Source organism: Microbacterium bandirmense (assembly GCF_037204185.1).
Lineage (GTDB): Bacteria > Actinomycetota > Actinomycetes > Actinomycetales > Microbacteriaceae > Microbacterium > Microbacterium bandirmense.
Map to the genome: position 1 here is coordinate 1 of NZ_JBBDGM010000010.1, position 56,960 is coordinate 56,960.

Annotated in this window: 54 protein-coding genes and 2 pseudogenes (1 of these 56 running past the window's edge); 35 read left to right on the forward strand and 21 right to left on the reverse strand. The window is 66.9% G+C overall.

Annotated features, from left to right (window positions below; genetic code table 11):
• Nucleotides 1–217: 217 nt before the first annotated feature.
• Nucleotides 218–748: an AlbA family DNA-binding domain-containing protein gene (locus WDU99_RS12015; RefSeq protein ID WP_337332703.1), complete on the forward strand. Its 531-nt coding sequence runs from the start codon at nucleotides 218–220 to the stop codon at nucleotides 746–748.
• A 105-nt stretch (nucleotides 749–853) separates the two neighbouring features.
• Here WDU99_RS12015 and WDU99_RS12020 read toward each other — a convergent pair.
• The 6 genes and pseudogenes from WDU99_RS12020 to WDU99_RS12045 form a co-directional block, all read right to left on the reverse strand.
• Nucleotides 854–1,351, reverse strand: a pseudogene (locus WDU99_RS12020) (transposase); the annotation flags it as partial.
• A 22-nt stretch (nucleotides 1,352–1,373) separates the two neighbouring features.
• Nucleotides 1,374–2,600, reverse strand: a complete 1,227-nt coding sequence (locus WDU99_RS12025) for an IS110 family RNA-guided transposase (protein WP_337332704.1) — start codon at nucleotides 2,598–2,600, stop codon at nucleotides 1,374–1,376.
• 275 nt (nucleotides 2,601–2,875) lie between these two features.
• Complete coding sequence (locus WDU99_RS12030; protein WP_337332705.1) at nucleotides 2,876–3,238, reverse strand: IS3 family transposase; 363 nt, start codon at nucleotides 3,236–3,238, stop codon at nucleotides 2,876–2,878.
• A 71-nt stretch (nucleotides 3,239–3,309) separates the two neighbouring features.
• Nucleotides 3,310–3,633 (reverse strand): transposase, encoded by a 324-nt coding sequence (locus WDU99_RS12035; RefSeq protein WP_337332706.1) that lies wholly within the window; start codon nucleotides 3,631–3,633, stop codon nucleotides 3,310–3,312.
• A complete protein-coding gene (locus WDU99_RS12040; protein WP_337332707.1) occupies nucleotides 3,534–4,424 on the reverse strand; it encodes a nuclease-related domain-containing protein in 891 nt (296 codons plus the stop codon). Before WDU99_RS12040 ends, WDU99_RS12035 begins: the two co-directional genes overlap by 100 nt.
• A 27-nt stretch (nucleotides 4,425–4,451) precedes the next feature.
• Nucleotides 4,452–5,339, reverse strand: a complete 888-nt coding sequence (locus WDU99_RS12045; RefSeq protein ID WP_337332708.1) for a restriction endonuclease — start codon at nucleotides 5,337–5,339, stop codon at nucleotides 4,452–4,454.
• A 152-nt stretch (nucleotides 5,340–5,491) separates the two neighbouring features.
• On the opposite strand from WDU99_RS12045, the gene WDU99_RS12050 reads away from it, so the two are divergent.
• The 4 genes and pseudogenes from WDU99_RS12050 to WDU99_RS12065 all read left to right on the forward strand — a co-directional run.
• Complete coding sequence (locus WDU99_RS12050) at nucleotides 5,492–6,667, forward strand: DUF6361 family protein (RefSeq protein WP_337332806.1); 1,176 nt, start codon at nucleotides 5,492–5,494, stop codon at nucleotides 6,665–6,667.
• A 19-nt stretch (nucleotides 6,668–6,686) separates the two neighbouring features.
• Complete coding sequence (locus WDU99_RS12055) at nucleotides 6,687–8,444, forward strand: phospholipase D family protein (protein ID WP_337332709.1); 1,758 nt, start codon at nucleotides 6,687–6,689, stop codon at nucleotides 8,442–8,444.
• Nucleotides 8,441–11,536, forward strand: coding sequence for a helicase-related protein (locus WDU99_RS12060; RefSeq protein WP_337332710.1), 3,096 nt, complete (start codon nucleotides 8,441–8,443; stop codon nucleotides 11,534–11,536). Before WDU99_RS12055 ends, WDU99_RS12060 begins: the two co-directional genes overlap by 4 nt.
• Nucleotides 11,533–11,697: pseudogene (locus WDU99_RS12065) on the forward strand (NUDIX domain-containing protein); the annotation flags it as partial. The gene WDU99_RS12060 and the pseudogene WDU99_RS12065, both read left to right, overlap by 4 nt.
• An 11-nt stretch (nucleotides 11,698–11,708) precedes the next feature.
• Here WDU99_RS12065 and WDU99_RS12070 read toward each other — a convergent pair.
• Complete coding sequence (locus tag WDU99_RS12070) at nucleotides 11,709–12,671, reverse strand: NaeI family type II restriction endonuclease (protein ID WP_337332711.1); 963 nt, start codon at nucleotides 12,669–12,671, stop codon at nucleotides 11,709–11,711.
• A gap of 2 nt (nucleotides 12,672–12,673) precedes the next feature.
• Nucleotides 12,674–13,933 carry a DNA cytosine methyltransferase gene (locus WDU99_RS12075; protein WP_337332712.1) on the reverse strand — a complete coding sequence of 420 codons (1,260 nt, stop codon included), beginning with the start codon at nucleotides 13,931–13,933 and terminating at the stop codon, nucleotides 12,674–12,676.
• An 89-nt stretch (nucleotides 13,934–14,022) separates the two neighbouring features.
• Between WDU99_RS12075 and WDU99_RS12080 the strand changes: the two genes are divergently transcribed.
• The 4 genes from WDU99_RS12080 to WDU99_RS12095 all read left to right on the forward strand — a co-directional run bounded on the left by WDU99_RS12080 (nucleotide 14,023) and on the right by WDU99_RS12095 (nucleotide 16,003).
• A complete protein-coding gene (locus WDU99_RS12080; protein ID WP_337332713.1) occupies nucleotides 14,023–14,469 on the forward strand; it encodes a very short patch repair endonuclease in 447 nt (148 codons plus the stop codon).
• A gap of 23 nt (nucleotides 14,470–14,492) precedes the next feature.
• Nucleotides 14,493–14,819: a nucleotide pyrophosphohydrolase gene (locus WDU99_RS12085; protein ID WP_337332714.1), complete on the forward strand. Its 327-nt coding sequence runs from the start codon at nucleotides 14,493–14,495 to the stop codon at nucleotides 14,817–14,819.
• Entirely contained in the window at nucleotides 14,816–15,037 is a 222-nt protein-coding gene (locus WDU99_RS12090; RefSeq protein WP_337332715.1) for a hypothetical protein, read from the forward strand. Before WDU99_RS12085 ends, WDU99_RS12090 begins: the two co-directional genes overlap by 4 nt.
• A gap of 198 nt (nucleotides 15,038–15,235) precedes the next feature.
• Nucleotides 15,236–16,003 (forward strand): hypothetical protein, encoded by a 768-nt coding sequence (locus WDU99_RS12095; RefSeq protein WP_337332716.1) that lies wholly within the window; start codon nucleotides 15,236–15,238, stop codon nucleotides 16,001–16,003.
• Between the two features lie 284 nt (nucleotides 16,004–16,287).
• Here WDU99_RS12095 and WDU99_RS12100 read toward each other — a convergent pair whose 3' ends face one another.
• Together WDU99_RS12100 and WDU99_RS12105 are read right to left on the reverse strand one after the other, a co-directional pair.
• Nucleotides 16,288–16,860 (reverse strand): HNH endonuclease, encoded by a 573-nt coding sequence (locus WDU99_RS12100; RefSeq protein ID WP_337332717.1) that lies wholly within the window; start codon nucleotides 16,858–16,860, stop codon nucleotides 16,288–16,290.
• A gap of 82 nt (nucleotides 16,861–16,942) precedes the next feature.
• On the reverse strand, nucleotides 16,943–17,371 hold the full coding sequence (locus tag WDU99_RS12105; protein ID WP_337332718.1) for a hypothetical protein: 429 nt from the start codon (nucleotides 17,369–17,371) through the stop codon (nucleotides 16,943–16,945).
• A gap of 294 nt (nucleotides 17,372–17,665) precedes the next feature.
• Between WDU99_RS12105 and WDU99_RS12110 the strand changes: the two genes are divergently transcribed.
• The 6 genes from WDU99_RS12110 (at nucleotide 17,666) to WDU99_RS12135 (ending at nucleotide 22,552) form a co-directional block, all read left to right on the forward strand.
• A complete protein-coding gene (locus WDU99_RS12110) occupies nucleotides 17,666–19,384 on the forward strand; it encodes a DUF6398 domain-containing protein (protein WP_337332719.1) in 1,719 nt (572 codons plus the stop codon).
• A gap of 121 nt (nucleotides 19,385–19,505) precedes the next feature.
• Nucleotides 19,506–20,219, forward strand: coding sequence for a DUF2786 domain-containing protein (locus WDU99_RS12115; RefSeq protein WP_337332720.1), 714 nt, complete (start codon nucleotides 19,506–19,508; stop codon nucleotides 20,217–20,219).
• A gap of 45 nt (nucleotides 20,220–20,264) precedes the next feature.
• Entirely contained in the window at nucleotides 20,265–20,519 is a 255-nt protein-coding gene (locus WDU99_RS12120; protein ID WP_337332721.1) for a type II toxin-antitoxin system Phd/YefM family antitoxin, read from the forward strand.
• The gene (locus tag WDU99_RS12125; protein WP_337332722.1) at nucleotides 20,516–20,893 is read left to right on the forward strand and encodes a type II toxin-antitoxin system VapC family toxin; all 378 of its coding nucleotides are present in this window, start codon (nucleotides 20,516–20,518) and stop codon (nucleotides 20,891–20,893) included. Before WDU99_RS12120 ends, WDU99_RS12125 begins: the two co-directional genes overlap by 4 nt.
• Nucleotides 20,894–21,002: 109 nt before the next feature.
• The gene (locus tag WDU99_RS12130; RefSeq protein ID WP_337332723.1) at nucleotides 21,003–21,242 is read left to right on the forward strand and encodes a helix-turn-helix transcriptional regulator; all 240 of its coding nucleotides are present in this window, start codon (nucleotides 21,003–21,005) and stop codon (nucleotides 21,240–21,242) included.
• The gene (locus tag WDU99_RS12135) at nucleotides 21,242–22,552 is read left to right on the forward strand and encodes a type II toxin-antitoxin system HipA family toxin (RefSeq protein ID WP_337332724.1); all 1,311 of its coding nucleotides are present in this window, start codon (nucleotides 21,242–21,244) and stop codon (nucleotides 22,550–22,552) included. Before WDU99_RS12130 ends, WDU99_RS12135 begins: the two co-directional genes overlap by 1 nt.
• 38 nt (nucleotides 22,553–22,590) lie before the next feature.
• Here WDU99_RS12135 and WDU99_RS12140 read toward each other — a convergent pair whose 3' ends face one another.
• Together WDU99_RS12140 and WDU99_RS12145 are read right to left on the reverse strand one after the other, a co-directional pair.
• Nucleotides 22,591–23,487 (reverse strand): SDR family oxidoreductase, encoded by an 897-nt coding sequence (locus tag WDU99_RS12140; protein ID WP_337332725.1) that lies wholly within the window; start codon nucleotides 23,485–23,487, stop codon nucleotides 22,591–22,593.
• Between the two features lie 59 nt (nucleotides 23,488–23,546).
• On the reverse strand, nucleotides 23,547–24,113 hold the full coding sequence (locus WDU99_RS12145; protein WP_337332726.1) for a TetR/AcrR family transcriptional regulator: 567 nt from the start codon (nucleotides 24,111–24,113) through the stop codon (nucleotides 23,547–23,549).
• 117 nt (nucleotides 24,114–24,230) lie between these two features.
• On the opposite strand from WDU99_RS12145, the gene WDU99_RS12150 reads away from it, so the two are divergent.
• From WDU99_RS12150 to WDU99_RS12225, 16 genes are all read left to right on the forward strand, one after another.
• Nucleotides 24,231–25,232, forward strand: a complete 1,002-nt coding sequence (locus tag WDU99_RS12150; protein WP_337332727.1) for an SDR family NAD(P)-dependent oxidoreductase — start codon at nucleotides 24,231–24,233, stop codon at nucleotides 25,230–25,232.
• Nucleotides 25,233–25,427: 195 nt separating this feature from the next.
• Complete coding sequence (locus WDU99_RS12155; protein ID WP_337332728.1) at nucleotides 25,428–27,110, forward strand: S1 domain-containing protein; 1,683 nt, start codon at nucleotides 25,428–25,430, stop codon at nucleotides 27,108–27,110.
• 34 nt (nucleotides 27,111–27,144) lie between these two features.
• A complete protein-coding gene (locus WDU99_RS12160; RefSeq protein ID WP_337332729.1) occupies nucleotides 27,145–28,737 on the forward strand; it encodes an SDR family oxidoreductase in 1,593 nt (530 codons plus the stop codon).
• Nucleotides 28,738–28,931: 194 nt separating this feature from the next.
• Nucleotides 28,932–29,630 (forward strand): WXG100-like domain-containing protein, encoded by a 699-nt coding sequence (locus WDU99_RS12165; RefSeq protein ID WP_337332807.1) that lies wholly within the window; start codon nucleotides 28,932–28,934, stop codon nucleotides 29,628–29,630.
• A 2-nt stretch (nucleotides 29,631–29,632) separates the two neighbouring features.
• The gene (locus WDU99_RS12170) at nucleotides 29,633–30,319 is read left to right on the forward strand and encodes a hypothetical protein (RefSeq protein ID WP_337332730.1); all 687 of its coding nucleotides are present in this window, start codon (nucleotides 29,633–29,635) and stop codon (nucleotides 30,317–30,319) included.
• Nucleotides 30,316–31,500: a hypothetical protein gene (locus WDU99_RS12175; protein ID WP_337332731.1), complete on the forward strand. Its 1,185-nt coding sequence runs from the start codon at nucleotides 30,316–30,318 to the stop codon at nucleotides 31,498–31,500. Before WDU99_RS12170 ends, WDU99_RS12175 begins: the two co-directional genes overlap by 4 nt.
• Nucleotides 31,497–32,369, forward strand: coding sequence for a hypothetical protein (locus WDU99_RS12180; protein ID WP_337332732.1), 873 nt, complete (start codon nucleotides 31,497–31,499; stop codon nucleotides 32,367–32,369). Before WDU99_RS12175 ends, WDU99_RS12180 begins: the two co-directional genes overlap by 4 nt.
• A gap of 74 nt (nucleotides 32,370–32,443) precedes the next feature.
• Nucleotides 32,444–33,148: a hypothetical protein gene (locus WDU99_RS12185; RefSeq protein ID WP_337332733.1), complete on the forward strand. Its 705-nt coding sequence runs from the start codon at nucleotides 32,444–32,446 to the stop codon at nucleotides 33,146–33,148.
• A gap of 2 nt (nucleotides 33,149–33,150) precedes the next feature.
• Complete coding sequence (locus tag WDU99_RS12190; RefSeq protein WP_337332734.1) at nucleotides 33,151–33,879, forward strand: hypothetical protein; 729 nt, start codon at nucleotides 33,151–33,153, stop codon at nucleotides 33,877–33,879.
• Complete coding sequence (locus WDU99_RS12195) at nucleotides 33,876–34,511, forward strand: hypothetical protein (RefSeq protein WP_337332735.1); 636 nt, start codon at nucleotides 33,876–33,878, stop codon at nucleotides 34,509–34,511. The genes WDU99_RS12190 and WDU99_RS12195 overlap by 4 nt, the downstream gene beginning before the upstream one ends.
• 309 nt (nucleotides 34,512–34,820) lie before the next feature.
• Nucleotides 34,821–35,288: a hypothetical protein gene (locus WDU99_RS12200; protein ID WP_337332736.1), complete on the forward strand. Its 468-nt coding sequence runs from the start codon at nucleotides 34,821–34,823 to the stop codon at nucleotides 35,286–35,288.
• Nucleotides 35,289–35,359: 71 nt separating this feature from the next.
• Nucleotides 35,360–37,681, forward strand: a complete 2,322-nt coding sequence (purL, locus tag WDU99_RS12205; RefSeq protein WP_337332737.1) for a phosphoribosylformylglycinamidine synthase subunit PurL — start codon at nucleotides 35,360–35,362, stop codon at nucleotides 37,679–37,681.
• Nucleotides 37,682–37,869: 188 nt separating this feature from the next.
• Nucleotides 37,870–38,487: an RNA polymerase sigma factor gene (locus tag WDU99_RS12210; protein ID WP_337332738.1), complete on the forward strand. Its 618-nt coding sequence runs from the start codon at nucleotides 37,870–37,872 to the stop codon at nucleotides 38,485–38,487.
• Complete coding sequence (locus WDU99_RS12215; RefSeq protein WP_337332739.1) at nucleotides 38,480–38,941, forward strand: hypothetical protein; 462 nt, start codon at nucleotides 38,480–38,482, stop codon at nucleotides 38,939–38,941. Before WDU99_RS12210 ends, WDU99_RS12215 begins: the two co-directional genes overlap by 8 nt.
• A 31-nt stretch (nucleotides 38,942–38,972) precedes the next feature.
• Nucleotides 38,973–40,568, forward strand: coding sequence for a S8 family peptidase (locus WDU99_RS12220; RefSeq protein WP_337332740.1), 1,596 nt, complete (start codon nucleotides 38,973–38,975; stop codon nucleotides 40,566–40,568).
• A 64-nt stretch (nucleotides 40,569–40,632) separates the two neighbouring features.
• On the forward strand, nucleotides 40,633–43,074 hold the full coding sequence (locus WDU99_RS12225) for a CHAT domain-containing protein (protein ID WP_337332741.1): 2,442 nt from the start codon (nucleotides 40,633–40,635) through the stop codon (nucleotides 43,072–43,074).
• Between the two features lie 188 nt (nucleotides 43,075–43,262).
• Here the strand turns inward: WDU99_RS12225 and WDU99_RS12230 are convergent, their stop codons facing one another.
• Nucleotides 43,263–43,490, reverse strand: a complete 228-nt coding sequence (locus WDU99_RS12230) for a hypothetical protein (RefSeq protein ID WP_337332742.1) — start codon at nucleotides 43,488–43,490, stop codon at nucleotides 43,263–43,265.
• A 10-nt stretch (nucleotides 43,491–43,500) separates the two neighbouring features.
• Between WDU99_RS12230 and WDU99_RS12235 the strand changes: the two genes are divergently transcribed.
• Nucleotides 43,501–45,285 carry a beta-xylosidase family glycoside hydrolase gene (locus tag WDU99_RS12235; protein ID WP_337332743.1) on the forward strand — a complete coding sequence of 595 codons (1,785 nt, stop codon included), beginning with the start codon at nucleotides 43,501–43,503 and terminating at the stop codon, nucleotides 45,283–45,285.
• A 113-nt stretch (nucleotides 45,286–45,398) separates the two neighbouring features.
• On the opposite strand, the gene WDU99_RS12240 is transcribed toward WDU99_RS12235, so the two are convergent.
• From WDU99_RS12240 to WDU99_RS12275, 8 genes are all read right to left on the reverse strand, one after another.
• Entirely contained in the window at nucleotides 45,399–46,418 is a 1,020-nt protein-coding gene (locus WDU99_RS12240; RefSeq protein ID WP_337332744.1) for a LacI family DNA-binding transcriptional regulator, read from the reverse strand.
• 110 nt (nucleotides 46,419–46,528) lie between these two features.
• Nucleotides 46,529–47,494: an acetylxylan esterase gene (locus tag WDU99_RS12245; RefSeq protein WP_337332745.1), complete on the reverse strand. Its 966-nt coding sequence runs from the start codon at nucleotides 47,492–47,494 to the stop codon at nucleotides 46,529–46,531.
• Between the two features lie 81 nt (nucleotides 47,495–47,575).
• Nucleotides 47,576–49,900: a beta-xylosidase family glycoside hydrolase gene (locus WDU99_RS12250; protein WP_337332746.1), complete on the reverse strand. Its 2,325-nt coding sequence runs from the start codon at nucleotides 49,898–49,900 to the stop codon at nucleotides 47,576–47,578.
• Between the two features lie 88 nt (nucleotides 49,901–49,988).
• Entirely contained in the window at nucleotides 49,989–50,912 is a 924-nt protein-coding gene (locus tag WDU99_RS12255; protein ID WP_337332747.1) for a carbohydrate ABC transporter permease, read from the reverse strand.
• Nucleotides 50,902–51,846: a carbohydrate ABC transporter permease gene (locus WDU99_RS12260; RefSeq protein ID WP_337332748.1), complete on the reverse strand. Its 945-nt coding sequence runs from the start codon at nucleotides 51,844–51,846 to the stop codon at nucleotides 50,902–50,904. Before WDU99_RS12260 ends, WDU99_RS12255 begins: the two co-directional genes overlap by 11 nt.
• Nucleotides 51,847–51,850: 4 nt before the next feature.
• Nucleotides 51,851–53,158 carry an ABC transporter substrate-binding protein gene (locus WDU99_RS12265; RefSeq protein WP_337332749.1) on the reverse strand — a complete coding sequence of 436 codons (1,308 nt, stop codon included), beginning with the start codon at nucleotides 53,156–53,158 and terminating at the stop codon, nucleotides 51,851–51,853.
• Nucleotides 53,159–53,203: 45 nt separating this feature from the next.
• Nucleotides 53,204–54,829 (reverse strand): FAD-dependent oxidoreductase, encoded by a 1,626-nt coding sequence (locus WDU99_RS12270; protein WP_337332750.1) that lies wholly within the window; start codon nucleotides 54,827–54,829, stop codon nucleotides 53,204–53,206.
• Nucleotides 54,826–55,902 carry a LacI family DNA-binding transcriptional regulator gene (locus WDU99_RS12275; protein ID WP_337332751.1) on the reverse strand — a complete coding sequence of 359 codons (1,077 nt, stop codon included), beginning with the start codon at nucleotides 55,900–55,902 and terminating at the stop codon, nucleotides 54,826–54,828. Before WDU99_RS12275 ends, WDU99_RS12270 begins: the two co-directional genes overlap by 4 nt.
• A gap of 208 nt (nucleotides 55,903–56,110) precedes the next feature.
• Between WDU99_RS12275 and WDU99_RS12280 the strand changes: the two genes are divergently transcribed.
• The 3 genes in view from WDU99_RS12280 to WDU99_RS12290 are tightly spaced (at most 33 nt apart) and all read left to right on the forward strand, a layout consistent with a single transcriptional unit that may run on beyond the window.
• Nucleotides 56,111–56,257: a hypothetical protein gene (locus tag WDU99_RS12280; RefSeq protein ID WP_337332752.1), complete on the forward strand. Its 147-nt coding sequence runs from the start codon at nucleotides 56,111–56,113 to the stop codon at nucleotides 56,255–56,257.
• Nucleotides 56,258–56,266: 9 nt separating this feature from the next.
• A complete protein-coding gene (locus tag WDU99_RS12285; RefSeq protein ID WP_337332753.1) occupies nucleotides 56,267–56,761 on the forward strand; it encodes a gluconokinase in 495 nt (164 codons plus the stop codon).
• Between the two features lie 33 nt (nucleotides 56,762–56,794).
• On the forward strand, nucleotides 56,795–56,960 hold the beginning of the coding sequence (locus tag WDU99_RS12290; protein ID WP_337332754.1) for an SGNH/GDSL hydrolase family protein. 530 nt of this gene lie beyond the right edge of the window; 166 of the gene's 696 nt are visible here — the first part of the coding sequence; it begins with the start codon at nucleotides 56,795–56,797; its stop codon lies off the right edge, out of view.

The following is a 56,960-nucleotide window of genomic DNA, read 5'->3' on the forward strand; positions in this document are numbered from 1 at the left end:
GTCGCGACGGTCGACGCGCTCGACATGGACATCGGGAAGACCCAGCAGAACGTCGCAGCGGGAACACGGATCAGCGGCAGAGCGCGCGGAAGCGCACCCCGAAGTAGGGTGAAGCACGTCGAGGTCCTCGTCAAGATCAGGGAGTTAGCGCTTCTGATCCTCGAGGACCTCGACCCCTACCCGCCGACCATCACCCGGCGAGCCTCACCCCCACCGAATGTCCGAAGAGCCCTCAAAACCCACAGATGCAGTCGGCGGCGCGGACGCGGCTTCGACTGTGGTCGAGCTCGTGCGCCAAGGCGAGTCTCATCACCTCGAGTTTAAGGAAACCAGTCGAATCAACCTACGGTCGGGAGTGAAGGACACTGCGATCGAGTCAGCCGTCGTTAAGACTGTCGCGGCGTTCCTCAATTCCGATGGCGGCGAGCTATTGATCGGCGTCGCTGATGACGGATCCGCGAAGGGCCTCGATCCCGACCTTGCTTTGTTTAAGGAAAGTGTCGATCGATTTGAGCGTTGGATCCGTGGGGACCTGCTCGCGAAGCGAATCGATCAGCACTTGGTCACGGATCATGTGGCAACAGAGTTCGTGAGGTTCCGAGGGAAGCTCATTCTCAAGGTGTCTGTCAGCCGGGGCGCGACGCCCGCTTGGGTGGACGACAAGACACTCTATCGCCGTCAGGGTAATCAAACGATCGAGCTTGTCAGCGGTAGGGATGTGCAGCAGTTCTTGGCGCAACGTTCATAGGCGCGGCCGGTACGGGTGGTCTCGAAGCCCGGCGACCCTAGGGTGACGGTTGCCACCTTCGACGAATGACTCGCCCCGGCATGTCCGGAGAGTGTTTTGCTGGTGTCAGCCGGCTCTCGTGACCGGTTCGTTGCGAGCGTAGTCGAGTTGCTCGACCTCGAGGGGCGTGAGGTCGTCTATGGAGCCGTGGGTGCGCTCGGTGTTGAACCAGAGCACCCAGGACGCGGGCGCTGCCTCGACCTGATCGACGTCCCGCCAGGGACCCTCGTGGTGGATGAGTTCGGACTTGTAGAGCCCGATCTGCGACTCCGCGAGGGAGTTGTCGTAGGCGTCGCCGACGGATCCGACGGACGGGTCGATGCCTTCGTCGACGAGCCGGTCGGTGAAGGCGATTGACGTGTAGACGCTGCCCGCGTCGGTGTGATGCGTGAGCCCGGCGAACCCTGTGACGCCTTCACGTCGGCGGGTGAAGAGAGCCATGTCGAGGCAGTCGAGCACGAGCGGGGTGGTCATGCTCGTCGCGGCGCGCCATCCGATGATGCGGCGGGAGTGCGCGTCGAAGACGAACGCGACGTAGACCCATCCGGACCAGGTCCACACGTAGACATCCCACGTCGGTCAGATGTCAAGCGGCGGCGGGTTCGAGAGGCGCGTAAGCATTGGGCCAGGCTGCTTGCTCGTCCCAGAGTTCACCGTTTCGGATGCACCACCACAGGTTGCCGAGGAGCTTGTTCGCGAGGTTCCTCAGGGCGGCGTTGTGATGGTCGCCGGCGGCGCGGCGCTTGTCGTAGTGCGCGCGGGCAGCTGGTGATCGAGTCAACGCGGCGAACGCCCACCAATGGCATGCGTCGCCGAGCCGCTTGTTCCGGACCTTTCGCGCCTTCACGTAGTGAGAGCGGCCCGACGCGCGGGTGACGGGTGCTGTTTCCGCGAAAGCTCGCAGACCCGCAGCCGTGCTGAACCTGTTCGGGTCGTCGCCGATCTCGGCGAGGATGCGCGCGGCGAGGACGGCGCCGATGCCGGGCGCGGATTGCAGCACTGGTGCGAGCGGGTGGCGCGCAAGCTCCGCAGCCAACGCCTGTTCGAGGTCTTCGACGGCGTCGCGCATCGATTCCACGACGCGGACAAGTCCGGTGACGACGTCCCCGAGCGCTGTTTCGACGGGTTCGCTCTGGCGCAGCGCGGGTGTCTTCAGGTCTGCGAGGATCTGCTCGACGAGCGCGGGGTCGTTGCGTCTGCCGACGCGGTGAAAGATGCTCTCGATGCGGCGCTTCGTGAGCCTCGCTCCTGCAGCTGGCGTCGGCGCGGCGGAGAGCACCGCGGTCGCTGCGTAGTGCGGCAGCTTCGGGAATGCCTTGACTGCTTGCGGATAGAACTCCAGCAACACCGATCGCAGCCGGCTGACGGTCTGATGCAACGCCCAGATCGCCTCCTGGTGCTGACGGGCCAGCGCTTTCAGGCGCAGCGCTCCATCGCTGTTGTTCGGGAGCGGGCGATGCAAATGCTGATCGGTCCTCAGCACATGCGCCAGCGTCGTCGCGTCCGCCGGGTCGGACTTGCCGCCGGACTGGCTGTGACGCTCGCGATACCGGGCGAGGGCCCGCGGGTTGATCGGGTAGACGGTGAACCCGGCCGCGGCGAGCCCGACGACGAGCAGGTTCTTATCCGTTTCGATCGCGACTGGCGTCGACGCAGGCCCGCCGGCATGCTCTGCGATCAGCTCGAGCAATTCGCGGAACCCGCCCATATCGGCAGTGATCCGCTTCTTCGCGATCAGCGTTCCGTCCTCGTCGACGAGCGCGACGTCATGATGGTTCTCCGCCCAGTCGATCCCACAGGTCATCTGGTTCATTGCTTCCTCGATCCCGGTTGATGATGAACGAGCAACGAGACGCATGTCGGCGACCTAATGGAAGCGCTCAAGGGGCGCGGCATCTCACAAGCCGTTCACCGTCTCACAGGCCGGCAGGGTCACCGTCTACGTTCAGACCTCGACGGTCGGCTGAATCAACAGGAGTGATCACCTATCGGCTGCTCACTGCCCACCCTGCCCGACCCGGGTCGGTGAAATCTCAGGGACCCCTGCCGGACCCGCTCGATAGCCGAAAAACTGCTCCGGCTCTCCCATTATGTGAAGTCGGCGACCCAGAGCTGGTTTGTGCGGAACCGGGCGAAGTGCCGGTCGACGAGGTCCGCGGGGTGGGTCTCGCGTGGATCCGTGTCGACGGGACGTTTCCGCTTCCCACGGAGCACGCCGGCGATCCCGAGCTCACGCATGAGACGCTCGACCGTGCAGCGCGCGATGCCGTGCCCGTCACGGCGCAGCCGCAACCAGAGCTTGCGGGCCCCGAGCAGCTTACGGTGCGCCTGCCACGCGGCCAGGATGATCGGCTTCCACCGCTCATCCGACACGGTCTGAGATGACGGTCCGCGCCCGCGGGCGTCGTAGTAGGTCGATGGGGCGACCTTCACGCCGTGCTGGGTGAGCACGGCGCAGATCGACTCGACACCCCATCGGATCCCACCCTCGGTGCGGTCCTTGTGTTCGTCGATGAAGGCGACTATCGCTTGTGTGGCCGGTCGAGTTCGTCCGCGAAGAAAGCCGAAGCCGCCTTCAAGATCTCGTTCGCCCGCCGCAGCTCGGCGTTCTCCCGCTTCAGGCGCTTGATCTCCACTGTCGCGTCAGTCGTCACACCGGGCCGGTCTCCCGCGTCGACCTGCTCCCGACGGATCCAGGTGCGGATCGTTTCCGGCGACCCGATCCCAAGCATCTGCGCGACCGCGGTCATCGCCGCATACTCGCTCGGATAGTCGGACCGCACCTCGGCGACCATACGGAGAGCGCGCTCACGAAGCTCGCGCGGATACTTACTGGGACGTCCCATGAGACAGATCCTTCCAAGGAATCCTGTCTCCGGACACACCGGGGCGAGTCAGTCCCGGCGGGTCCGTCGAAGTAGACGTGGTCGTTGCGCTCGATCATGTCGAGCACCTGCTTCTGCTGCTTGAGCAGGCGATGCTCATCGTCGAGGCGCTCGAGCTTGCGGTCGGCGAGCGTGCGCCCGCCGGCGAAATCGCCGAGCAGCGCCGCCGCGATCGCGTCGGTGTGCTCGGGAGTCATCGTGACCGGGTCGTGCGCGACGCCGTCGACGGCCGAGTACCACGCGTCGTGTTCGTCGAGCAGGTGGCTGATCGCCTTGATCGGATGCTGCAGATCGCCCTTCCAGGCGAGTTCCCACTCGAAGAACTGCATGTCGCCCGGGGTGACGTTCTTGAACTGGTAGCGATCGAGGGACGTGAACCAGACGAGGCGCGCGATCGGCTCGCTGCCATCGAGGACGCCTCGCGTTTTCAGGTAGCCGCGCAGGCTTCGGATGCTGCCGTCGAGCTGCTCGAACGGGCTCTTGCCCGGGTTCGGCACGCGGTCGAGCCGCCATTCGCCGTCCTTGTACTCGACGTACTCGGGGCTCTTCGCCTCGATCACGACGATCCCGCGCCCGGGGATCAGCACGATGAAGTCTGCCTCGCCCTGGAAGTGCGTGACGTGCCGCCGGATCTCAAGGCTGTGGATGACGATCCAGTCGTCCGCGTCGTGAGCGCCGGCGAGGGCATCGAAGATGCGACGCTCAGAGAAGTTCGCGCCCGGGCGGGGGCGCGGCGGGATCATGCGGGTCATGATTCGGATGCTAGCGGGGAACCCCCATCACTCGAAGAAGTCTTCATCGATCTCGACGAGGTGGACAGTCTCGCGCGCCTGCACGCCCACGCCAAAGCGGATCATCAGCGAGGTGAGCCGTTCGCCGTCGATGAGGATGATGCGCGTCGGCACGGAATCGGCGTAATTGCGGGCACCGGGACTGAAGCGGCCGGTGGTGATGAACACTCCTCCATCTGCCACGCCGCTGAGCGCACCGACGAAACTCTGCACGTCGGGGCGTGTCACAGGATTGTCCATGGCGTAGCGCTTCGCCTGCACATACACGCGGCTGAGGCCGAGCGTGTCCTGGTCAATCACTCCATCGATGCCACCGTCATTGGTCAGAGAAGTCACCTTCGCTTGTCCTTCTGCGCCGCCGTATCCCATAGCGACCAACAGATCGACCACGGTCTGCTCGAAGAACGCGGGCGACTTCGCCAGAAGGCGCGAAAGCAGTTCTGCGGCCACTTCTGCATGGATCTGCTTGATGCCCCGATCGATCAGTTCTGCTGGGTCAAGAGAATCAGCGTCTTCCGACACCTCCACCGGCGACTCCGATTGCGCCTTCACTCGACGGTAGCCCGTCACCGCTTCCACGTCGGCGCGGGTCACTTCCGGGTGTCCATCAAGAAGCTGTCGGCCGATGTCCGTAATTCGGTACCGCCCACGCTCAGGACGATCCAGTGCGCCGGCTTTCGTCAAGTGAGAGATCGCCCACCCGACGCGATTCGCATGCATCGGCTGGCCGGTGGTGAGGGTGATCGCACGATCACTGTCGCTGACGCCCGCGTCGTCCGCGGCTTCGAGAGTGATCTGGCTCCGGTCTCTGACGGCCCCATCACTCATGATCCGGAGAATCGGTGCCATGAACTCGTGCCATTTCGGGATCGACAAGGTGCACTCCTTACGCTTCGCGGTGCGTTCAATCTATCCATTCACGGCGGGCTGCGAGCACGAAGACCTGCGCTCCGCGCCGCGCCTGCTTCGCGCGGCAACGCGAGTGGACATGATCGAAGTATGAGAACGATGCGTGAGTCATGACGTCGATGATCAGTTGGCTCGATGCTTCTGTCGACGAGCAGCGTCGAATGCGCGAACTTGCCGCACTTTTCACCCAGCGTGAGAGCCGCGACGAGCTCGGACTCGGCCAGATCCGTGACAGCATCTCCGACGCTCTCTTCCCCGGCACCTCTACCCTGCACACCCGTGCGCGATATCTGCTGTTCGTTCCGTGGTGCTTCCAATACGCAGCCCGAGCGAAGCCTGCTCGACGCGTCAAGCGCCTCGACGAGGTGGAGCGTGCGATCATCCGCCCCCTTCGCGAGTCCGCCGACCCCGACGGTCTCCTTGGACTCCGTGCCGGAGCAGCGCTGAAGAACCTGCCCTCATCGGTCTATTGGTCAATGCTGCGAAGGTACGAGATCTTGTCCCGCCCTGTCGGGTCTGCAGAGGCGCTCGACCATTCGGTTCCGACAAGGCACATCGACGACGACGGCGCCGTGACCATGACCTCGATCTGGTCGGTGCCACCACCCCCGGCGGGATTCCCGTACGAGATACCCGACGGTTTCGCGCTGACGCCCTCCGAAGCGGGATGGCTGCGCGATCACATCCTGGAACACGCCTCCGGAACCCTACTGACACACTTCACGCTGACGCGCCCCGAGACCGACAGCTCGACCCCCTGGTCGGATGCTGCCGCGCAGACGGCCCCCAAGCGCGCAGCGCTCGTGCTCCGCCACGCAGAAGACTTCTCGACCGTCATGCACGGCGCGCAGCTGCTCTACAACTATTTGCTGGCGGTGGATGCTGATCGACTGGGCGCACGAGAAGAATCCCTGGCCGACACGTACCGTGAGCAGTTCGAGCTCTGGGCGATGACCGTCACGGAACGCACACGCGCGTGGCGTTTCGACGATCTCCACACGGTTCTGCGGCGCGAGCACGACGGCCCGGTCGTCATCGCTCCCGGAGCACAGGCGTTTGTTCGAGCGTGGTCGTCACTCGTGCAGTCGTACCCTGCTCGGGCACTCGTCGACCTGCCCGAAGCGCAGCAGCTCATCCGACACCGCGAACGCATCAAGGGCGCGAAGATGCGGCTCGGCAACGCCAAGCGGCTCGCGGCATGGAGCGGAGCTGCGGGTAGCGAAGCACTGACGTATCGCTGGAACAATGTGCGCCGCATCATGGCTGACCTGCACGACGGGCTACAGCGTGCTTGAGCCCGACTCGCGTTCGCTGTTGTCGGAACTGCTGACGCCGCCAACCGGCTTCGCGCTGTCGCACGCGGTCGGCACGACATTCACCCTGACGCTCGAGGCCGCGCTTGCGGTGCCACTGTCGTTCGCGCGCCGAGGTCTCGCGTCGTCGACAGACGACTCGGTGGGCGTGCTGAGCGCGGTGCGCCAGGCGGTCGACAGGGTAGACGTGTTCGCGCAGTCGGGCTACATCTCATTAGGCGCGTCGAGTGACCTCGTCACCGTTCTCGAGCCCATGATCCACCCCGTAACCACGCGGCGGGGGCTCTTCCATCCCAAGGCGTGGTTTCTCGAGTTCGCAAACGGCGACGAACGTCGGTACCGGTTTGTCTGCAGTAGCCGCAACCTCACGACCGACCGCACGTGGGATGCCGTCGTCAGCCTCGACGGCACCCCCGGTGATCAGCCGCGGCCCGTGAATGACGGCATGGTGCAGTTGCTCGGGTGGCTCGCGGATGAGGGGCGCAGCACCCCTCGGCTGGCCGATCCCCGCGGCATCCGAATCCGCAGCCTCGCCGACGCGTGGCGCACGATCGAATGGGAGCATCCGGATCACGTCCGGAGACTCAACGTGCACGTGCTCGGCGTGGGCTCCAACTCGCTTCCGCAACTTGAGGGCACGCGGGCGCTCGTCGTCTCGCCGTTCGTCACCGGCGACGGGTTGGCTCGCGTGCGGGCACGTCGCGGCGGCGAGACCACACTAGTGAGCCGACCCGACCAACTGGAGAAGCTCGCACCGGCCATCCTGCATGAGACGCGCATTCGCGTATTAGACGACTTCGTCGATCAGGCGCTGGCTGATGCGGACACAGACGCGGACACACCCGACGAACCTCGCAGCGCCGATTTGACCGGACTGCACGCGAAGATCGTTGTGCACGATCGGGCTGGCGGAGGCTCAACGATGCTGATCGGCTCAGCGAACGCAACGACGCCTGCGTGGACGACAAACGTTGAGGTCATGGTCGAGGTGCAAGGCCCAACGAAGCAATTCGGCGTAGGCACGATATCTGAGGCGCTCGCACCACTGCTCGACGACTTCGTCACCGACGGCGGTGTCGCAGAAACCGCCGATGAGGTCGCCGAACGCGAGCTAGACGATGCTCTGCGCCGCATCGCGCAAACTCGAGTGAGCATGCGCGTGATGCGCGACGATCCCTATGCCGTCGAGGTCTGGGCCGAAGAAGAGATGCGGGTCCCGAAAGGTTTCATCCCGTCGTGGCGCTTGCTCACGCAACGCGAGTTCGTCACGAGCACGATCCCGGCGGCCGATCAGCCGCATACTCTCGGCTCGATGGGCCTCGAGCAGGTCACCCCTTTTGTCGTCGTCTCGCTATCGGATGCCGTCGGGCGCCGCCAACAAACCATCGTCATCGCCGAGGTCTACGACGACGTACCGGGTCGTGCCGACGCCATCGTCGCTTCGCATCTCACCGAGCCTGGGGCTTTCGCCCGGTTCGTTCGCCTGCTGCTCTTCCCGCAAGACGCAACGGCGCTCTCAGAACCCGGCTCGGTGTTCACATCGTTCCACTCGGCGTTCGGAGCCGGCGTCGCCGAAGACGGGTCTGGCCTTATGGAACTGCTCGTCCGGGCCGCGGCCACGAACCATCAGGGTCTCACCGAGATCGAACGCGTGTTACGTCACTTCAGCCCGGAGGAGAGTGCGCAGGCGCTCCCAGAGGGCTTCGCCTCAGTTTGGGAGTCTGTGATCGCATCAGTACAGAAGGGGGAGCAGACGTGACGACCTTCGATGCGGATGCCGTGATGCAGGGCCTCAAGGGGTTTCAGCGTGACGCCGTCGAGCACGTAATTGACCGCTTCTACCGTGATGCTGACGGCAGCGGCCGGTTTCTCATCGCCGACGAGACGGGTTTGGGAAAGAGCGTCATTGCCCGTGGGGTCATCGCTCGCACCATCGAGCAACTGCAAACCGATTCCTCCGTCAAGCGCATCGACGTCGTATACATCTGCAGCAATGCCGACCTGGCCAATCAGAATGTGCAGCGACTCAACGTGACCGGCGACAAGCACATTGCGATGTCGACGCGTTTGACACTGCTTGCCAGAGAGAGCCGCAAGCTCGCTCATTCCAGTGATGCGGGTAAGAAGGTGAATCTGGTCTCGTTCACGCCCGGGACGTCGTTCAAGGATGGCGGGTGGCGTACCGGCAATGCGGATGAGAGGGCGCTGCTATGCGTGCTGCTCGAAGACCACCTCGCCCCTGACTTCTCAAGCCTCCGAGCAGGTCGCCGATTGTTCCAGGGCGCGATCGCGAAGGCGAAGACCTTCGACGATCGCATCAGAGGCATGCGAGAACAACTCGGGCCCGGCGGCGCAGACGTGCGGATCAAAGACGCCTTCTTGCGTTCGATCGAGGAGGGCGGAACGCTGCAGTGGTTTGTCCACGTTCGCGAGAAAGTGCAGACAATGGGGCGCCGCAAGCGTTCTGCGGGGCTGCGCCATGAGATCGCGCAGCTCATCGCCGAGCTGCGACGTCAACTTGCCAAGGCGGGAGTCGATGCGCTGGAGCCGGACCTGATCATTCTTGATGAGTTCCAGCGGTTCCGTGACCTGCTTGACCCGTCCAACGGCAGTCCGGCGGCCGAGCTGGCCGATTCGCTGTTCACGTACGGCAATGCCAAAGTGCTGCTGCTGTCGGCGACGCCGTATAAGCCGTACACGACGGCATCCGATGCTGACGACGATCACCAACGCGACTTCATCGAGACCATCTCGTTTCTCGCCGACCGCGACGACTCGCGGGTAAGCACGGTGACGGACGCGTTGGAGGCGCACCGACTGTCGCTGACCACCGGGGGTGATGCGGGCGCCACCGCTGTAGACGTGCGGGCCGCGCTGCTGCCCTACATGAGCCGGTCAGAACGCCCGCCGCTGGCGCGGAACCGCGACATGGTCATCGACCGTCCTCTCCATGGTGGCGTGCCGACAGCATCCGAGGTCGCGGACTGGGCCGCACTGCACCGGCTGGATCAGCATCTGGGCGCACGGATCGACATCGAACAGTGGAAGTCGATTCCCTACTTCGCGACGTTCATGGACACGTACAAGTCGGGAAGTCGTGTGCGTGAACTGCTCGACGAGGACGGCGGCCAGTCGGTCGCGCCGCTGCTGTCGGCCGCTCGTGGCGTCGTCGGTGACGACATTCGGGCGCTACACAAGGTCGACCTCGGCAACGGGCTGCTCCGCGGGCTTGCGGCCGACACCATCGACCGTGGCTGGTGGAAATTGCTATGGATGCCACCGTCGATGCCCTATCTGCGACCGGGTCAGGTCTATTCGTCGATCGACGGTGACGTGACCAAGCATGTTGTGTTCTCGGCCTGGAACGGCGTACCGACAGCGGTGTCTGCCCTGCTGAGTCACGAAGCGTCACGTCGCGCTCGCGCGGGCTCGGATCGGGCTTTGGAATCGACGAGCAGACGACTCGCCTGGGCGACGAATGAAGACGGGCGGCCCACGCAGCTGAGCACGCTGGCGTTGTTCTGGCCGCATCCGGAGTTGGCTCTGGCAGCCGACCCGCTGGCAGCCGCCCGAGACGCAGAAGACCTGGTAGACGCCGAGAGCGTGGGCTCGCACCTTGACGCGGGCGATGGTGATCAGACGAGCGCCTTCTTCACATATCCGGGGCTGACACCGGTCGGCATACGGACCGACGACGTGGCTGCACTGCTCGACGATGACGACCGGACTACGCGGGGCGAAGACGAGGCCACCGACCGTTTCGCCGTGTATCTCGACGAGGTAACCCGGATCGTCGCAGGTCCGCGAACGACCGACGCCGCTCTCAGCCGTCTTGCCGCGCATGCTCCGGGTTCGATCGCGTATCGGGCACTGCGCACAGTGGCATCCGACGCGGCGACCGAGCGCGGGATCTGGCGGGCGGCGTGGAAGCTGTCGCTCGCGTTGCGGGCGATGTTCGCACGGCCCGATTCATACCTGTTGTTGGACACGCTGTACGGCACCCGCGACCACTACTGGACGACCGTGCTGACGTACTGCGCCGACGGGAACCTTCAGGCTGTGCTCGACGAGTACCTGTACCAGCTGCGCAGCGAACGCGGCCACCTGCTCGATGACGACGATCTGTTGACGGCCGCGCGTCAGACCGCATCGGCGATGAGTCTGCGCACCGCGACCTTGCGTGGCCACGAGACGACGGCCGAGCGGCAGCAGATCGGTTTTCCAACTCGCTTTGCGGCGCGCTACGGGGGTGCGGGGACGGATGCCGATGCCAAGGTCGCTGCTCGCCAAAGCGATGTGCGTGCGGCGTTCAACAGTCCCTTCGCGCCTTTCGTGCTCGCGTCGACGAGCGTCGGCCAAGAAGGCATCGACTTCCATTGGTGGAGCCATGCGGTGGTGCATTGGAACCTGCCATCGAATCCCGTCGATTTTGAGCAGCGCGAGGGACGGGTCCACCGGTACATGGGGCACGCGGTGCGCAAGAACGTCGCTGCCGCGCACTGGGCAGATGTGCTGCATTCGGCGGGACCGGCCTGGGAGGCCGCGTTCGCGGCCGCTGCGCGGTCGGAAGAGACCCAGCGTCTCGGAGAGTTCGCGCCGTGGTGGGTTTATGGCGAGGGGGAGGATGCTGCCCGCATTCACCGCCGGATAGCCGCCTTCACACTGAGTCGCGACCACGATAAGTACGAGCGTCTGCTCGACGCGCTGACGCTGTACCGGCTTACGCTCGGTCAACCCCGTCAAGAAGACATGGTGCGCCTGATGCGACAGAACGGCGTGGAGCGTGACGTAGCAGAGGGCGCGATCGATCTGAGGCCGCCCAGTGCCGGTCGGGGCGGGAGGGATGTGTGAGCGAGCCCATCCACGTCGTCGGAGCGGTCATCGTGCGCGGGTCGCGTGTACTCGCGGCGCGGCGTCCGGACGGCAAAGCTCAGGCTGGCCTGTGGGAGTTCCCGGGCGGCAAAGTTGAAGCGGGCGAGACGCCTGAAGTCGCGCTAATTCGCGAGGTCCGCGAAGAGCTGGTCTACCTGAACTTCACGTCGGGCGCAGGATGCGTACAACTTTCCGCTTCCGCTGCAATGCGCCAGTGCGAACCTTCCAACTCAGCCGCGAATGGTTCGTCTACGTCTGCAGGCACGATCCTGACGCTCACGACTTCTCCCGGATTAGGGACTGCCGTACCGAGCCTCTCAGCCGCGTCACGATGCTTCGCATAGTCGCCGCCGAGAATTACGTAACCTTCGTTTCGCAACGCTGTGCGGGCACCACCGTTTGCCCGCACACGCTTCATGAAGTCGTCCTGCTGCGCGACCGTAGCTATGGCGCTTCGCCCAATGCGTGCCCCCGTGACGCGCCGCAGCAGTTCATTCACGCGCTGTTGACCCGATCGAGGAGCGAAGATGGCTTGGAGCGTTTCTTCGTCACACTGAAGCAGTACGTTGGGGGGCAATTCACCAGGACGCTCGATCCAACGGACTGCGTCGCGTCCGGCTCGGTTCAGCGTGACCTTGGAGTCGCGATTGTTCCCGGCGTTGCAGTATTCGGGACGAGCGCGCACAACTCCGAATGCGAACTCACTGCGGCGATCGTTGACGTAACCGACCGCCATGAGGTGTCCCCGCGCCTCCGGCGGGATCATCCAACCGTTCATTCTCTGTGAGAACTTGCAGTCCACGTCGATTCCCGCAACGCGATAATCGAGCTTCTGCTTGTCACCGGGCTCGTCAATCACATCGTCGAACTCGCGACGCAGGTTGATTTCGAACAGAGTGCCGTAATGTGTACGTTCGGTCTTGTGCAGTTGGTCCCATGAATAACGGCCGGTGCGCTGTCCGTCATAGAGCTGGTCCAGGGTGTTCCGCATCAGTTTGCCGAGACGGGACCCAGTCGGATCCGCCACCCTAAATGCGTGGAAGACCTTGATCAGCTCTTCGTCTGTCTCGCCTTCAAGGGGGTCGATCGTCCAGTCATCAAGAACCGACGACATGCTCAGCTCACTCTGTTCCGAAAGCGCGCGACAATCTCATGCCGCCAATGATCCGACTGGCCAGTAAAGCCCCTGAACTCGCCCAGTTGATAGCGCTCAACACCGTCGTCGTCGAACCTGCGGAGTTCGAAGTCGCGACCGATTGCGGCTAGTCTCCGCTGAACGGCGGACTCGCTTCCTTCGTTGTATGCATCAATGAGCTCGGCGAGGCTCAGCGGACGCGGGCTGGCCGCGAGCGCTCGGTACACGGGATCATGAACTTCCAGAACTCCCGGCTCCTCCACCCTCGGCATACTCTCGTGGGTCAGTGCGGCACGGATGCTCCTTCCCACTGCCTCGGCGACCGGCGGTGGAAACGCATTGCCGATTTGCCGATATTGGGACGTCTTCCGGCCGGAGAATCGGTAGCCGTCCTCCGCGGACCATCCTTGGATGCGTGCGGCCATCTCGATCGTCAGCCGCGGAGGCGTTGTGCGGAACGACAGCGACTTTCGATTTGGTGCTGCGTCCGCTATCCCGCGCCCATCGACGTGGAGCCTGGCCCAGCCAGCCTTCGCGCGGGTCGGCCCAAGATCGGCACCGCCGTGCTTCTTGCTCCCGCCGACGAGCGTCGGGCCGATGTCGTTGGCCGCATCACGCCATGCGTCCGCATACTTCCAGCCATCCGCAGCCATAAGGTCGTGTAACGCCTGGCCGACAGTTACGCGTGGGCCGACGTTCGGCTCCGGCCAATGGAAATAACGCATGTCCTCCGCAGACATTGCGACCAACACAAAGCGAGGACGCAGTTGCGGGACGCCGAACTCAGCTGCGTGGAGCAGCTTCCACTCACCTACATACCCCAGCTCGAACAGCCGGTCGAGTACGCGCTGGCGGTATGCCGCGAACCGCGGCGCCGAAAGCCCGCGGACGTTTTCGAGCACGACCGCTCGAGGCCTGAGGACTGCGACCTGCTCGACCGCCCACGCGAACAAGTCGCGTTCATCGGACGTGCCGAGCTGATTACCAGCCGCGGAGAACGGCGGGCACGGCACACCGCCTGCGAAGAGGTCGACGTCGGCATAGTCGCGGGGATCCCATAACCCCGGATCCGCAACGTCACCGATAACTACTGGAACCTCTAGATTGGTGCGCAGGGTATCGGCCGCGGTCTCATCGATCTCGACCGCTAGTTGATGGGTGTAGCCTGCTTTATGCAAACCAAGGGACTGCCCACCCGCGCCCGCACATACCTCAACGACGCCAAAACCCTTATCGCTCACCCTGCCATCGTATGTCGAGCTACGGACAGTGCTCCGGGGGAACGCCGTACTCTCAACCAAACGACAAGCGACCGCTCTACCATCGATGCATGAGTCCATCCGACCCCCGAGATCGGTCGCAACCGCCAACAGCCGCTTCGGATGGACGACGCCGGAACATGAAGGCGAATCGTCGACGCGACACGAGGCCCGAGTTGGCGCTCCGGTCTGCGCTCCATCAGGCTGGATACCGGTATCGCTGCGATCTGAGGATTGACCTCGCCGGGGGCCGAGTACGACCGGATGTTGTCTTCACCCGCCGACGCGTGGCGATTTTCGTTGATGGATGCTTCTGGCACTGCTGCCCGATTCACGGCAGCCGCCCGAAGATCAACGAAGATTACTGGTCGCCAAAACTGCTGAAGAACGTCGAACGTGATCGCAGGAACGATACCCTCCTCGAAAGCGCCGGCTGGAAGGTCATACGGATCTGGGAGCACGTGCCCGTTGCGGATGCACTGAATCAGGTACGTCTCGTGCTCGATGCGCGAGGCTAGCCCTCCCTGCTACCGTCGGCCTCATGCCCAACGTCGCGACACTCGCCACCCTCCGTACCTTCGTCGATGAGCGCGACTGGGACCAGTTCCACTCCCCCGAGAACCTTGCCAAGTCAATCTCGATCGAGGCGGCCGAACTGCTCGAGCTGTACCAGTGGAACCAGGAACCTGACCAGGAACGCGTAGAAGAAGAGCTCGCCGATGTGCTCACCTACTGCGTTCACCTGGCGAGCAAGCTCGGTGTGGACATCGACGAGATCATCCTGAGCAAGCTCGAGAAGACCCGCATGAAGTACCCGGCCGAACTCGCCAGGGGCCGTATGACCAAGTACACGGATCTGCAACCATGACCGAGTTCAGCATCGAGCGCCTGCCGTTCGAGTGGCAGCATGTCGATGCCTGGGCACGCAGCGACGAGCACCACACCGACTGGCCCGTCGTCTATGTGCTCGACAGCACAACCCGGGCAAGAAGCTCTACGTCGGCGAAACGGTCAACGCAGCATCCCGCGCGCGACAGCGCCTCGCCGGCCCCAAGCGCGACGCTGGCCCTAGTCGATCCGCGGTGACGGGCAGTACAGCATCCTCAACGGCAACGACGGACGCGCCTTCGACGAGTCGTTCGCCCACCTCGTCCGCATCGTGGATGCGAATGAGGGAAACCCCGACATCCCCGCCACGCTCGCTGACGAGGAGCACTATGAGCTCGCCCGCGCTCTTGACCGCAACCTTGCGGTCACGCGTGGCCGCCCCAGTAGGCTCAGCTCATGACGCTGAAATACATTGGAGGAACACTCCCAGGCTGGGGTGTTTACTCACTCACCACGGGCCTGTTGGTTCGCGTTCCTTCGGGACAATGGGAACTGAACGCAGAGACGGTCTCATCAGTTGAAGTTGCAGGAGCGGGTAAAGAGTACAACTATGCCGCCGGTGGCGCGGGTATGCTCGCCGGCGCTGCTGTCGCAGGGCCAGTGGGGATGCTGGTCGGCGGGTTGCTGCCAAAGGCGTTCAAGGACGATGTCGTCCAGTTCGTTATCCGCTTCCGCGATGGCAATGTCGCCCACTTCGCCGGATCTCCGGGCGACTACAAGCGGGCACTGAAGTCCTCCTACAAACCGACCCTGGCGACATCCCAGCCCAACTCGAATAACGTGGCCATTACCTCGGAGACGTCTGAGATCGAGCAGTTGCGGGCAGAGGTGGCTGCTTTGCGTTCAGAGAAGAGGCCCGCGGCGCCGATGACACAGGCATCCGCGCCAACTCCGGCCACAGCGGCGCCTGAGCCAGTGGTGCGCGCGTGGTTTGAGGGATTCCCCGAGTGCTTGTCCGAGCCGCCGGCAGATGGTGAAAGCACGGAGGAGCGAAAGCACCGAGAGTCTCTGAACAAGAAGCATCGCAAGGAGTATCGGTCGGCTCTGAAAGAGAAGAGGAAGCAGTTCGAGCGCGAGATCCGCAAGAGCACCATTAATCCGGTGAAGAGGGTTCAGATGATCTCGGAGATGCACAAAGAGTACTACGCGCTCGAAAACCTCTAGAGCCCCTCTTGGCCGCCCCGACATCACGCAAACGCGCGGTCGAGGAAAGGAACCACTGCGCGCGCCGAAGCGGCCGAGAGGTCTGAGGGGACGCCGAGGAGCACAGTGCGGCTGGAACGCGTCGTGCATATCGTGAGCCTCCCAGGCGTCAGCCACTACTCCTGCGGCGGAGTTTTGGCGTCGGATGCTGACTTGCTCCGCGTCGACGATACCCACCGGCTGGACCAGCGCGCAGATCAAGCGTCGGGCGTGCAGCGCAAGAAGTTTGGCGAGATCAATTCACCTCACGCTCCGCGCTCCGCCGCCGCGATTCGCGCCCTGATCAGCGCCGCCGTGCTCTCGGCTTCACGCATGAGCTGAAGGATCGCGGCGTGGTTCGCCCAGTGTTTCTCCCACAGCTCGTGTCCCGCGGCATCCGCGAAATCGACGCGAGTCGGCTCACCCCACTGCGCGTATCTCTCAAGGACTTCGGCACGCTGCGCGAGCCCGGCGATGCCGCGGGTCGCCGGGGACAGCCGTGCCGGTCCGAACATCCACGTGCGCCACTCCTGGTTGCCCTTGCTCTGGTTGCACTTGCCGCACGCCGGCACAAGGTTGTGGATCTCGTGGATGTACCCGGTGGGCTTCTGCTCGCGAACCAGTGGGCGCAGGTGATCCCACTCCGTCGCCGTGTCTCCGCAGTACGCGCACACGACGCCGTCCTCCATCCCGAGCACCGCCAGCGCCTCGTCGACCTGCTCGGCCGTCGGCTTGATGATCGGCACGATGCCGTTCACGAACGAGTTGGTGATGCTCGATGACCGGCCGGTGATGCGAACGGCATCCGGCATCGCGAAACGAAAAGCGGTCCGTGACATGAGCCCAGAGTAGGCGCAGCGCTCTTCAGCCGCCTCCCTTCGCCGCGCCCACACACACCACCGTCACGACCGCGGTCCACGATCACCCCGCTTCACCGGCCTCCCCTCCCGCCTCGATGCCGAGCCTCGAGCTCGCCTCTGCGATGCCCTTGAGAGCCTTCCCGTCGCCGGCGGACCGTACGGCCTTCCGGTATGCGCGACGGATCTCGGCTGAGACGACATCGGCGAGGTAGCCCCACGGATCCTCGGTGACCATCAGCCAGGTGTGCTCCGGATCCCACGCCGTGTCCTTGACCACCTCGAGTGCGACGGCGGCGACCCCACGCGGATCGACGACGGCACCTACCTCGGCGAGCACGCCGCGCTGAACCTCGGGAACGATACGGCGCAGAGCCTGACGGCGGAAACCATCGCGGTCGAGGTTCTCCTCACCCACATTGAAGATGCCGCCGGCGCGCAACGCAGTGAGAAAGGTGCGGAGCTCGTCGTTGGTCCAGTCGGTTTCGGGCATGGCAGTCTCCTGTCGTGAGTGAACGATGACAAGAGCCGCCGCAGCCCTAAGTGGACTGCGGCTTCTCTAGCTCTCGCGGCTCACGACGAGTGGATGCCACATGCGCGACAGTCGGATCACACCGGTCAACGCCGCGACAGGCGACGGTGCGGATGCGGATGCCGAACATGATCCCGACTGTAGTGGGAGCCTCAGACGTCCCTCAAGGGTGTTGAGGTGCTCCGGGTCGCGAAGCGAATCCTGAGCGAGGAGCGCAGCGACGAGACGAAGGAGCCGGGAAGTTACGCTGTCCCTGTGCATCCATCCGGCCCTCAATCGCTGACCGCTCCACTCGCTGAGGCCCTGCGCAACCCGCATCCGCTGGCGTTTCTCGAGTACGCGAGCATGCTCGCCCAGGCCACCGAGCCCGACCCGCTCGCCGGCATGCGGCACATGGCGCGCGGAGGCGGCGCACCATCGCGGCCGAAGATCGATCGCGACGACCTCATCGACAGCTTTTTCGACGTCGGGATGCGCGAGACCGACGCCCTGCTGATGGTGTGGGCGCAGATGCTCGACGACGACCGGCTGCGCGAGCGCGCGCAACGCGAGCTGCCACTTCGTCGACACTCACTGCCTGCGTGGCTGCGTCAGCTCGACAAGGTGCAGCCCACACGCGTCATCCAGGGCAGTCACCTGCTCGGCGACGGCGAGAACTTCTTCATCGGCGTCGAGACGGCGGGTCGGTCGTTCACGATCGTGCTGTACATCGACCACAACATGGGCACCATCCCGAAAGACGGCTTCGCCGTCGACCTGCCCCTCACCGAGGTGGTCGGTCGGATGCACGAGGGCGCCGCCGAGGACGACATCGTCACCGAAGAGCTGCTGCTCGAAGACGCCCGCGCCAAGATCGACGAGGCGCTCGAGAATGAGAGCCATCTGCTGGACCCGTTCGAGGGTGACTCCTGGCCCGGCACGCGCCCATTGACCCGATGGATGCTGCGGCTCCTCCCCTCCGGCGGAACGGGATACCAGAAGGCCGAGGCGACCGACCAGGAACTGGATGCGATCGTGGAGGCATTCCTGGCATCCGAATTCGCGGCCGGGGCCGCACCCGACATCGCCGACCAGGTGCGCACTCTGCTGAACTTCGGGCCGTACTACAGCGGCACCGAGCCGCTGCGCTGGAGCCCCGTAGTCGCCGAAATGGTGCTGGTAGACCTGATTCCCCGCAAGGTGATGGCCGATGCCGCCTACCTCGCCGGCATTCCCGACGCGATGCGTGCCCTGGTGCGCTTCGCGCACGCCGAGCGGTCGGTGCCGGCCCGATACACCGCCGAGACTCTGCACGCGATCGACGAGTTCGAGCCGCAGTACCGCGACCTGATCGCCGCGGACCAGCGGCCGGGCACGCTGGGCATGGTGCAGCAGGTGCTCGGCGCCTCCGATCCATTCGGCGCGGGCGGGCTGTTCGAGGAAGACATCTCGACAGACGAGTACTTCCTGCGTCGGGTCGCGCTGCGCACCGGCGGGATGCCCGCTCTCGATGCCCTCGACACCGCTGCCCTGCCGGATGAGCCTCTGACGCTGCCCCCGCTGACCCGATCGACCGCGGTGAAGATCGAAGAGGTCGCCGAGATCGTCGATGGCGCCTGCATCGACTTCTTTGCGGATGCTGAACTGCGCACGGCCGCGCGAAGGCTGATCTCCCGCATCGCCGAGGCTGACGCCGACGTACTCGCCCGCGGCAAGAGCACGAACGCCGCGGCCGCCCTCTGCTGGATCATCGCCAATGCCAACGACGCGTTCGCCGCCGTGACGGTGAAGGGCTTGACCGAGTCGCTGGGAGTCAAGTCGAGTCCGCAGGATCGCGCCCTCACCATGCTCTCCGCGCTCGGTGTCGACCACTACGAGTGGCGGTACGACCATGCCCTCGGCGACGCCGCGCTGTTGACCTCACGCACGCGCACGGCACTGATCGCACGGCGCGACAGGCTGCGGGCCGCGATCGCGGCAGAGCAGGCGGACTGACCCAGCCACTCCTCCTGCACAACGCCCGCAGAACCAGACCTGTCCACAGTTCCCGGAGATGACGGCCCGGGCGTCGGTGCCCGCACCGAGGATTCGAAGCACTCGAAACCTTGGAGGAGACATGGGCACCACGAAGCTCGACCTGATCACGAAGCTGCTGGCGAAGGCCGAGAGCACCACGCCGGAAGAAGCCGAAGCGCTCACCGAGCACGCCGAGCGGCTGATGCTGAAGTACGGCATCGAGCAGGCGCGCATCGACGAGCGGCGGGCGCGAAGCGGCGCGGAACACGAAGAGATCGTGCAGGAGCGGTTGCTGTTCGCCGGCGTCTACGCCCGTGACCTCCGCGAGCTGGGCGCCGGCGTCGCGCTGGCGCTCGGCACGGTGCATCCGCTCTACGGCAGTGAGTCCGCATCAGCGCTGTACCTCATCGGCCATGCATCAGACGTACGTCAGGCCCAAGTGCTCACCGCGAGCCTGCAGGTGCAGGCGATGGTCGCCATGCGCTCGTGGTGGAACGTCGAGCGGCACCGCTACCACCGGGCGTCGGAGAGCGACCGGCGCCGCGCCCGCAGCGGCTTCGTCCGCGGGTTCGGCGCGGGTGTCGCCGAGCGCATCCGCGAGAACCGACGCACCGTCGTCGAAGAAGCCGGCAGCGGCACCGACCTCGTGCTCGCTTCGCGCCGCGACCGGGTGGACGCGTTCGTGCACGCCATCCCCACGCGCAGAGCGCGTCAGCGCCGCGGTGTGGACGCCGGGCCGTTCATCCGGGGCCAGAGCTCGGGCCGCACCGCGAATACGGGCGAGCACGCAGTGGAACAGTGCCCGCGTGAATAACTACTACATCTAGTAGATTCGGATAATCATTGGAGGATGGGCCACGTGTCGAAGACCGAGCTGAACCAGCAAACCGCGCGTGTGCTGGCGCGGGTCGCTGCCGGCGAAACCCTGACCGTCACCGATCGGGGCCGACCGATCGCGCAGCTGTCACCGCCGGCCACTGATCTCTGGTCCAAACTCGTCGCCAGCGGACAGGTGTCGCTCCCCACCGCCACAGGAGCCCTGCCCACGCCCGCCGTGCGCACCACCGAATCGACCCGGCAGATCCTCGATGACCTCCGCTCGGACCGCCTGTGATCTACCTCGATACCTCAGCAGCGGCAAAAGCCCTGATCGAAGAGGTTGAGACCAGACGCATCCGAGCGCTCTTCGCCAACGGCACTTCGTTCGTGTCCTCGCGGCTTCTCGCCGTCGAGCTTCATGCGGCCGCCGACCGCCGAACCATCAGCATCGACGCCGCGCAGCAGTTACTCGACCGGGTCGCTCTCGTCCCCCTCGACGATGATGTTCTGACCGAGGCGATCTCGCTGCGCAGTGGTCTGCGAACACTCGACTCTCTGCACCTGGCGACAGCCGTCCGCCTGAACGACGCTGTCTCGGGCATCCTCACCTTCGATCGCGAACTCGCCCGCGAGGCGGAGCGTCGCGGCGTACCGACCATCCAGGCGTGAGCCCGCCTCCGCGCCCCCAGGCCGATCCATATGCATGTGCTGTTTTTCGCACACGCATCTGTTAGTGTGAAAATTCGCACATTATGTCGAGTGTGAGGAAATCGTAACCATGCGCAGCGCTCGTGTCACCAGTCCGGAAACGTTGGGCCGCATCCTTCGAGAGGCGCGACTCTCGAACGAACTCACTCAGGACGAGGTCGCCGACTATATGGACGTCAACCGGCGATATGTCATCGAGCTCGAGAGTGGCAAGCCGACCCTCGCGCTTACCCGCCTGTTCGAGTACATGCGAGCGACCGGCGTGACGATGTACACCGAGATCTCCGATGACGCACAGGCGAAGCTCTGATGGCCGAACTCGCGGTCGGACTCTACGATGTCGAGATCGGCGCCCTCCTCGGCGAGCGCGACGAGTTCATCTTCGTAGCCAGCCCTGAGGCAATCGAACGATTCGGGATCGGCAGCACGCAGCTGTCGATCGCCGTGCCGTTGTTTGAACACAGCAGCCGGAAGAACGACCTACAGGAACGCAATTTCTTCGAAGAGCTGCTCAGTGAAGGAGCGGTGCGCGCGCAACTCGCGTCGAACGCCCGGCTGGATTCCACGAACACGATGGCCCTCCTGGCACGATACGGTCGCGATGTCGCGGGTGCACTGCAGATATGGGATCCGACCGACCCCGCAGAACCACGTACCCCTGAAGCGCGCCCCGTCACCGACACCGCGATCGTCGCCATGTTCGACGACGTGGGCACGAACCCCCTCGGCAACAAAGGGCGCCGCCGCCTCTCCTCGCTCGCCGGCGTTCAGGACAAGGTTCTCCTCGCGTACGTCGACGGAGTGTGGGCAGAGCCACTGGATGGGTATCCATCCACCCATATCCTCAAACCGCAGTCGGGAAGGTTCCGCTCGCTCATTTTCGACGAGGAGTACGGCTCACGCTTCACCCGCGGGCTCCGGCTCGCAGACTTCGACACCCGAATCCAGACGTTTGACGGACGCAGCGCACTCGTCATCGAGCGATACGACCGTGAGGACGGTGGGCGGATCCATCAAGAGGACTTCAATCAGGTTCTCGGCTACCGGGGGGATGCGAAATACGAGCAGCGGCCAGGCGACGGACGTCTGCGTGCAATCGCGGCAACGCTGCGCGAGCATGCGACCGTGTCGGAAGTGCGCACGCTCGTGAGGATGCTCACGATGTCCACCGCGCTGGGGAACCTCGACATGCACTCGAAGAACATCTCGCTCCTCCACGCCCCTGGCGGGGAGATCCGACTCGCCCCGCAATACGATGTCGTTCCGCAACTGCATATGGATCTGGACGATGACGTCGCTCTCCTCGTGAACGGCAAGTCGGGTTACTTCGACATCGACGGCGAAGACCTACTCGCCGAAGTGGGGTCGTGGGGACTGCGCAACGCGCGTACGCTCATCGCGGATGCTCTCGAGGAGACCCATGCAATCGCCGAAGCGGAACAGCCGCTCCCCGGCGCCGACCCGTCGCTGGTCGGAATGATCACCCGCCAGACGCAACGACTGCTCGATACTCTGCCCATGACAACCGCACGACAACGCGCTCGTCAGACGCCTCAGCGACCGGATCGAGTGTTCCCGCAGCGAAACGCACCGGGCGGCTGGGGTGGTCCGGTCGGGTAGCGCTCTATTCGCCGTTGCCGCGTTGAGCCCACCCCTAGTCACCCGGTCCGCACCACCGCGCCCTCCGCGAACTCCCACATCCGCCGCGCCTCGCTCTCGTCCTGCAGCGCCGTGAACAGCGCACGCTCGCGCGGAGCGCCCGACATCCCGAACCGCCCGCCCGGCACGTAGAACCTGCCCGGCGCAGCATCCGACGCCAAGGCCATCAGCGCGGGTTGCGCCGCCTGTGCGGGAGTGTTGCCGATGCGGCGCGCGAGTCGCGCCCTGCCGCCCGACTCCGCGCCTTTCGGCTGCTGACGTACACCGGCGGCGATGCCGGTGTCGGGCGCGACACCCGGATGGCAAAGGTTCACGTTCAGACCCCAGCCCTCCGACGCGCTGCGGCGCGCGAGCTCCACACCCCACAGTCCGAACGCGCGCTTCGACCCGGCATACGCGCGCCACGCGCTGTAGCGCCGCTCGCTCTCGAGATCGTCCAGTCGACCACGGGCCGCCGCCAGACTCAACTGCACAGCGACGCGTGCGCGGCCGGCCTTCAGCAACGGCATCAGCTCACGCGTCAGCGCGGCATGCCCGAGAAAGTTCGTCTGCAGATGCAGCTCGTGCCCGTCGACCGTGACGTGCCGCTCGCGGTCGCCGAGCAGGATGATGCCGGCATTCATCACATACAGGTCGAGCGGCGCTCCCTCGGCGCGCAGCGCCTCACCGAGTGCCGAGACCGATGCGAGATCAGCCAGGTCGAGCGCGCGGACCTCCAGCGACGCGTCCGGCACAGACTCTCGGATGCTGCGCACCGCAGCATCCCCTCGATCGCGGTTACGCACCGGCAGCACCACGTGCGCGCCCTCCGCGGCGAGCGCCCGCGCAATCTCCAGCCCGACGCCGCTGCTCGCGCCCGTCACCAGCGCGCGGCGACCACCCCAGTCTCCGGTCATCCCAGCCCCCTCGCTCAGATGCTCTCAGCGTGGCCGACCGCCGGACGGGAAGCAAGAGGTCAGGCGCCGATCCCCCGCAGGATCGCGTCCACCGTGTGGTCGATGCGATCAGCGCTGAGCGGCTTGCCCAGCAGTGCGGCATAGCTGGCCATCGCGATGAACTGGTCGGCGATGGCATCAGCATCCACGTCGTCCCGCACATCCCCTGCCTCGCGCGCGAGACCCAACCGCGTAGCCACCCAGGTGCGCACTGGCGCCGCCAGCCGCTCGTTCAGCTGCGCGCCGAGCTCGGGGTCGGTCGCCGTCACAGCGATCAGCGCACGGGCGAGTTCGACCGATGCCGAATCACCCTGCTGGTCCGACACCGCGGTGAACCACGCCCGCAGGTCGCTCGCGAGGTCGTCGGTCATTGGCAGCGCATCAGCGCCGGGCAGTTCGCCCTCGAGCAGCGCTTCACCGAGGATCGCGGCCTTCGACGGCCACCAGCGATAGATCGTCTGCTTCGACACCTCTGCCTCGGCGGCGAGGCCTTCGATCGTCACAGCGGCGTAGCTGTCTTCGGCGAGTGCGCGCCGCATGGCCGACAGCACCGCCTGGCGGGCTTTCTCACTGCGAGGACGAGGCATGCGCTCAGGATATCGGGAGTACACTGGAATAACGAGACGCATCGTTGCGTTATTCCCGTTCGTCAGGCTCGGGCCCTTCGACAGCCTCAGGGACCCAATCAGTACAGAGGAGAGATCATGGCACTCACGGCACACTCCACCATCGGCGAATGGCTGAACGACGAAACCGGCGGCCCGCTCATCCGCGGCCTGCTCGAGAAATCGGGATCCGACCCCGCCCAGCTCACCCCGGTGCTCGGCCTGCCGCTGCAGCAATTGGTCGCCATGAGCCAGGGCGCGATGCCCCAGTCGGTCGTCGACGACCTCGTCCGCGCGGCCAACGGCGGCGAGATCCCCACCGACGCCGCGTCCACCGGCTGGGTCGAGCAGGTCGCCCCTGGCCGTTTCGCCGGCAAGACCGTGATCGTCACCGGCGCAGCATCCGGCATCGGCAAGGCGACCGCCGCGCGCATCGCGCGCGAGGGCGGCCGGGTGATCGCATCCGACATCGCCGCCGACAAGCTCGACGCCCTCAAGACCGAGCTGGCGGATGCTGACATCGTCACCGTCGCCGGAGACCTCCGCTCGCAGGACGTCATCGACGAGGTCATCGCCACCGCCGGCGACCGCATCGACGGTCTCGCGAACGTCGCCGGCATCAACGACGACTTCTCGCCCGCCGGCGAGACCTCGGATGCCGTCTGGGACCGCGTCATCGCCATCAACCTCACCGCTCCGTTCAAGCTCATGCGCGCCGTGCTGCCCGTCATGGAGAAGGCCGGCCGCGGCTCCATCCTCAACGTCGCCAGCGAGGCGGGCCTGCGCGGCAACGCCTCGGGCAACGCCTACACCGCCAGCAAGCACGGCATCATCGGCGTCACCAAGTCGGCCGCGTTCATGTACGGCCCGATGGGCATCCGCGTGAACTCCGTCGCCCCCGGCGGCGTGGCCACCGGCATCCCGATGCCTCCGAACATGTCGGAGTACGGCTCGAACCGCCTCGGCCCGTTCCAGAAGGCGATCCCGTCCGTCGCGACGGCCGAGCAGCTGGCGGCGTCCATCACCTTCCTGCTCAGCGACGACGGCGTCAACATCAACGGCGCCGTGCTCGCCTCCGACGGCGGGTGGTCGGTGCAGTAATCCCCCCTGCTCACCGAGCCCCCGCTCCGTAGCGGTACCCATGCCGTTACAGCTCGAGGGCCGACACGCCAGATAGCGGACGATTCCCGGGATTCGGTCCGTCATCTGGCGTGTCGGCCCCCAGAACGTAAGCGCGCGCGACCGCCCGGCCCGCGCCTCCGGCACGACGCCAGCCCGGCGACCTAGACTCGCGGCATGACCGCCGACGTCACGACCGCCCAGCTGGCCGAGGCGCTTGCCACTCGCATCCTGATGCCTCGCAAGCATCCCCTGGTGCTGGTATCGACAGCATCCGACGGGCATTACGCGTTCGACATCGCCCGTCTGCGCGCCGAACTCGACGGCGTCGCCGAGATCTTCACCGTCGAGACCGGCCACGCCTCGAAGCACCTCGAGCAGTTGCTGCCACCCAAGACGCAGGTCTTCAACGGCGCGGCGCGCGTGTACCCGCCCGACTTCGACACCGCCCCCGACTGGCACCGTTCACACCTGCGATTCCCCGAGCACTCCGATACCACCGACCTCATCGACGACGCCCTGGCGCAGACCGGACGCCGCACAGTCGAGTCGGCGCCGGTGCCCCGCGCACAACGTGCGACGGGCATCGTGCAGCGTTTCTTCGACGACGACACCCGCGCGATCGTCACGCTCGACGACGGCATGATGGTCACGGCGACCGCAGCACTGCTGCCACCCGACATGCCGCTCACGGCCGCACTGGTTGCGGGTGAACCGGTCACCGGCATCCTCGAAGATCTCGAACTGCGTCCCGAGCCCCTCGACGTCGACCTCGACGCCTTCGCCGACGGCACGCACGCCCTCGCGCTGGTCGTGAAAGTCACCGAACTGCGCGCCACCGTGCAACTGCATCCGCGCGTCTCGGTGGTGCTGCGGCGCCGCGACGTCGCCGGAGACGACGTGCCCGTCAGCGACGTGCTGCACGTCGGCGATGTGATCCGCGTGCGCGTGCGCCGTGGGCCCGGCCATGAGATCACCCTCAGCCACGCGGATGCCGACGCCGACGAGCCCCTGACGTCCGCGCCCGCGCTGGTCGTCGGCGGCGCACCCTGGCTTGCCGAGGGCCGCGCCCATACCGCGGCGGAGTCGGATGCCCGCCCCGAGACCTCCCCGGCGACCGATGCCGCACCGGGCGCAGTCGCGCCGGCGGCAGCATCCGCTCCTGCGCCCGGCGACCATGCCACCCGGCACGACGTTGCCGCGCTCGCGCACGAGATCGCCGCGCTGCGCAGCGACCTGCTCGCCCTCACCAATCTCGTCGCCCGAGGCGGACGCGCCGATGATGGCGAGGCCGCGCGGTTGCGTGCCGAGAACGAGCAGCTGCGGGCCAAGCTCGCCGACGAACGCGCCGCCCGCGCCGACGTCGAGACGAAACTGGCCGAGGCGACACAGGATCGTCGCGAGGCCGGGCGCGCCCTGCGCGACGCCCGACGCGCGGCCGAACGCTCGCACGTGGATGCCACGGCCGACGGCATCCGCCTCGAAATCGAACGCACCTGGGGCAACCGCACCGCCGCCGGCGAGCGCACCCGCTGGCCGCTGCGTGAGTACGCCCTCGGGTCGGGCTTCATCGACTCGCTCGGCGCGCTCGACGAGGCGCAGCTGAGCAAGGCGGTGCGCGCGTGCGTGGATGCCATCACCGGCCGCGACCGTGAGATCCCCGCCCGCGAGCTGCACCGGCTGCGCACCGGCGAGGGCGGCGACGACCCGTACGTCGTACGCGATGCCGACGGCGCGAAGTGCTGGCGGTCATCGATCGAGCAGAACGCCCCCGGTGCGCGGCGCCTGCACTACTGGGAGCTGCGCGGCGGCGCGATCGAGCTCAGCCGCATCGTGCACCACGACGACACGCGGCCGTAGCCATCCAAGAACGGCCGGCTTTAGAGTCGGTGCCATGAGCAGCCTGACGCAGCCGACCGGCCGAGAACCCGAATTCCGCGCGCCGGTCGGCGCCGACGAATCGACGCCCCGAGTGCTGGTGCTCGGCGGCACCGGGTACATCGGCGGCAGACTCGTGCCGCGACTGCTGGCCGCCGGCTACCGTGTGCGCGTGCTGGCGCGCGACGCGGCCCGCGTGAGCGCCTTCCCGTGGAGCGCCGAGTGCGAGATCGTCGAGGGCACCGCGCAGGATACCGCGATCATGGCCGACGCCACGGCGGACGTAGACATCCTGTACTACCTGATCCACTCCATGGGCGCCGGGGGCCGCTTCGAAATCACCGACGAGCAGGCGGCGCAGACCGTGGCGGATGCCGCACGCGACGCGGGCGTCTCGCGGATCGTGTACCTGGGCGGCCTGCATCCGGAGAGCGCGAAGCTCTCGCCCCACCTGCGCTCGCGCGTGCACGTGGGCGAGGTCTTCCTCGGATCCGGTGTGCCGACTCTCGTGCTGCAGGCAGGGGTCGTGATCGGCTCAGGCTCGGCGTCGTTCGAGATGATCCGTCACCTCACCGAGGTGCTGCCGTACATGCCGGCGCCGAAATGGGTGCGCAATCGCATTCAGCCGATCGCCGTGCGCGACGTGCTGCACTACCTGCTGGGCGCGGCGAAGGTCGCACCGAATGTGAACCGTGCTGTCGACATCGGCGGGCCGGACGTGCTGCGCTACGGACAGATGATGAACGGCTACGCCGTCGAGGCAGGTCTACCGCAGCGGGGGATCGCCGCCCTTCCGGTGCTGACTCCCGAGCTCGCCTCGCACTGGGTCAACCTCGTCACTCCGGTGCCGCGCGCGATCGCCCGCCCGCTGGTGGCGTCGCTGCAGAACGAGTGCGTGATGAAGGACCACGCGATCGACGACCTCATCGCCCCGCCCGTCGACGGACTCACCCCTTACCGGCGCGCCGTGCGCCTCGCTCTGGGACGGGTGGATGCCGACAGTGTCGAGACCAGTTGGCAGGACGCCGAGGTGCACGGGGCCCCCAGCGATCCGCTGCCGAGTGACCCCGACTGGGCCGGTCACACGGTGTTCACCGACTCGCGTTCCGTCGAGACGACAGCATCCGCCGCCGAGCTGTGGTCGGTCATCGTCGGCATCGGCGGCGAGAACGGCTGGTACTCATCGCCGCTGCTGTGGGCCGCGCGCGGCTGGATGGACCGGCTCATCGGCGGTGTCGGGCTGCGGCGTGGCCGGCGCTCGCGCACCCGCGCAGCGGTGGGCGACGCGATCGATTTCTGGCGCGTGGAAGCGCTCGAGACCCCTGACGGATGTGACGGGGGCGCTGGTGACGGGAGCGGCGGGCAGGATGGACTGCTGCGGCTGCGTGCCGAGATGAAGGTGCCCGGCGAGGCGTGGCTCGAGATGCGCGCGATCGCTGACGGTGCCCACTCGCGGTATGCCCAGCGCGCCGTGTTCTTCCCGCGCGGGCTGACCGGGCGACTCTACTGGCTGGCCGTGCTGCCGTTCCACGGATTCATCTTCAAGGGGATGGCCGCGCGGATCGTCGCGGCGGCCGAGGTTCTGCAGGTCGATGCCGATTCGCCGTGAGCTGCGCGGTAGTGCCAGTGCGACGCCCACGATCACCGCCGGCAGCCAGCGCAGCACCGTGCCGACCAGCGGCGGGTACCCCATGCAGGTTCTGCCACCTGGGCCCGACTTCACCACGCGCATGGGTTGTTCTCCCCATCGCGGCTTTCCAACCGAGACCAATACCCTGGACTCGTGGAGGTTGTGCCGTGGGGATGATGTTGCCGAATGAGCTGATCTGGGTGATGGAGAAGCTCGGGTTCGAGTGGCCGGATATCGATGAGGACGAGCTTCGTCGTGCCGGGGACATCATCTCGGTGTTCAGCTCGGACCTCGAGAACAAGATCCAGGTCATGGACCGCAAGGTCAATGGCGATATGGCGCTGGCCATGCGGGGTCAGGCCGGGCCTGCGTATGTGGGCGCGTGGAACACGAACCGGTCGCAGAACCTGCAGAAACTGCTGGACCTGCTCGGACCGGTGCCGGTGGGAACCGACATCGCCGCAGGCGTGGTGACCGCATTGAAGGTCAAGGTGATCTTCGATGTCACCACAACGCTGGTCACCCTGGTGGCGATGCTGACCAACCCGATCACGGCCGCCGGCTCGGGCCCGATGCTGCTGATCAAGAAGAAGCTGCTCAACGCCGCCGTCGACATCGCCGTGGAGCAGCTGCTGAACCAGATGCTGCCGATGGTGATCGAGCCGCTGGTGGAAGAGCTGCCCGCGGTCATCATGGGTGCGCTGAACTCGCCGATCGTCGAGGCCGTCGCCGGTGACCCCGAGGAGTTCTACGCCGACCTGCAGGCGCTGGAGCAGGCATCGGGTGAGATGGAGCAGCACGCCGCCGACGTTGAGACGCTGACAGAGCAGCTGATGACCGACCTGTCGAGCCTGAGCATCACGGGAGACTGAACATGGGACTCGGACCGACCATCCGCAGAGTGACGGATGCCATGGACGGCGTGCCGATCCATGTGCGACAGCTGGCAGACATGTTCCGTCTGCACGGCGCCAAGACCAAGCGCAACGGCGTGGACATCACCGACCTCGACGACACGGACATCGTGCCCGACTCGCTGCAGAACGGGTGGAAGAAGGACGGTCCGACCCCGAACCAGATCATCGACGCGGACAAGAGCACGCGCCCCGATCCCTCCGAGTACCTCACCGACGACTACATCACCAAGCACAAAGAGCTGTTCAACGAGGGCGCTACCCGCTTCTACACGCAGGAGAACCTCGACCGGTACGGTCCTGGCAACGGCGGTGAGACCTTCGTCTTCCCGACTTCGGAGTACGACCGCATCCGGGCTGAGGCGAAGACTCCGCAGGAGCTCGCCACCAACCTGGGTCTCAGCGAGGACTTCTTCGTCGACGCCGACATCGTGAAGGCGCAGTTCACGCTCGATGAACTCAACAACGGGAAGTACCACGTGCCGACCGGAAACGAAGGCGGTGCGAACGCCCAGTGGATCCCCGGCGGCATCCTGCCCGATGGCTCGGCCGAGGTCTCTTTCGAGATCCACCCGAACGCGACGCCGTCTGATCCGTCAGTGGGCGGCACCTGGGGCAAGTTCGAGAAGTTCGAGTTCGGCTCGTGACAGCCGTCGATCGTGACGGCGTCCGCTACCCGAGGAGTTTCGAGATCTATCGTCTCGAAGCGCTCGGCGACGACCCGTACCTGACGATCGACGAGGCCCGCGCGCAGTATGAGCAGGGCCGTGGTCTCACCGTCGTACCCGATGAGCAGCCGCCAGGTTGGTCGATCCACGCATCGCCCAAGGCTTACCGGTTCACGGTCACGTTCCACAGCCGCGCGAAGAAGATGATCCGAAAGCTGTCGTGGGAGCAGGTCGATGGGATGCTGTTCTGCCGCCGCAGCATCGATCGCTTCTACCCGGCGGGCGAGCAGCAGCTCCCCCTGGTGGACGTGGTCACCGTCACACAGGACTTCTCCGCCGACGGACTGCTGAACGTCACGGTGTCGGCGCCGGACAGCGAGGACGAATTCCATCAGGCGGAGGGCATCCCGACCGATGGGCTGCGCCTGCCCGTGCCGGTGTTCGGCGAGTGGCATCCCCTTCTCGAGGCGTCGCGCCCGGCCGAGCTGGAGCGCGCCGGCGCGGAGGCGATCACCTCCGCGCGTGAATATGCCGCACATGTAGTGGCCACGGGCGATCCCCGCGGAACGGCACCGACCGAGGCGAGGTCGGGATGGAGGATTCCCGCCGACGCGGAGCAGGTCCTGCGCAGCGTCGATGCGATCGTCGCGAACGAGTCCGCCAACGGCGACGTGCCCGTGATCGTCCGCGGCGGGGCTCGCATCGTTCCCCTCGCCATGCAGGCCGATCCGACGACGAGCGGGCTCGACCCGCGCGAAGAGCGTCATCGGATGGAGTTGCTCGCCGCCAGCATCCGCGACGCCTGCGACCAACGGGGCGGTCAGTCGATCAGGTTCGATCTCGAGCAGGTCGGTGACGGAACTGTCGCGGCATACGCAGCCGCACTGCGCGCAGCAGGCGCGGCGCAGGCCCACTGGTGGGTTTTCGACTCGGCTCACGGTGCCGCACTGGTGCGGACCGGCAGCGCTGACGACGGAGACCTCGCACTGGCGCTGCACCTCGTGCCCCCCGGCTGGGTCTATCGGCGTCGCTCACAGTCGGCGCCGGCGACCGGCGAGATCGACGTGCGCTGGACATGGAGCGACCTCGTCGCAGCCGCGGAGCGGCGGCGAGCAACGGCCGGTGCCGCAGAGCAGAATGAGAAGGACAGTCAGTCGTGACGAATGCATTCGGAGATATCGAGATGGATGCTGTGCCGCGGATCTATGGGGCAAGCGAATTGGGCGTGCTCGCGATCACCGCTCCCGGCGACGCGCACCCGCGCGTGCAGTACGTCGGCGGCGAACTGTTCGTCGGACTGACGAATACCTCAACGGGGACGGCGGTCACGCAGGGGCAGGTCGAAGCCTGGGCGGATCCGTTCACCGACGCGGTCGCTGCGGCCGTGGCATCTGCCGGCGCGGTTCCCGCCCCGGTCGACGGCCTGATCCTCATCGAGGACGAGGTGCTGGCAGCATCCGTCCTCGTCGACCCGACCCGTATCGCGACCGCCGGCCTCTCCGGCGACCCGGTGCTGATCGCGCTGTCGCGCGATCGCGTCGCGATCGTCGGCGTCGAGGACGAGGCCGCGTTCGGTCGCGTTCTCGACCTGGCGGACGAGCTGTACGACGCGGGCGGCCCGCTGGTGAGTGCCCATCCGGTCGCCGTCGCCGACGGACAGTGGGCGAGGTTCAACCCCATCGCGCGGTTCCCGGCCCTGGAGATGCGCGTCCAGCGCGTGCTGCGACTGTTCAGCGTGCGCGCCTACGAGGCGCAGTCCGCGGCGTTGCAACGGCCGGACGTGCACTTGATCGACCCGAAGATCCGGGTGCTCGAGACCGGTGTGACCACCACCTTCGCCACCTGGCCGAAGGGCACAGCATCGCTGCTGCCCGTCGTCGACAACGTGATCGTCGCCGACCCGTCGGGTGCGATCAGCTTCGCGAGCATGGATCAGTTCCTCGATGCGGCCGGCGACGCCGTCGTGCGCACCGGGCTCTCGCCGGTGCGCTACTTCATCCCCGGAGAGGCTCCCGCCCAGTCGGAGTGAGACCGCGTGCATGGGTAGTGCTCCCCGTCGCGGTGTGCGCCGGGGGTGCCTAGAGTCGTGGTGGAGGGTGCCGCATGGGGATGATGTTGCCGAATGAGCTGATCTGGGTGATGGAGAAGCTCGGGTTCGAGTGGCCGGATATCGATGAGGACGAGCTCCGTCGTGCCGGTGTGATGATCTCGAATTTCCGTGATGATCTTGAGGGCAAGATGCAGGTCATGGACCGCAAGGTCAACGGTGACCTCGCTGCGGCGATGCGCGGTCAGGCGGGCCCGGCGTATGTGGGGGCGTGGAACATGAACCGGTCGCAGAATCTGCAGAAGCTGCTGGATCTGCTCGGCCCCGTCCCCACGGGGATCGATATCGCGGCGGGGGTGGTGACGGGGTTGAAGATCAAGGTGATCGCCGATGTGACCACGACGCTGATCACGCTGGTGGCGATGCTGACCAACCCGATCACCGCGGCCGGGTCGGGTCCGATGCTGCTGATCAAGAAGAAGCTGCTCAACGCTGCGGTGGACATCGCGGTGGAGCAGCTGCTGAACCAGCTGCTGCCGATGGCGATCGAGCCGCTGGTCGAGGAGCTGCCGGTGGTGATCATGGCCGCACTGGACTCGCCGATCGTGGAGGCCGTCGCCGGTGATCCGGATGAGTTCTACGCGGACCTGCAGGCACTGGAGCAGGCGTCGGGCGAGATGGAGCAGCACGCCGCCGATATGGAGACCCTCACCGAGCGACTGATGTCCGACCTCGCCAGCTTGAGCATCACGGGAGACTGAGCATGGGAAAGATCGACGTCGACGCCATCCGCCCGCTGCTGCGCGCCCTGGATGACGCACCCGTCCACGTACGCCAGCTGGCCGATATGTTCCGCAAGCACGGCAACGCCCACAAACGCAACAAGGGCGACATCACCGACCTCGACGACCGCGACCTCGTACCCGACTCCCTCCAGAACGGGTGGAAGAGCGACTCTGACTGGACGCCGGATTCGGTGGTCAGCTGGAAGGGCGACGCCCCCGACCCCAGTGACTACCTCGACGATGACTACATCACTCAGCATCTTGACCAGTTCAAGGACGGCGCCAGCCGCATCTATTTCTCGGACTCGTTGCACCAATACGGTCCCGGCCAGGCCGATAACTCCACGTTCGTCTTCCCCACCTCTGAATTGCAGAGGGTCCTCGACGAAACCGGTGGCGACGCGCACGCCCTCGCTGATGCCCTGGGCATGAAGCCAGAATGGTTCCACGTCGATAACGATCTGAACAAGCCGTTGAAAGACGTCGAGATCAGGAACTTCGCCCCGGAGGAGCTGACGAATCTCCGTGTGCCATCAGGCAACGAGGCTGGCGCCAATGAGAACTGGATCCCGGGCGGCTATCTGCCCACAGGGGTGCCCGAAGCTGTCATCGACGTACCCGAATCGGCGACCGGAACAAAGGTTGACTATAACCCCGGACTCTGGCCTGGAACGGGCCAGGGCCTGACCCTGGGGCTGAACTCATGACGGTACCGGCAGGTCACGCCACACCACGGAGCGCGCTCGCCCCCGAAACGATCGATGCCGGCGCCGTGGTCACATTCGATGGCGACACGCTCATCACGAGCGGCGAGGCGATCATCGACTCTGTCGAGTCCCGCCTGTCGGCCGCGTCCGCACCGCCGAACCAGAACTGGTGGCTTTCCGCGGACGTCCCGGTGCTGTCACGCGGTGAAGCCTGGATCGTGCCACTGTTCTGGCTGCCGCCTACCGCCGACCGCGATCTCCCCGGCGTGCGACTCCTCGACGAGCGCGGGAGCGAACTCGGACAGAGCATCATGTCTGCGTGCTGGTACCGCCAGGGAGATCCCCTGAACGTCGAACTCGATCAGGTCGCACAGAAGGCGAACCCATACGCGGCTGTACTGGCGCAGACCGGAGCGAAAAACGCGGTGTGGTGGGCATTCGATCAGTTCGCGGTGGTGTTGGTGCACTACGCCGAACCACATGCGAGCAAATCGAAGATGGCACTGCACGTGGTTCCCGTCGGTTGGGTGTCGAGCCGACGCCCGACCAAGGCGAAGAAGATGCCCGTCCTCGATCTGAGCTGGTCATGGGCCGACGTCGTCGGCTTCGCCTCGTCGTCGCCGACGGGCTGACACGAGACGTGGGTTTGGACCAAGATTTCCACTACGACGGCGGATACCGATGGATGGCTTACACCAGACAATCCAGTCCTCGTGCGCGGTGATGCCCGCATCCTGCCTCTCGCATGGAGCAGTGAGGCGCACTGAGGCGACGGACCTGGGTCTACGCATCGCGCGCGGTCAAGCCCGTCTGGCGCATCGATCTGCAGTGGTCCTGGACCGATGTGTCAGGGTTGACGAGTGCGAGACCGAAAGCGAGCTGAGCGTGGGCCAGGGCCCGCCGCGACCGATCGGCTTTCCGGCCAGAATCCGTGACGGTGGGTGCGGTCGTCACGTTCGATGATGGCCGGCGGTGCGGCGTGGATCATTCCGCTCTCCTGGGTGCCGTCGGCGCACGACACCAACGATGCTGAGCATCAGGAACTGCGCGTTCGTGCCGACCTGCTGTGGGGCGAGATCGGGATGGCGTGCGAACAGCAGTACGGCAACCAGATCGGGATCGACCTCACCACGCCGGAATCCGCGTACGCGCGGGAGTTGATCCGCACGGGCGTGCGCCGGGCCGACTGGTGGCGCTTCGGCGATTCAGCGGTTGTCTGCGTCGTGTATGCAGCTCCGCTCCCGGCCCCGATGTCACGCATCGCGCTACACGTCATCCCCTATGCGTGGGTATGGGAAACCGCACCCGGCAAGGCGAAGAAGCCCCTCGTCCCCACCGACGGGGACTGGACGTGGTCAGACGTCGTCGCACTCGCAGCCGAGACGCTCGCTGCGTCCGGCACCGACTGACGGGCGCCGTCAAGCCCACAGTGTCGACGTAGACTGGTCTCGCCCCGCCTCCCTCTTCTCTTGGAGCCCGCGTGACCACCCCGAACACCCCCACCACCCACGTTCCCGACTCCGTCGAGAACGCCATCGCGACTCCTGAGAAGGAGCAGCCGTACGGCGCCCTCGGCCTCAAGGCCGAGGAGTACGAGCAGATCAAGCAGATCCTCGGCCGTCGCCCCACCAGCGGTGAGCTGGCGATGTACTCGGTGATGTGGTCGGAGCACTGCTCGTACAAGTCGTCGAAGAAGTACCTGCGCCGCTTCGGCGAGAAGGTCTCCGACGAGATGCGCGAGCGCCTCATGGTCGGCATGGGGCAGAACGCCGGCGTCGTCGACATCGGCGAGGGCTGGGCGGTCACGTTCAAGGCCGAGAGCCACAACCACCCGAGCTTCATCGAGCCGTTCCAGGGTGCCGCGACCGGTGTCGGCGGCATCGTCCGCGACATCATCTCGATGGGCGCACGCCCCGTCGCCGTGATGGATGCCCTGCGCTTCGGCGCCATCGACCACCCCGACACACCGCGCGTGGTGCACGGCGTCACCAGCGGCATCAGCTTCTACGGCAACTGCCTGGGCCTGCCGAACATCGGCGGCGAGACCGTGTTCGACTCGGTCTACCAGGCCAACCCGCTCGTGAACGCCCTCGCGGTCGGGGTGCTCCGCCACGAGGACCTCAAGCTCGCCAACGCCGAGGGCGTCGGCAACAAGGTCGTCCTGTTCGGCGCCCGCACGGGCGGCGACGGCATCGGAGGCGCCAGCATCCTGGCATCCGACTCCTTCGACGACGGCGGCCCCACCAAGCGCCCCGCCGTGCAGGTCGGCGACCCGTTCGCCGAGAAGGTGCTCATCGAGTGCTGCCTCGAGCTGTACCAGGGCGAGCTCGTCGAGGCGATCCAGGACCTCGGCGCCGCGGGCATCTCGTGCGCCACCAGCGAACTGGCCGCGAACGGCAACAGCGGCATGCACGTCTCGCTCGACAACGTGCTGCTGCGCGACCCCTCGCTGACGGCCGAAGAGATCCTGATGAGCGAGAGCCAGGAGCGCATGATGGCGATCGTCGCCCCCGAGAAGCTCGACGCCTTCATGGCCGTCGTGAACAAGTGGGACGTCGAGACCAGCGTGCTCGGCGAGGTCACCGGCGACGGCCGCCTCGTCATCGACTGGCAGGGCGAGCGCATCGTCGACGTCGACCCGTCGACGGTCGCCGTCGACGGCCCCGTCTACGACCGCCCGGTCGCGTACCCGACGTGGATCGACGCGCTGCAGGCGGATGCTGCCGAAGACCTCCCCCGCTCTAACGAGCCCGAAGTGCTGCGGACGCAGTTCCTGCAGCTGCTCGGCTCGCCGAACCTCGCCGACACCAGCTGGATCACCAACCAGTACGACTACTACGTCGGCGGCAATACGGCTCTCGCGTTCCCCGACAACGCCGGCATGATCCGCGTCGACGAGGAGTCGGGGCTCGGCTTCGCGATCTCGACCGACGCCAACGGCCGCTACTGCCAGCTCGACCCGTATGCGGGCGCGCAGCTGGCGCTGGCCGAGGCGTATCGCAACGTCGCCGTGACCGGCGCCGTGCCGACGGCGATCACCGACTGCCTGAACTTCGGCTCGCCAGAGAACCCCGAGGTGATGTGGCAGTTCGGGCAGACCGTCGACGGTCTCGCCGACGGATGCTACGCGCTGGGCACCCCGGTCACCGGCGGCAACGTGTCGTTCTACAACCAGACCGGCGATGTGCCGATCCACCCGACCCCGCTGGTCGGCGTGATGGGCATCATCGACGACGTGTCGCGGCGCATCCCGTCGGGCTGGCAGGACGCCGGTGAGAACATCTACCTGCTCGGCGTCACCTCGACCGAGCTGTCGGGTTCGGCGTGGGCCGACACCGTGCACCGACACCTTGGGGGGCTGCCGCCGAAGGTCGACCTGGCCGGTGAGAAGCGCCTGGCCGAGCTGCTGGGCGCCGCCCGCGAGGAGTGGCTGATCTCGTCGGCGCACGACCTGTCTGAGGGCGGCCTCGGCCAGGCGCTCGCCGAGGGAGTGATGCGCTTCGGCGTCGGCGCCCGCGTGTGGCTCACCGAGCTGATGGAGCGCGATGGGGTGGATGCTGCATCCGCCCTCTTCTCGGAGTCGACCGGCCGCGTCATCGTGACCGTGCCTCGCGAGGACGACGTGAAGTTCCAGGGCCTGTGCGAGGGACGCGGCTACCCGGTGCTGCGCATCGGCGTCACCGACAGCGAGCCCACCCTCGAGGTGCAGGACGTCTTCACCGCCACGGTCGACGAGCTGCGCGAGGTGTCGCAGGGCGCCCTGCCGGCCGTCTTCGGACCGACGGTCGCAGAGCCGCGATAAGGCGTCGTCGGCGCCGGTCGAGACGACGGCGAGGCGCCGGTCGAGACGACGGCGAGGCGCCGGTCGAGACGACGGCGAGGCGCCGGTCGAGACGACGGCGAGGCGACGACAGGCCGCGCCGGGCTGAGCGCGTCATGTATCAGGAACCGCTTGCCGCGCTCCCGGTATGTGTGAGCACAATGATCTTCATGACCGACGCTGCCCGTGGGGGTGCCCTCAGCGATGGCCCGGCGAGATGGGAACGCGCCGCCGAGCTGTTCGCCGACTGGCGTTCCGGCGACGCACGCGCCATCGACGACCTGGTGCGCCTGATGACTCCCGTGCTCTGGCACGTGGTGCGCGCCTATGGCCTCGATCGCCCGCTCGCCGAGGACGTCGTGCAGACGACCTGGCTCGCGCTCGTCCGAGGACACGAGAAGATCTCGGACTTCCGCTCCATCTCCGGCTGGCTCACGACGGCGGCCCGCCGCGAGGCGTGGAAGGTCGTGAAGAGAGAGCGACGCGCGGATGCCACTGACGACGTGGTTCTCGAGCCGATGCTGCCGGTGCAGGAGTCCGCCGAGACGACGGTCACCGCATCCGACGAGGCACGTCTGCTCTGGAAGGCGGTGGCCGCCCTGGACGAGCGCTGCCGGCGACTGCTGCGCGTCATCGCCTTCGATGACCGCCCCGACTACGCGACGCTGGCGGCCGAGCTCGATATGCCGGTGGGCAGCATCGGCCCCACCCGCGGACGCTGCCTGGTCAAGCTGCGCGCCCGGCTCACCCATGCCGACGGCGTGGACGAACGGGGGAACGATGGCTGAAACCGACCTCGAGCTGCTCGCCCGGCTGCGCGCCGCCGCCGAGAGCATCGATCCACCCGCGACCGACCTCGCCGATCGCATGATCGCCGCGATCGCCGTGACCGACATCTCGCGCGAGTACGCGCTGCTCACCCTGATCTCCAACGCCGAGACGCCGGTGCGCGCAGGTGCGGCGGGTGGTGAGGCCGAGACGAGCACGCTGCAGTTCAGCGACGGCTCGGCGAGCATCCTGCTGCATGTCGCGCACGCCGAACGCGGTCGCCGGCGCGTGGACGGGTGGGTGGATGCCGGCGCCGTCGAGGTGCAGCTCACCCAGAACGACCGCACCTGGACCACGGCCCCGGACAATCAGGGACGCTTCGCGTTCGACGAGATCCCACCCGGACTGAGCCGCGTTCGCCTGATCATCGGCAGCGACCGGAAAGACCTGCTCACACCGCACTTCGAGGTGTGACCACTGAAGCGTCGAGCCGAGAGGAAGATCGATGGCGCAGCCCGAGAACTGGAGTTGGCAGGACCGCGCCGAGGGGTCGATCCCCCGTGGTTCGGCGCTGGACCCGACCGTGGAGCCCGTGGACGGCATCCGCGCCTTTCCCACCGCGTATCTGCCCGACCGGCTGCTGATATCCGACCGGCTGGACGGCGGCGACGACGCCTATGACCGGGATCTGCGCGCGCTGACGCAGGCCGCGAACTCGTTCGGCTGGCAGCTGGCGGTGCAGGACGCGGATGTCATCCGTGCAGGACGCGACGCGCGGATGCTGCCGGGCATCCCCGGTGTGCACCGTGCCGTGCTGACGACGCCGGAGATTCCGAAAGAAGGCGAATCGCCTGTGCCGCCGGACGCGTGGCGGGTGCTGCAGCGTGCTCGGCGGATCGTCGGCGACCCGATGCCGAGAGCAGGACTCGAGCACGTGCTGGCCCTCGACCCGGTCGGCCTGAATCCGTTCACCCGGACGAACCCGTTCACCCGCACGAACCCGTTCACCAGGACCAACCCGTTCACCAGGACCAACCCGGTGCGCGGTGCGGGCCTCGTGGGCAGCGACGACTACCTCGAGCCCGGTCGCGGAGGGCGCCAGCCGATCGCGTGGATCGGCGCGGCGCCGGTGCGAAGCGCGCTGCCGCGCAGGACTCGGCGTGCGGTCGTGGCGGTGCTCGACACCGGATGCGGTGAGCACGAGTGGCTTCCGGAGTCGATCGTGACGCGTGGATTCGACCTGGACGGCATCCCGATCGGCCTCACCGACGATGACGACCCGGAGCGCTATCCCGACCTGTACGGCCAGCTCGACGGCGAGATCGATGCGGTCGCGGGGCACGGCACCTTCATCGCGGGACTCATCCGCCAGACGGCGCCGGATGCCGACATCCTCTCGATCCGCATCGCGAACTCGCTCGGCGTCGTGGATGAGAGCACCTTCCTGCAGGTGCTCGCAGCCGTCATCGAGCTGCAGCGTCGGTTCGTCCACGGCGAGAAGGGCGGGCATCCGGTCGACGTGCTGAACCTGTCGCTGGGGTACTACCACGAGACCCCGCTCGACGGGCAGTTCTCCCTCGTGCTGCACGACATGCTGCACACGGCGCGCGCGCTGGGCACGGTCGTCGTGTGCTCCGCGGGAAACGATGCGATCGACCGACCGTCGTTCCCGGCATCACTGTGGGCATGGCCAGGGGCAGACAACGGCTTGCGGCCCGACAAAGCGGTGCCGCTCGTCTCGGTCGGCGCCCTGAACCCGTCACGGCGCTCACTGGCGCTGTTCTCGAACGTGGGACCATGGGTGCGCACGTTCGCACCGGGCGCCATGGTCGTCTCGACGACTCCGGCGTTCACGGGCGGCGCACAGGCCGCGACGCGGGCGGACGTCGCCGGTGTCGACCGGCAGACCGTCGACCCCGACGACTACCGCGGCGGCTTCGTCGCCTGGAGCGGAACCTCGTTCGCAGCGCCCTATGTCGCCGGAAAGGTCGCGGCGCTGCTGGGCGCGCTCCCGACGGATGCCCCGGCCTCCGCCACCACGATCAGGAAGGCCGTCGGGAAGGTGCTCGCGGCGCTGCCGCCGGACGCTCCACTCGGCTGAAGCCTGCGGGCGGCACGCGATCGCCGAGCTTTCGCACGAGCGCCGGACACGGCATCCTGATCGGATGGGAAACTCTGCGCGCGAGCTGTACGAACGCGGACGCGCGGCATCGAACGCCCAGCGCTACTCCGAGGCGCGGCGTCTACTCGGCCGCGCGGGGTCGGCAGCGCCCGCAGACGACGCCGACCTGCGGGCACGGATCGCCGGCACCACGGCGTACGTCCTCGCCCAGACCGGCGAACCCGCGCGCGCCGAGAGCCTGTGCCGTGAGGCGCTCGAGCAGGACGGGGTCGGAGACGAGACCAGGGCGATCCTGGCCGGCCAGCTCGGTGTGCTGTTCACCCGGGCGGGCCGCCTCGATGAAGCCGAGACCATGCTCGGTCGCGCGATCGATCATCTCGACGGGATGGCTCAGGCGAATTGCCTGATGAACCGCTCGCTCGTGCACATGCACCGTCGCGCCTTCGACGCGTGCACAGCAGACCTCGAGCGCGCCGTCCTGATCTACGACCAGGCGGGTGAGACGGCTGCCGCCGCCGAGGCCAGGCACAACCTCGGGTACACGGCACTGCTGCGCGGTGACCTCGTCGAAGCACTCGATCTGATGGCCCGGTCGCGACCGGTGATCGCGGCCGCCTCGCGGGTGAACGCGGCGATGAGCGATCTCGACCGTGCGGAAGTGCTGCGCGATGCGGGTCTGGTCGATGAAGCGGAGGATCTGCTCGCCGAGGTGGCCGCCACCTTCGGTGCGGCGCGGATGCGTCAGGCCCGCGCCGAAGCCGAGTACCAGCTCGCCCGCTCCCTGCTCCATCACGATCCGCACCGCGCACGGCGGGTCGCGCGGACCGCTGCCCGGCACTTCCGCCGGCTGGGCGCGGACAGCTGGGCCGCGCGCAGCGATGCGATCCGCCTGGATGCCGAGCTGGATGCCGGGTCGACACCACCCGCGGCGGAATTCGCCACCACCGCCGCTGAGCTCAAGCGGGCCGGCTTCCCCAGCGAAGCGACGGCGGTGCGGCTGAGCGATGCTCTGGCCGCCACCCGGCGACGCGACCGGAGTCGCCCGATACAGTTGCCGGAGCACGCCCCGATTCCGCTGCGGCTGCGCGCCGCGGAGGTGCGCGCCGCACGTGCCCGGTCGCGGATGCGTCCGGCCGAGTCTCGGCGGCATGCGGCGGACGGTCTCGACCTGCTCACCGCATGGCAGCAGTCCTTCGGGGCACTCGACCTGCAGGCCTCGATCGCGATGCACGGCACGAACCTCGTGTTCGCGGGGCTGTCCACCGCCTCCGAGAGTCGTGACCCCGAAGTGCTGTTCGACTGGTCGGAGCGCGCCCGCCATCTGAGCCAGCAGGTCGCCGCGGTGCGCCCTCCGCACGACACCGGACACGCCGAGGACCTGGCCGAGCTGCGCACGCTGCGCGCCGAGCTGACCGGCCAGGAGTGGGCGTCGCACCCGCAGGTCCGGCTGCTGCGTGATCGCGTCCGCGAGCGCCAATGGACGGCGACCAGCGCAGGCGGTGCCCGCCCGCGGATCACCCTGGGCGCGCTGCGCGCCGAGCTCGGAGAGTCCGGCCACCCGATCGCCGCCCTGTCGTTCGTGTACACCGGCGACAGCTCGATGTGCGTCGTCACGACGGCCGATTCCAGCACGATCGCGGTGCTCGACCACGCCGCGATTCAGCACGCCGCAGACGGACTGCGCGCCGACCTCGACGTGTCGGCCTCGATCCGCACCGGCCCCATGGCCGCGATCGTCTCCCGCGCACTCGACGATCGGCTGCGCCGCCTCGACGACGCCCTCCTGGGCCCGATCCGCGCACTGATCGGCGACCGTCGCGTCGTGCTGACCGTTCCCGGCATCCTCGCCGGGATCCCGTGGGGGATGCTGCCGACGATGTCCACACGGCCGTTCACCCTGGCCACCTCGATGTCGCGGTGGACGCAGGAGCGCCAGGCGTCCCGTCCCCTGCGATCGGCGGGGTTCGCCGCCGGGCCGAACGTGCCTCGCGGCATCGAGGAGGTTCGCGCTGCGGCATCCACCTGGCGCGACGCAGGTGTGCTCACCGGCGAAGAGGCACGTGTGGATGCGGTGACCGCGCTGGCCGCGCGCGTCGACGTGCTGCACATCGCAGCGCACGGCCGGCATGCAGCGGACAATCCGCTGTTCTCCGGATTCGAGCTCGCCGACGGCGCACTGTTCGGGTACGACGTCGACATGATCGCCCAGGTGCCGGACACCGTCGTGCTCTCGGCGTGCGAACTCGGCCGGTCGTCGGTGCGCTGGGGCGAGGAAGCGCTCGGGATGACGCGGGTCTGGCTGCACGCCGGCTCACGCAGTGTGATCGCGGCACCGGTCGTCGTGCCGGACGACGTGGCAGGCGAACTGCTCAGCGCTCTGCACGTCGGACTCAGCGCCGGCGAATCCCCCGCGGTGGCGCTGGCTGCAGCATCCGCACAGACCGGTCTGCGCACGCCCTTCCAGTGCAGCGGAACAGGGCTCTGAGAGATTTCTCCATCCGATGTATCAGGATGCTGCCTGGGGGCTCCTGATACATGGAAGGTGTCACGCAGATGCCCTGCAGGGACAGCTGGGGACGTGGTCGCTCTGGGGATGCGTGCTGAAGGGGGACGCAGCGACGGACACCGACTGCCAGGAGGGCATCGCGGGAATGCAACCGCGATGCCCTCCCCTTAAGTCGCGCAGCCCCGCGCCACCATCCCCCGCCAGACGACCTCGACGGCCGCACGCAGCCGCTCGACGGTCTCCGGGTCGTCGACGCGGTCGCCCCGGACGACCAGCTGGTAGTACGCCGCGCCGGCGTTCTCAGCACCTGAAGACGAGCTGCCGGTCTTCACCAGCGACGGGCCGATCATCGACCGCTTCACCGACGAGACGTGGAACCCAGGCAACGAGTTCATCTTCCCTTCGGTGTTCCATGCAGGCGAGCACCTCGATGACCCGCTGGGTGAGTGGTACGTCTACTACGCACCGCATGACGCGCCCGGGGGCATCAACGTGATGTACGCGGACTCGCTCGATGGCCCGTGGACCCACTACGAGGGCAATCCCATCGTGAAGAGCACCTGGGACGGTCACTACGACGTCTCCCACGTGTCCTCACCGGACGTCGCCTGGAACGACGACGCCGGCGAGGTCTTCCTCTACTTCCACGGCGAGAACAACACCGATCGTTACGCCACCTCGGCCGACGGCCTGTCGTTCGACTACGGCGGAGTGGTGATGACCACGCAGCAGTTCGGACAGAACGCCACCGAGACCTCGTACAACCGCGTCTTCGAGAACCCGTTCCCTGAGAATGGGTGGGAGTACGCCATGTACTTCATGGTCAATGACACTTCCAATGTGCGCCGCATCGGACTGGCCTACTCGCACGACATGATCAGCTGGGAAGCGCAGCCCGGATGGGTCGTCGAGCCGACGGCCGTCGAAGGTGCGAACGTCGCCGGTCCCGAGCTGTGGGAGTGGAACGGCACCTACTACGTGCTGTACGGGTCGAGCGTAGGCACGATCTTCGCGAAGCAGGTGGATCGCGATCTGCGTGGCATCGGCGATCCGATTCCGCTGTACATCCCGAGCCCTTTCCCGCCCGAGGACGGTCGTGCCAGCTCCCCGCAGATCGTCACCGCTGACGGTAAGACGCACATGATCTTCGAGGCAGGAGGACGACTCGGAGCTACCGTTCACCACGCGACCCTTGATCCAGATGGCCATCGCGACCCGGTGAACACACACCCTGACGACCCCCTGTTCGCGCAATGCTCTGGAGCCGGATCGGATGAGTTCGACGGTGATGCGCTCGAGACGAGGTGGACCGTGCTGCACGACGACGAGGGCAGACAGCGTCTCGAGGATGGCGCGCTCGTGCTGACCTCGCCGGCGACCTCGATCAACGGCGCGACCATCCCGAACCTGCCCGTGCCAGACGGCGCATGGGAGGTCACCACCGAGATCGAGTACGCACCGACCGCGAAGTACCACCAGGCCGGCCTGACCCTGTACAGCGACGACCTCAACAACGCCAAGCTGGTGTGGTCGTTCGCCAACGGCGGCATCCGATTCGACTTCACCTGGAAACGCGACGGCAAAGACCGGTTCGATTCCTGGGCGTGGGAAGACACCTTGTTCCCGCCCGCCGACCTCGGCAGCACCGCCTGGCTGCGCCTCTCCAGCAACGGCGAGTACATCGTCGCCGCCCTTTCCACCGACGGCACCACATTCACCACCGTCGGCCGCCCCATCCCCGCCGCCGACCTCGCCGCCGACAGCATCGGCGTCACCGCGTTCCGCGGCGTCGCCTCCGCCCCCGACGCCGAAGCGCGATTCAACTGGTTCCGCTTCACCCCATCGGAAGCAGAACTCGCCGACTGCGCAAGCGACGGAACAGCCCCAGGAGACGACACCGACCCCGGAAACGGAACAGCCCCAGGAGACGGAACCAACCCCGGAGACGACGTCGACGACGGAGCGACGCCAGGCGACGGCACAGCCCCCGACGACGGCACAGGCCCCGGTGCGACCCCCGGAGACGACGACGCCTCCGACACAGACGTCGACCCCGCACCGAACGGCAGCGGCGACAGCGGTCTCGCCGCCACCGGCGGCGAAGTCCCCCTCGCCCTGCCCGTGGTCGGCGGACTCCTTCTGCTAACCGGAGCCGGAGCCCTGGTGCTCCGCCGCCTCCGCCGCAGCTGATCCGCCTTCCGGGCAAGAGCGTCGCGCCCCAGGGCGCGGCGCTCTTGCACCCCGGCCAGCCGACGCCCGTACTCTGCCGTCCCCGCCCAGCGGTCACGCCAGCATCCGGCACACTAAGTCGCAGCGCGCCCGAGTGTGGCGTCGGGGTATACGATCGCGCACGGCAGAAGCACGCGCCGAGGCACGTCGTCGCCCGACAGGATGCTGGTGAGCATGCGCACCGCCTGCGCGCCGATCTCGGCGCGCGGAGCGCTGAGATGGGTGATCGGCGTCGCCTCGTTGTGCTGACTATCGGATTCGCCCAGCGCGACCAGCGATAGCGGACGGTCGGCAGAGCGGTTGCTGCGCGCGATCCCGCTCGCCTCCTCCGGGTCTTCGACGAACACGACGGTGACGTCGGACGCTGCCAGCTCATCGAGCACGCCGTCCGGGTTCTTCGGAGCGGATGCTGTGATGACCGCTTCTGCTCCGGCCTGATCGACCGCGCTCCGGAAGCTCTCCAACCGGTCGCGCGTCGACTCTGAGTCGTAGGGCAGGCGCACGTACCCGAACCTTCGATGTCCACGCTCGATGGCGAGCGTGACGAGTTCGGTCACAGTCGCGCAATAGGCGGCTCCTACGTAGGGAATGCGCTCATCGCCGTCACGTCGTCCGACAGCAACGAACGGGAACCCGCGATCGACCAGTGCGCTCAGCTCGCCGCCGTTCATCTCCCGGCCGAGCAGCACGCACCCGTCCGCCATCCGCAGACGACTGCCCTCGTGAAGCAGTCGCCGGCGCCCGTCCTGCGTGCGCGAGCTGGTGAACAACAGCAGATCCTGGCCGAGCGCCTCGGCAGCTGACTCCACCCCACGCAGCAAGGGCGCGTAGAAATCCGAGGACTCCCGCGGAAACGCCGACTCGTACGTGAACACGCCGATCAGCGCGTTCGATCTGCCGGCCAGCATCCTCGCCGCCGGATCGACGCTGTACCCGGTCTCTTCGATGACGCGCAGCACCCGCCGACGCGTCGGCTCCGAGACGCGCGTGGTCGCATCCGTGCGCCCGCTCACCACGAGCGACACGATGGCCTGGCTCACACCGGCGAGTTCGGCGATGTGTCGCTGGGTCAGACGCACCGGCTTCGAGGTCACCAGTTCATCCTGCGGCAAAGCTCGGGTGTCGCGCGACACCGCGCCCGATCATGCGCATTATCGGACCGCGACGGCGAAGAGCGCCGGCATCCGACTGTCCCGACGCGGACTCAGGTCAGTGCGGCGAGGAATGCGGCCTGACGCTCCCACTGCAGGCCGAGCCCGCCCTCGTGACCGTTGAAGTGGTAGTCGACGATGTCGGCGGAGCCGGCCCAGTGGTTGCGTGCCGCGTACACGGTCGACGGCGGGCAGGTCTGGTCGAGCATCGCGGCCGAGAACAGCGCCGGCATGTTCGCCCGCTTCGCGAAGTTCACTCCATCGAAGTACGACAGCGTCGTGAACACCTCGTCGACGCTGTCACGGTGCACGGCCAGGTACCGCACGACCTCCTGGTAGGGGTCGCGGTCGGTCAGTCCGACCGCGCGGCGGAAGTGACACAGGAACGGCACGTCGGGCATCGCCGCGATCAGCCCTTCGCTCAGCCCGGCGGCGGCGATCGTCAGCCCACCGCCCTGGCTCACACCGGCGACAGAGACGCGCTCGGGGTCGACGACGTCGAGTTGACGCACCGCGTCGACCGCCAGCACTGCGTCGGTTATGAGTCGACGATAGTAGTAATCCTGTGGATCGCGGATGCCCTGGGTCATGAACCCGGGTACCGCCGGCGTCGAGCCGTGCGGGTCGGCAGTGACCCCGCCGGTGCCCCACATGGACCCCTGCCCGCGCGTGTCCATGAACAGGTGAGCGTAGCCGGACACCGCCCACGCCAACCGTTCGTGCGGCAGCCCGCGTCCACCCCCGTAGCCGTTGTACTCGACCACGGCGGGCAACTGCCCGGAGTGACCGGTGGGCAGGGTGAGCCACGCGCTGACGGGATCACCTGCGAAGCCAGAGAATGTCACGTCGTACACCTCGACCGCCTGCAGCGCCGACGTCGAGCGACGAAGCTGCACGGGTCGCGCGCGAGCCCGCGCCTCTTGCAGCGTGCGCAGCCAGAAGGCATCGAAGTCGACGGGCTCCGCGACCTCGGGCCGGTAGTCGCGCAGTTCTTCGGGGCGAAGGTCGAAGCGAGGCATGTGAGCATCCTTCCAGACGGCGGCGATTGAGAAGCATCCGGGGGTGCACGCGATCCGCCGACCGCGTGCACCCCGATGTCGCTACGCCGTCCGACGGCGCCGACGGCCGATGGCCACGGCCGCTGCACCGGCAAGGAGCAGCAGCAGGCCGGCTGCCCACGCGGTGCTGGTGTCGGCGCCGGTGACAGCCAGGTCCGTCTCACCGTCCGCCGTATCAGCGGCTTCGACCGGGCCGGTCTGATCACCAGGGCGGTCCGGGTCGCCACCCGCGCCATCGGAGCCGTCGCCATCGGAGCCATCGCCATCGGAGCCATCGCCATCGGAGCCATCACCGCCGGGTACCTCGCCGTCAGCATCCGATGCGACGCGGAACTGCGCACTCGCTTCACCCGACTCGTCGCCGGTCAAGGTCACCGTGTGGATGCCGTCATCGATGTCCTGGGGAATGGTCCAGGAGAAGACGACCACGCCGTCCGAACCCGCAGTCTGCACGCCAAGGTCCAGAGGGTCGGAGTTCATGACACCGACGACACGCTCACCCGCCGCGAAGCCCGTGCCGGTGACGATCTGATCATCGCCAGGGGCAAGCTCGCTGTGTGCGAACGTGACGACAAGCTCAGCAGGTTCGCCCGGCTCACCCGGCACGCCCATGCACTCCTCGTACTGCTGAGCACTCGGCGAAAAGCGGAACCAGTCGAAGGTCGCCTCGATCTCGGGTGTCGCGGCCCCGCCGCGGAAGGCGAACGGGCCGACATGTGTGAACCGGGGCACTCCGGCGGCGGATTCCGCACTCAGCATCGACCCGATGCGGTCGAAGTTCACACCATCCGACGAGACCGAGCCTTCGATCTGCGAGCCGTCGCTCGTGAGCCGGAGCCAGATCTGTGAATCGTGGTAGCGCTGCTGCGTCGTGAATGACGGCGTGCCCGCCGAGACGAGCTCGACCACGCGGCCGGGCTTGGCCTGCCCCATGTCGAGCTTGAGGTAGTCGGTGTCGCTCGCGTAAAGCAGCAGTCCGGCCTGCTGGTAGGTCTGACCCGGATCGATCGTGATCTTCGTCGTCACCTGCCACGCCCCGTCGGGCAGCTCCTGCTGCAGCAGAGGTGCCGCGGCGACGCCGCCGGAATAGGTCGGGATCGTGAGCGTTCCGTCCGAGACTGCGTGGCGTGCGAGATCTTCACGCACGGTGCGGCCCCAGACGTCGTCGAGCCCCTCGTCGAACTCATCGGACCCCGGTGCGGCGCATGTCTCGAAGACGGGGTTGGCCTCGTCGGTCGGGAATCCACCGAATGTCGGCTCGATGACTGTCTCCGCGCCGTCCTTCGCCCACGCGATCGTGCCGCCCAGTCGGTCGCCTGCCTCGTAGAACAGGTAGGTGTCATCGCCGTCGCTGACGACCTCGGGCGCCGCCACGCGGCCGGTGTCCGTGCCCAGCCCGCTGGCGGAGTGCAGCAGGATCGGGGTGTCTCCGACCACGCGCAGCGTCTTGTCGATCGTGCGGGCGTAGCTGTTGCCGCTGGATGCGTGATACAGCAGGTACAGCTGGCCGTCGTGCTCCCACAGGTTCGGGCTCGAGACGTTCGCGCCCTCCTCCTCACCAGGGCTCAGGATCACCTGCGGATCGACCACCCAGTCGCGGGCGTCCACCGACTCGGCGAGGCGGATGCGGCGCACGCCGGGCAACCCGCCCGCGACGGGCGTGTTGTCATTGGTCATGTAGAGCATCGCGTAGTTGTAGGGCGAATCGGGGTCCGGATGCTCGAATACGCGCGCGTACGCCGACTGGACGGTCTTCGGGCCGCCCTCGACGTCGCTCATCGCGTTGTTGACAGCCACTCCGCCGTACTCGAAGGTGATGCCGTCATCGCTCGTGGCGTATCGCGTGGTCGAGTTGGTGCCGTGGAAGTAGAGGAACATCTTTCCCTCTTCGGCGTTCCAGAACGTGTCAGGCGTCGACACGTGGCTGTCACCGGACCGGCCGCCCTCGAGGTTGTAGTGCGGCTCCCACACCCGCGAGATCACCGGATTTCCGGTGTGCTCCGTCCAAGGGCCCTCCAAGCTGTCGGCGTACATCAGCACGATCCCGCCGGGGTCATCGTGCGGCGCCGTGTACAGGTACCACTCGCCAAGCGGATTCGCGAAGTGCTCCCCCGCGTGGAACACGCTCGGGAAGATGAACTCGTTGGTGGGGTTGTAAGTCATCTCCGATTTGTTCGTGATGATGCCCTGGTAGCCGAACACCGGCCAATCCGCCGGCGGGGGCGCCACCTCGGTCGTCACCATGCCGCCCGCACCGGGCGGTACCGCCGACGCGGGGAGCGTCCCCGCCGCCGCCATGACCGCGGCGACCCCGACCGCGACGACCGCCTGCGCGGCTCGACGCGAGCGTCTGAGCGTGATCTTCATCTCTTCTCTCCTTTGAGTGGCGCCCGCGTTCGAGCGCGACGATCAGCGGGCACTGCGCCCGAGATCTTGAATTGGCGCTGTCCGCCGATCAGCCCTTCAGCCCGGTGTTCGCCAGACCCTGCACGAACTGCTTCTGTGCGAAGAGGAAGACCACTAGCACGGGCACGACGGTGAGGGTCGTCGCCGCGAGCTGCACGTTCCACATCGGTCCGCCGTAGGCATCGACGTACTGCGTCAGCGCCTGCGGCAGCGTGAACATCTTCTTGCTCGACAGATACACGATCGGCTCGAGGTACAGGTTCCACGACTTCAGGAAGGTGAAGATCGCCACGGCGGCGAGCGCCGAGCGCGAGAGAGGGAAGGCGATTCGCCAGAAGATGCCCCACCGGCCCAGGCCGTCCATGCGTCCGGCTTCCTCGAGTTCAGCGGGCAGCCCGAGGAAGAACTGCCGCATGATGAAGATCGCCAGCACCGCAGGCGCGCCGAAGATCGGAATGACGATCAAGGGCCAATGCGTGTCGATCAGTCCCAGCCCGTTCACGAAGCGGAACAGGGGAACGATCGTCACCTCACTCGGCACGAGCAGACCGACGAGCACCACCAGGAACAGCGCGTTGGCACCGGGGAAGCGGATGCGAGCGAACGCGTATCCGGCCATGGCCGCCACCAGCATGGTGCCGACCGTGACGAGGGCGGCGATGTACAAGCTGTTCCAGTACTGCTGCGCGAACGGCTGCAGCCGGAACACCTCGCCGTAAGCGGCCGCAGTGGGATCGGCGGGCCACAGCGTCGGCACCTTCTGCAGGATCTCGCGCATGGGCTTGAAGCTCGAGGTGATCATCCACAGCGTCGGGAAGACGAACGGGATGCTGAGCACCGCCATCAGCGTGATCAATCCGGCGGCAACCCAGCGGCGCTTGCGCTTCGCTCCGCTCGATCGCACAGGTCTGCTGCTGCCGGTGACGACAGCGCGGGTGGACAGGGCTTCGGGCTCGGCCGTCTCAGTTCTCATGGAACACCCACTTCTTCCGGGTCTGCCACTGCACGAGCGTCAGGATCAGCACGATGATGAACAGCAGCACCGCGATGGCGCTGGCATAGCCGAAGTCGTTGAATCGGAACGCCTGCTGGTACAGGTAGTAGACGAGCACGGTCGTAGAGTTGCCTGGCCCGCCGCCGGTAAGCACGTCGATCTGGGCGAAGACCTCCAGCGAGCCGACGATGGTCAGGATCATCACGAGCATGATGGTCGGACTGATCATCGGCAGCGTGATCGACCGGAACCGGCGCCACGCTCCGGCGCCGTCGATGCGGGCGGCCTCGCTGATCTCCTCCGGCACACCCTGCAGGGCGGCGAGGAACAGGATCATGTTGAGACCGACGTTCTTGAACACCTGCACGACGATGACCGAGATCATCGCGGTGACCTCGCCGCGCAGCCAGTTCGGTCCCTCGATGCCGAGCAGCGACAGGAATCCGTTGATGCCGCCGTCGGCCTGCAGCAGAAAGCTCCACACGATGGTCCACGCGACCAGCGAGACGACCACCGGCGAGAAGAAGAACGTGCGGAACGTCGTCGTGGTGGGCAGCTTCTGGTTCAGCAGCACCGCCAGGAACAGCGCGAGAGACACATTCAGCGCGACCAGCCCGATGGAGAACCACAGGCTGACCAGCAGCGAATTGTGCAGACCCGGGTCTGCCAGCATCCGCTCGTAGTTGTCTGCTCCCGAGAACACGAACGTGTTCGCCAGCACGTTCCAGTCGTGCAGTGAGAACCAGACCACCGCGATGAGCGGGGCGATCACGAAGGCGAGCGAGCCGAGCACGACCGGCGCGACCATCGTGTATCCCACGATCCAGTCGCCGCGGGTCGCCGCGGAGCGGCGAGGACGACGTCCTCCCCGCTCCGCGGACTCGGCCGCCACGACGGCGGCAGTGGCGGTCATCCGATCAGCCCTCCAGCAGCGGCGTGATCGCCTCGCAGGTCGAGTTCAGCACGGCCTCGACGTCGGCATCCTTCTTCCACAGCGAGTCCAGCTGGGCGCGCACGGTGTCCTGCAGCTGCGCGAAGTTCTTGTGCGTCGGCTTCGTGACGGCATCCTGGATGCCCTCGACGACGACCGACTGCAACTGGTCCTCGCTCAGGCGCGGGTTGGCGGCGGCGAGCGTCTCTGCGTTCAGCAGCGACTCGCGGGGCGGCGGGAAGTACGTCGCCAGCTTCTCGGCGTTCTCGGGGTTGGTGAAGTACGCGAGGAAGTCGGCGGCGACCGTCGGATGCTCCGCGTTGGCGAACACGCCGATGCCGGCCTGCCCGATCACGTTCTGCTTGCCCGCAGGCCCGGCCGGCAGCGGCACGATGTCCCATGCGAACGAGTCGTCGAGGGCGGATGCCCGGCTGATCTGGGTGATGGTCATCGCGGCATCCCCGGCGAAGAAATCGGCAGTGACGCCCGGGCCGGGAATGGCACCGTCCTCGAAGACGGCGTCGTGGAACCAGGTGAGCGCGTCGATCATCGCAGGGTCGGTGAATGTGCACTGCGTGCCGTCGGCGCTCCACGGCGCGGCATCCCAGCCGCCCCAGACGCTGGCGAGGTTCTCCCACACCTTGTAGTCGAAGTCGCGCACGACCATGCCCGCCTTGCCGGTGTTCTCCGCCGTGGCTGCCGACATGTCGCGAGCGGCGTCGTAGGTCCAGTCGCCAGAGGCGACGAGGTCGGCCGGGTTGGCCTGACCGGCGGCCGAGAGCTGATCGGTGTTGACGAACATCGCGAACGGGCTGTTCGAGAACGGGTAGGCGAAGAGCTTCTCGTCCTGCTGCCACAGCGCCAGTGACGAGTCGATCAGGTCGTCGTAGTCGTAGCCCTCGGTGTTCTTGAGGGTGTCGGTGATGTCGGCCAGCGCGCCGGAGGAGACGAACTCGGGCGCGTAGCTCTCGAGGATCCACCCCAGGTCAGGGGCGTTGCCGCCGGCGAGCTGTGTGGTGAGGCTGGTGGTGTAGTCCTCGAACGGGATCGGCTCGAAGGTCACCTTCGAAACGAGGTCCGGGTTCTCGGCGACATAGGCGTCGGCGATCTCCTGGAACATCCCCAGCTGCGATTCATCGGCCGTCCACACGGTCATGCGCAGCTCGACGGGCTCATCGGGGGCCTCGGTGCCGGTGGAGGAACCACTGCATCCGGTCAGGGCGAGGGCGGCGGCGGAGATGCCGGCGCCGATCGCGATCGTGGCGCGCTTTCTGCGCGAGGTGTACGGGGTCATGCTCACTCCTTCGTGGGTCTGGTGCTGGGTGGGTAAGAGTCGGGATCAGTAGGCGTAGACGCGTCCTTCCGGCCAGTGACGCTCCACGCCCGTGTCGTCGAGCTCACGCTGGTAGGCGTCGAGCAGCTCGTCGTCGGCGTGCACGGCGTGCGGCCGGGTGTCGGATGCCAGGCAGTACGCAGCCAGGTGACCGGCGGCTTCGCCGATGTTCCATTCGACGGGGTGCAGCCGGTAGCAGCCGTTGGTGATGTGGGTCGTGCCGATGTTCTTGTTCGCCGCGATCAGGTTGGTCATCCGCTGCGGGATGAGTGCGCCGAGCGGGATCTCGAACGGGGTCGAGGCGACATCGATGTACGTGTCGCCCCCGGTGGACGGGTGCAGGTCGATGCGGTACATTCCGACGCCGACCGAGTCACGGTAGCGGGTGGCGCCCGCATCGCCGCGCACCGCGTACGACACGTCGTTCTCGGTGATCGTGGTGACCGCGCGGATGCGGCGCGACTCGCGGTGGTAAGGCGCCTGCGCGAGCCCGTCGTCCGAACCCATCACTTCTGGCAGCAGACGCAGGCCGGGGTAGCCGGTGCCTCCGTCGGGGCGGGGTGCCTCGGTCTGCATCCAGTACAGCATCGACAGGCTCAGTTGCCTGGCGCGCTCATAGTGGGTCAGCTCGTCTTCGCGCGACGCATCGAGCACGGGCGCGAGGAAGTAGTCGATGCTCGGCCAGTTCACCAGGCAGATGTCGCTGTCGTAGAAGCCCGCCTCGAACATGTCTCGTGCGGCGATGCGCCGGAACGTCCACAGGTTCTGGTCACCGGCATTGCGCGACTGGTCGGCGTCGACCTCGCTCACATCGTCGCCGGGGTTGGGGTCGAAGTTGCGGTCGTCGATCACGAGCGTTCGCGGGTTGGGGGCCCGCCATGACAGCATCCGATTCCCTTGCCATGCCTCCGGTGCGTACGCGCGCCAGAAGTCGTATTCGGCCGGCCGCTCGATCGTGTGGTCGCCCTCGGCGTGTTCGATCGCGAAGCAGATGCTCAGCGCCTGCACATTGTCGGGCTGCGCAGTCTCGGGCGCGCTGGGCTCGCCGGTCTCGGCACGCGATTCGAACCCGATGACGTACTCTGTGCCGGTCAGCGGCAGCAGCTCGCCGGTCTCGGTGGCGTCGATGACGTAGTCGGCGGCCACGGTCGTGCGGGCGTCGTCGAGCACCGACTCGAGCGTCACTGCGCTGATCCGGTCGCCGTCGACGCGCGCCGCGACGGGGCGCATGCGCTCGAGAAGGCGGATGCGGCCGGTCGATCGGTACGGCGCGAGCATCTCTTCGAGCACGCCGACGGCGACGCGCGGTTCGTGGCACAGCTTCGACACCCAGCCCGCACCGGGGTTGAGGTCCGCGCGTCCGCGGGCGGCGTCGGTGAGGGGATAGCGGCGGCGGTACACCTCTCGGATGCCGTCACGCAGCGCCCGGTAGCGTGCGGTGACCCCGAATTCCTCGACCCACGGATGCTCATCTGGCGGCACGCCCTGCGAGGTGAGCTGCCCGCCGATCCATGGGAACTCCTCGGTGAGCACGACGCGGGATCCTCGGTCGGCGGCGGCCAGGGCTGCGGCGATGCCGCCGAGGCCGGCTCCTACGATGAGGATGTCGGTCGTCAGGTCAGGCGTTGTCACGGATGGGTCCTCTCGGATATGGGGGCAGGGGCGAGCGACGTGCCGTCGACGTCGGGGCAGGGAAGCATCTGATGCAGGTCGGCATCGTCCAGGCGCGAGCGGGAATCGGATGCTGCACGCGAGTCCTCATCGACGATGCGCGAGAGCAGCACGAGCGCACGGGCACCCATCTCCTCCCGGGGCACGGTGAACCCCGACCAGCTCACATCGCGCTGACGCAGGTGGTGCGACTGGCCGAGCAGCAGGAACGACACGTCATCGGGCATACGCACTCCGCGCTGCCCGAGTGCGTCGACGATCTCGTCCGGTGACTGTTCGGGCGCGACGAGGATGGCGGTGAGACGGCGTTCGACGATCTCGTCGGCGCCCGCCTGCGCGTCGTGCATGTCGACGAAACGCAGCGGCAGGCGATCGGCGCGCATGGCCCTGGTGTAGCCGTCGATTCGGTCGATGGAAGCCTGATCGGCGCCCTGCGGACCGACGTATCCGATGCGGGTGTGCCCGAGCGCGCGAAGCCGCCCGACCTGCCGTGCGGTCGCCTCGACATAGTCGGCGCCGACATAGGGCAGGCGACCGCCCTCGCTGACACGCTTTCCGATGAACACGAAGGGATAGTTGGTGTCGAGCAGGTGCTGCAGTTCGCTCTGGTCCTCACGTTGCCCCAACAGCAGGCATCCGTCGGCGAGGCCGAGGCGCTGCCAGCCGTCGCGGGTCAAGCGGCGGCGACCGTCGACGACACGCGCCGAGGTGAACAGCAGCATGTCGACGCCGAGCTGCTCGGCGGCGCGCTCGATGCCGTTGAGGAACCCGCCGTAGAAGTCGCGGCCGCCGCGCGGGAATGTCTTCTCGTAGGTGAAGACACCCAGGATCTGGTTGCGGCCGCCGGCCAGGCGCTGTGCGACAGGGTTGGCGGAGTAGCCGGTGATGCGGATGGCCTCGAGCACGCGGTTGCGGGTCTCTTCGGAGATGCGCACGCCGATCGGAGCGTTGCCGTTGAGCACGAAGCTGACGGTCGACTGGCTGACGCCGGCCATGGCGGCGACGTCGGCCTGGGTGAAGCGATGGCGTGGCATCGATCCTCCTCGATCGGGATGGGTGTTGGGTGGCGCGCGTGATTCCCGAGTCTCTGATGCCGGGGCGCGATCGGTCAAGATGATAATGCGCATTATTTATGCCCCGCAGCCATCCTGGTGCGCCCTGCTGGCGTGGACTCACCGTGGCGTAATCCGCATTATCGGATGCACGGCCGAGGCTCGTGCGGACACGCGATACGCTTCGTGAGTGAACTCACCGCATGAAGAAGCCGAGGACCTCTCCGCCTACAGCGAGGGTCGCCAGAAGCGCATCCGCGTCATCGCCTGGGTGACCATCGCCTCGCTCATCCTCGTCGGTGGCGGTGCGACCGTGCTGACACTGCTGTTCGGCTGAGCAGAGACCGTGCCGCAGTCACACCACCCGATCGTGGTGATGGGTGTGTCCGGCGCAGGAAAGACGACGATCGCCCGGCTGATCGGCGAGCGGCTCGGGATGCCCTTCATCGACGCCGACGACCTGCACGACGAAGCGAACGTGGCGAAGATGAGTGCGGGTATCCCGCTCACCGACGAGGATCGGATGCCCTGGCTCGAGCGCGTCGGGAACGCGCTCTCTCAGCATCCGACGCCCGTCATCGCCTGTTCGGCACTCAAGCGCGCTTACCGCGACGTGCTGCGCGGACGCGCACCGCGCACGCGGTTCGTGATGCTCGACGCCGACCTCGAACGCCTCGCCAGCCAGGTCTCGCACCGTGAGGACCACTTCATGCCGCCGGCGCTGCTGCAGTCGCAGCTCGACACGCTCGAGCCGCTGGAGGCCGACGAGCCGGGTGTCGTCATCCAGGTCGACGCCGGGCCCGACGAGCTCGTCGCGCGCGCGGTCGACGCGCTCGCCTGAGCCCCGGCCGGCGCCCGCTACGATTCTGCAGTGATGAACGCTGACCTGCAGCGGCTGCGCGCCGCCCTCGAATCCGAACGCCCTCTCACCTGGGTGCTCACCGGCGATTCCATCACCCACGGACTTCTGCACACCCAGGGTGCCCGCAATTACGTCGATCACCTGCACGAGCTGATCCGCGGCGACATGGGCCGAGTGC

What these genes read in the sequence shown, in the direction of transcription:
- WDU99_RS12080 (WP_337332713.1), top strand. Translation starts at nt 14,023, where the DNA reads ATGAGTCCATCCGACCCCCGAGATCGGTCGCAACCGCCAACAGCCGCT.
- WDU99_RS12040 (WP_337332707.1), bottom strand. Translation starts at nt 4,424, where the DNA reads ATGACCCGCATGATCCCGCCGCGCCCCCGCCCGGGCGCGAACTTCTCT.
- WDU99_RS12100 (WP_337332717.1), bottom strand. Translation starts at nt 16,860, where the DNA reads ATGTCACGGACCGCTTTTCGTTTCGCGATGCCGGATGCCGTTCGCATC.
- WDU99_RS12130 (WP_337332723.1), top strand. Translation starts at nt 21,003, where the DNA reads ATGCGCAGCGCTCGTGTCACCAGTCCGGAAACGTTGGGCCGCATCCTT.
- WDU99_RS12170 (WP_337332730.1), top strand. Translation starts at nt 29,633, where the DNA reads ATGGGACTCGGACCGACCATCCGCAGAGTGACGGATGCCATGGACGGC.
- WDU99_RS12135 (WP_337332724.1), top strand. Translation starts at nt 21,242, where the DNA reads ATGGCCGAACTCGCGGTCGGACTCTACGATGTCGAGATCGGCGCCCTC.
- WDU99_RS12050 (WP_337332806.1), top strand. Translation starts at nt 5,492, where the DNA reads ATGATCAGTTGGCTCGATGCTTCTGTCGACGAGCAGCGTCGAATGCGC.
- WDU99_RS12160 (WP_337332729.1), top strand. Translation starts at nt 27,145, where the DNA reads ATGAGCAGCCTGACGCAGCCGACCGGCCGAGAACCCGAATTCCGCGCG.
- WDU99_RS12210 (WP_337332738.1), top strand. Translation starts at nt 37,870, where the DNA reads ATGACCGACGCTGCCCGTGGGGGTGCCCTCAGCGATGGCCCGGCGAGA.
- WDU99_RS12085 (WP_337332714.1), top strand. Translation starts at nt 14,493, where the DNA reads ATGCCCAACGTCGCGACACTCGCCACCCTCCGTACCTTCGTCGATGAG.
- WDU99_RS12145 (WP_337332726.1), bottom strand. Translation starts at nt 24,113, where the DNA reads ATGCCTCGTCCTCGCAGTGAGAAAGCCCGCCAGGCGGTGCTGTCGGCC.
- WDU99_RS12275 (WP_337332751.1), bottom strand. Translation starts at nt 55,902, where the DNA reads ATGCCACGCCATCGCTTCACCCAGGCCGACGTCGCCGCCATGGCCGGC.
- WDU99_RS12185 (WP_337332733.1), top strand. Translation starts at nt 32,444, where the DNA reads ATGGGGATGATGTTGCCGAATGAGCTGATCTGGGTGATGGAGAAGCTC.
- WDU99_RS12215 (WP_337332739.1), top strand. Translation starts at nt 38,480, where the DNA reads ATGGCTGAAACCGACCTCGAGCTGCTCGCCCGGCTGCGCGCCGCCGCC.
- WDU99_RS12220 (WP_337332740.1), top strand. Translation starts at nt 38,973, where the DNA reads ATGGCGCAGCCCGAGAACTGGAGTTGGCAGGACCGCGCCGAGGGGTCG.
- WDU99_RS12195 (WP_337332735.1), top strand. Translation starts at nt 33,876, where the DNA reads ATGACGGTACCGGCAGGTCACGCCACACCACGGAGCGCGCTCGCCCCC.
- WDU99_RS12015 (WP_337332703.1), top strand. Translation starts at nt 218, where the DNA reads ATGTCCGAAGAGCCCTCAAAACCCACAGATGCAGTCGGCGGCGCGGAC.
- WDU99_RS12025 (WP_337332704.1), bottom strand. Translation starts at nt 2,600, where the DNA reads ATGAACCAGATGACCTGTGGGATCGACTGGGCGGAGAACCATCATGAC.
- WDU99_RS12105 (WP_337332718.1), bottom strand. Translation starts at nt 17,371, where the DNA reads ATGCCCGAAACCGACTGGACCAACGACGAGCTCCGCACCTTTCTCACT.
- WDU99_RS12095 (WP_337332716.1), top strand. Translation starts at nt 15,236, where the DNA reads ATGACGCTGAAATACATTGGAGGAACACTCCCAGGCTGGGGTGTTTAC.
- WDU99_RS12115 (WP_337332720.1), top strand. Translation starts at nt 19,506, where the DNA reads ATGGGCACCACGAAGCTCGACCTGATCACGAAGCTGCTGGCGAAGGCC.
- WDU99_RS12140 (WP_337332725.1), bottom strand. Translation starts at nt 23,487, where the DNA reads ATGACCGGAGACTGGGGTGGTCGCCGCGCGCTGGTGACGGGCGCGAGC.
- WDU99_RS12250 (WP_337332746.1), bottom strand. Translation starts at nt 49,900, where the DNA reads ATGAAGATCACGCTCAGACGCTCGCGTCGAGCCGCGCAGGCGGTCGTC.
- WDU99_RS12245 (WP_337332745.1), bottom strand. Translation starts at nt 47,494, where the DNA reads ATGCCTCGCTTCGACCTTCGCCCCGAAGAACTGCGCGACTACCGGCCC.
- WDU99_RS12155 (WP_337332728.1), top strand. Translation starts at nt 25,428, where the DNA reads ATGACCGCCGACGTCACGACCGCCCAGCTGGCCGAGGCGCTTGCCACT.
- WDU99_RS12190 (WP_337332734.1), top strand. Translation starts at nt 33,151, where the DNA reads ATGGGAAAGATCGACGTCGACGCCATCCGCCCGCTGCTGCGCGCCCTG.
- WDU99_RS12265 (WP_337332749.1), bottom strand. Translation starts at nt 53,158, where the DNA reads ATGACCCCGTACACCTCGCGCAGAAAGCGCGCCACGATCGCGATCGGC.
- WDU99_RS12255 (WP_337332747.1), bottom strand. Translation starts at nt 50,912, where the DNA reads ATGAGAACTGAGACGGCCGAGCCCGAAGCCCTGTCCACCCGCGCTGTC.
- WDU99_RS12165 (WP_337332807.1), top strand. Translation starts at nt 28,932, where the DNA reads ATGATGTTGCCGAATGAGCTGATCTGGGTGATGGAGAAGCTCGGGTTC.
- WDU99_RS12230 (WP_337332742.1), bottom strand. Translation starts at nt 43,490, where the DNA reads ATGAACTCGTTGCCTGGGTTCCACGTCTCGTCGGTGAAGCGGTCGATG.
- WDU99_RS12070 (WP_337332711.1), bottom strand. Translation starts at nt 12,671, where the DNA reads ATGTCGTCGGTTCTTGATGACTGGACGATCGACCCCCTTGAAGGCGAG.
- WDU99_RS12090 (WP_337332715.1), top strand. Translation starts at nt 14,816, where the DNA reads ATGACCGAGTTCAGCATCGAGCGCCTGCCGTTCGAGTGGCAGCATGTC.
- WDU99_RS12260 (WP_337332748.1), bottom strand. Translation starts at nt 51,846, where the DNA reads ATGACCGCCACTGCCGCCGTCGTGGCGGCCGAGTCCGCGGAGCGGGGA.
- WDU99_RS12225 (WP_337332741.1), top strand. Translation starts at nt 40,633, where the DNA reads ATGGGAAACTCTGCGCGCGAGCTGTACGAACGCGGACGCGCGGCATCG.
- WDU99_RS12035 (WP_337332706.1), bottom strand. Translation starts at nt 3,633, where the DNA reads ATGGGACGTCCCAGTAAGTATCCGCGCGAGCTTCGTGAGCGCGCTCTC.
- WDU99_RS12150 (WP_337332727.1), top strand. Translation starts at nt 24,231, where the DNA reads ATGGCACTCACGGCACACTCCACCATCGGCGAATGGCTGAACGACGAA.